Origin of the sequence: Dactylosporangium sp. NPDC051541, from assembly GCF_044454505.1 — a bacterium.
GTDB lineage: Bacteria > Actinomycetota > Actinomycetes > Mycobacteriales > Micromonosporaceae > Dactylosporangium.
Window position 1 is genome coordinate 114,198 of record NZ_JBITDU010000002.1, and the last position, 54,342, is coordinate 168,539.

General features: G+C 72.1%; 58 protein-coding genes (2 of these 58 running past the window's edge). 35 read left to right on the forward strand and 23 right to left on the reverse strand.

The features are described from left to right. A protein-coding gene (locus ACIA8L_RS08595; protein WP_395901997.1) for an extracellular solute-binding protein crosses the window boundary here: on the reverse strand, positions 1–480 show its 5' portion. Its footprint begins 771 nt before the window's first position; the window shows 480 of its 1,251 coding nt (coding positions 1–480); its start codon is at positions 478–480; its stop codon lies off the left edge, out of view. 159 nt (positions 481–639) lie between these two features. Here ACIA8L_RS08595 and ACIA8L_RS08600 point away from each other — a divergent pair, with 159 nt between their 5' ends. Next, the gene (locus ACIA8L_RS08600; RefSeq protein WP_395904149.1) at positions 640–1,635 is read left to right on the forward strand and encodes a LacI family DNA-binding transcriptional regulator; all 996 of its coding nucleotides are present in this window, start codon (positions 640–642) and stop codon (positions 1,633–1,635) included. An 88-nt stretch (positions 1,636–1,723) separates the two neighbouring features. Here the strand turns inward: ACIA8L_RS08600 and ACIA8L_RS08605 are convergent, their stop codons facing one another. Further along, positions 1,724–3,571, reverse strand: a complete 1,848-nt coding sequence (locus ACIA8L_RS08605; protein WP_395901999.1) for a rhamnogalacturonan lyase — start codon at positions 3,569–3,571, stop codon at positions 1,724–1,726. Positions 3,572–3,753: 182 nt separating this feature from the next. Between ACIA8L_RS08605 and ACIA8L_RS08610 the strand changes: the two genes are divergently transcribed. The 5 genes from ACIA8L_RS08610 to ACIA8L_RS08630 all read left to right on the forward strand — a co-directional run bounded on the left by ACIA8L_RS08610 (position 3,754) and on the right by ACIA8L_RS08630 (position 7,545). Continuing rightward, positions 3,754–4,320, forward strand: a complete 567-nt coding sequence (locus ACIA8L_RS08610; protein WP_395902001.1) for a hypothetical protein — start codon at positions 3,754–3,756, stop codon at positions 4,318–4,320. Between the two features lie 4 nt (positions 4,321–4,324). Continuing rightward, a complete protein-coding gene (locus ACIA8L_RS08615) occupies positions 4,325–5,326 on the forward strand; it encodes a sensor histidine kinase (RefSeq protein WP_395902003.1) in 1,002 nt (333 codons plus the stop codon). Beyond that, positions 5,323–5,952, forward strand: coding sequence for a response regulator (locus tag ACIA8L_RS08620; protein ID WP_395902005.1), 630 nt, complete (start codon positions 5,323–5,325; stop codon positions 5,950–5,952). Before ACIA8L_RS08615 ends, ACIA8L_RS08620 begins: the two co-directional genes overlap by 4 nt. A 51-nt stretch (positions 5,953–6,003) precedes the next feature. Continuing rightward, complete coding sequence (locus ACIA8L_RS08625; protein ID WP_395902007.1) at positions 6,004–6,714, forward strand: hypothetical protein; 711 nt, start codon at positions 6,004–6,006, stop codon at positions 6,712–6,714. A 264-nt stretch (positions 6,715–6,978) separates the two neighbouring features. Further along, positions 6,979–7,545 (forward strand): DUF1062 domain-containing protein, encoded by a 567-nt coding sequence (locus tag ACIA8L_RS08630; RefSeq protein WP_395902009.1) that lies wholly within the window; start codon positions 6,979–6,981, stop codon positions 7,543–7,545. Here ACIA8L_RS08630 and ACIA8L_RS08635 read toward each other — a convergent pair. Beyond that, positions 7,514–8,314: an alpha/beta fold hydrolase gene (locus ACIA8L_RS08635; protein WP_395902011.1), complete on the reverse strand. Its 801-nt coding sequence runs from the start codon at positions 8,312–8,314 to the stop codon at positions 7,514–7,516. The genes ACIA8L_RS08630 and ACIA8L_RS08635 overlap by 32 nt on opposite strands. 87 nt (positions 8,315–8,401) lie before the next feature. On the opposite strand from ACIA8L_RS08635, the gene ACIA8L_RS08640 reads away from it, so the two are divergent. After that, positions 8,402–9,133 (forward strand): laminin G domain-containing protein, encoded by a 732-nt coding sequence (locus ACIA8L_RS08640; protein ID WP_395902012.1) that lies wholly within the window; start codon positions 8,402–8,404, stop codon positions 9,131–9,133. 8 nt (positions 9,134–9,141) lie between these two features. Next, the gene (locus ACIA8L_RS08645) at positions 9,142–9,906 is read left to right on the forward strand and encodes an arylamine N-acetyltransferase (RefSeq protein WP_395902014.1); all 765 of its coding nucleotides are present in this window, start codon (positions 9,142–9,144) and stop codon (positions 9,904–9,906) included. Here the strand turns inward: ACIA8L_RS08645 and ACIA8L_RS08650 are convergent. After that, positions 9,872–10,495 (reverse strand): response regulator, encoded by a 624-nt coding sequence (locus ACIA8L_RS08650; RefSeq protein WP_395904151.1) that lies wholly within the window; start codon positions 10,493–10,495, stop codon positions 9,872–9,874. The genes ACIA8L_RS08645 and ACIA8L_RS08650 overlap by 35 nt on opposite strands. A 59-nt stretch (positions 10,496–10,554) precedes the next feature. After that, complete coding sequence (locus ACIA8L_RS08655) at positions 10,555–11,856, reverse strand: sensor histidine kinase (RefSeq protein ID WP_395902016.1); 1,302 nt, start codon at positions 11,854–11,856, stop codon at positions 10,555–10,557. A gap of 122 nt (positions 11,857–11,978) precedes the next feature. Between ACIA8L_RS08655 and ACIA8L_RS08660 the strand changes: the two genes are divergently transcribed. Genes ACIA8L_RS08660 through ACIA8L_RS08670 form a run of 3 tightly spaced genes read left to right on the forward strand, consistent with a single transcriptional unit; the run spans position 11,979 to position 15,705 of the window. Then, positions 11,979–12,665 (forward strand): ABC transporter ATP-binding protein, encoded by a 687-nt coding sequence (locus tag ACIA8L_RS08660; RefSeq protein WP_395902018.1) that lies wholly within the window; start codon positions 11,979–11,981, stop codon positions 12,663–12,665. Further along, positions 12,662–15,040: an FtsX-like permease family protein gene (locus tag ACIA8L_RS08665; RefSeq protein WP_395902020.1), complete on the forward strand. Its 2,379-nt coding sequence runs from the start codon at positions 12,662–12,664 to the stop codon at positions 15,038–15,040. Before ACIA8L_RS08660 ends, ACIA8L_RS08665 begins: the two co-directional genes overlap by 4 nt. 11 nt (positions 15,041–15,051) lie before the next feature. Further along, positions 15,052–15,705, forward strand: coding sequence for a hypothetical protein (locus tag ACIA8L_RS08670; protein ID WP_395902022.1), 654 nt, complete (start codon positions 15,052–15,054; stop codon positions 15,703–15,705). Here ACIA8L_RS08670 and ACIA8L_RS08675 read toward each other — a convergent pair. Both ACIA8L_RS08675 and ACIA8L_RS08680 read right to left on the reverse strand, forming a co-directional pair. After that, the gene (locus ACIA8L_RS08675) at positions 15,673–17,034 is read right to left on the reverse strand and encodes a DHA2 family efflux MFS transporter permease subunit (protein WP_395902024.1); all 1,362 of its coding nucleotides are present in this window, start codon (positions 17,032–17,034) and stop codon (positions 15,673–15,675) included. The two genes, ACIA8L_RS08670 and ACIA8L_RS08675, sit on opposite strands and share 33 nt — an antisense overlap. Continuing rightward, positions 17,031–17,546 carry a PadR family transcriptional regulator gene (locus ACIA8L_RS08680; RefSeq protein ID WP_395904153.1) on the reverse strand — a complete coding sequence of 172 codons (516 nt, stop codon included), beginning with the start codon at positions 17,544–17,546 and terminating at the stop codon, positions 17,031–17,033. Before ACIA8L_RS08680 ends, ACIA8L_RS08675 begins: the two co-directional genes overlap by 4 nt. Before the next feature lie 119 nt (positions 17,547–17,665). Between ACIA8L_RS08680 and ACIA8L_RS08685 the strand changes: the two genes are divergently transcribed. The 3 genes from ACIA8L_RS08685 to ACIA8L_RS08695 are packed head-to-tail and all read left to right on the forward strand — an operon-like array spanning position 17,666 to position 19,235. Then, complete coding sequence (locus ACIA8L_RS08685; protein WP_395902025.1) at positions 17,666–18,445, forward strand: hypothetical protein; 780 nt, start codon at positions 17,666–17,668, stop codon at positions 18,443–18,445. A gap of 31 nt (positions 18,446–18,476) precedes the next feature. Next, positions 18,477–18,806 carry a nuclear transport factor 2 family protein gene (locus ACIA8L_RS08690; protein WP_395902027.1) on the forward strand — a complete coding sequence of 110 codons (330 nt, stop codon included), beginning with the start codon at positions 18,477–18,479 and terminating at the stop codon, positions 18,804–18,806. A gap of 9 nt (positions 18,807–18,815) precedes the next feature. Next, positions 18,816–19,235, forward strand: a complete 420-nt coding sequence (locus ACIA8L_RS08695) for a DUF1810 domain-containing protein (RefSeq protein ID WP_395902029.1) — start codon at positions 18,816–18,818, stop codon at positions 19,233–19,235. Here the strand turns inward: ACIA8L_RS08695 and ACIA8L_RS08700 are convergent. From ACIA8L_RS08700 to ACIA8L_RS08710, 3 genes are read right to left on the reverse strand one after another with little or no spacing between them, the layout of a single operon-like run. Further along, positions 19,232–19,879 (reverse strand): lysophospholipid acyltransferase family protein, encoded by a 648-nt coding sequence (locus ACIA8L_RS08700; protein ID WP_395904155.1) that lies wholly within the window; start codon positions 19,877–19,879, stop codon positions 19,232–19,234. The genes ACIA8L_RS08695 and ACIA8L_RS08700 overlap by 4 nt on opposite strands. Next, on the reverse strand, positions 19,879–20,403 hold the full coding sequence (locus ACIA8L_RS08705; RefSeq protein WP_395902031.1) for a TetR/AcrR family transcriptional regulator: 525 nt from the start codon (positions 20,401–20,403) through the stop codon (positions 19,879–19,881). The genes ACIA8L_RS08700 and ACIA8L_RS08705 overlap by 1 nt, the downstream gene beginning before the upstream one ends. A 33-nt stretch (positions 20,404–20,436) precedes the next feature. Continuing rightward, on the reverse strand, positions 20,437–21,078 hold the full coding sequence (locus tag ACIA8L_RS08710) for an alpha/beta fold hydrolase (RefSeq protein ID WP_395902033.1): 642 nt from the start codon (positions 21,076–21,078) through the stop codon (positions 20,437–20,439). Positions 21,079–21,121: 43 nt separating this feature from the next. Here ACIA8L_RS08710 and ACIA8L_RS08715 point away from each other — a divergent pair, with 43 nt between their 5' ends. The 3 genes from ACIA8L_RS08715 (at position 21,122) to ACIA8L_RS08725 (ending at position 22,572) form a co-directional block, all read left to right on the forward strand. Continuing rightward, positions 21,122–21,592, forward strand: a complete 471-nt coding sequence (locus ACIA8L_RS08715) for a DUF427 domain-containing protein (protein WP_395902035.1) — start codon at positions 21,122–21,124, stop codon at positions 21,590–21,592. Positions 21,593–21,790: 198 nt separating this feature from the next. Beyond that, complete coding sequence (locus tag ACIA8L_RS08720; protein WP_395902037.1) at positions 21,791–22,213, forward strand: TetR/AcrR family transcriptional regulator; 423 nt, start codon at positions 21,791–21,793, stop codon at positions 22,211–22,213. A 5-nt stretch (positions 22,214–22,218) separates the two neighbouring features. Further along, entirely contained in the window at positions 22,219–22,572 is a 354-nt protein-coding gene (locus ACIA8L_RS08725) for a hypothetical protein (protein ID WP_395902039.1), read from the forward strand. Here ACIA8L_RS08725 and ACIA8L_RS08730 read toward each other — a convergent pair. After that, entirely contained in the window at positions 22,569–23,378 is an 810-nt protein-coding gene (locus ACIA8L_RS08730) for an expansin EXLX1 family cellulose-binding protein (protein WP_395902041.1), read from the reverse strand. The genes ACIA8L_RS08725 and ACIA8L_RS08730 overlap by 4 nt on opposite strands. 33 nt (positions 23,379–23,411) lie before the next feature. Here ACIA8L_RS08730 and ACIA8L_RS08735 point away from each other — a divergent pair, with 33 nt between their 5' ends. Together ACIA8L_RS08735 and ACIA8L_RS08740 are read left to right on the forward strand one after the other, a co-directional pair. Then, positions 23,412–24,122: an HD domain-containing protein gene (locus ACIA8L_RS08735; RefSeq protein ID WP_395902043.1), complete on the forward strand. Its 711-nt coding sequence runs from the start codon at positions 23,412–23,414 to the stop codon at positions 24,120–24,122. Positions 24,123–24,141: 19 nt separating this feature from the next. Further along, positions 24,142–24,447, forward strand: a complete 306-nt coding sequence (locus ACIA8L_RS08740) for a hypothetical protein (protein WP_395902045.1) — start codon at positions 24,142–24,144, stop codon at positions 24,445–24,447. Between the two features lie 37 nt (positions 24,448–24,484). On the opposite strand, the gene ACIA8L_RS08745 is transcribed toward ACIA8L_RS08740, so the two are convergent. Continuing rightward, entirely contained in the window at positions 24,485–26,077 is a 1,593-nt protein-coding gene (locus ACIA8L_RS08745; RefSeq protein ID WP_395902047.1) for a HEAT repeat domain-containing protein, read from the reverse strand. A gap of 91 nt (positions 26,078–26,168) precedes the next feature. Between ACIA8L_RS08745 and ACIA8L_RS08750 the strand changes: the two genes are divergently transcribed. Beyond that, positions 26,169–26,378: an SCO0607 family lipoprotein gene (locus tag ACIA8L_RS08750; RefSeq protein WP_395902049.1), complete on the forward strand. Its 210-nt coding sequence runs from the start codon at positions 26,169–26,171 to the stop codon at positions 26,376–26,378. Here the strand turns inward: ACIA8L_RS08750 and ACIA8L_RS08755 are convergent. The 5 genes from ACIA8L_RS08755 to ACIA8L_RS08775 are packed head-to-tail and all read right to left on the reverse strand — an operon-like array spanning position 26,327 to position 30,383. Continuing rightward, entirely contained in the window at positions 26,327–27,895 is a 1,569-nt protein-coding gene (locus ACIA8L_RS08755) for an FtsX-like permease family protein (protein ID WP_395902051.1), read from the reverse strand. The genes ACIA8L_RS08750 and ACIA8L_RS08755 overlap by 52 nt on opposite strands. Further along, a complete protein-coding gene (locus tag ACIA8L_RS08760; RefSeq protein ID WP_395902053.1) occupies positions 27,892–28,620 on the reverse strand; it encodes an ABC transporter ATP-binding protein in 729 nt (242 codons plus the stop codon). Before ACIA8L_RS08760 ends, ACIA8L_RS08755 begins: the two co-directional genes overlap by 4 nt. Beyond that, positions 28,595–29,143, reverse strand: a complete 549-nt coding sequence (locus ACIA8L_RS08765) for a PadR family transcriptional regulator (protein WP_395902055.1) — start codon at positions 29,141–29,143, stop codon at positions 28,595–28,597. The genes ACIA8L_RS08760 and ACIA8L_RS08765 overlap by 26 nt, the downstream gene beginning before the upstream one ends. Before the next feature lie 42 nt (positions 29,144–29,185). Beyond that, on the reverse strand, positions 29,186–29,617 hold the full coding sequence (locus tag ACIA8L_RS08770) for a hypothetical protein (protein ID WP_395902057.1): 432 nt from the start codon (positions 29,615–29,617) through the stop codon (positions 29,186–29,188). Continuing rightward, positions 29,610–30,383, reverse strand: coding sequence for an ArsR/SmtB family transcription factor (locus ACIA8L_RS08775; protein ID WP_395904157.1), 774 nt, complete (start codon positions 30,381–30,383; stop codon positions 29,610–29,612). The genes ACIA8L_RS08770 and ACIA8L_RS08775 overlap by 8 nt, the downstream gene beginning before the upstream one ends. 89 nt (positions 30,384–30,472) lie before the next feature. On the opposite strand from ACIA8L_RS08775, the gene ACIA8L_RS08780 reads away from it, so the two are divergent. Next, positions 30,473–30,940 carry a DUF4396 domain-containing protein gene (locus ACIA8L_RS08780; protein ID WP_395902059.1) on the forward strand — a complete coding sequence of 156 codons (468 nt, stop codon included), beginning with the start codon at positions 30,473–30,475 and terminating at the stop codon, positions 30,938–30,940. Positions 30,941–30,953: 13 nt separating this feature from the next. Then, on the forward strand, positions 30,954–31,442 hold the full coding sequence (locus tag ACIA8L_RS08785) for a MarR family winged helix-turn-helix transcriptional regulator (RefSeq protein ID WP_395902061.1): 489 nt from the start codon (positions 30,954–30,956) through the stop codon (positions 31,440–31,442). Between the two features lie 7 nt (positions 31,443–31,449). Here the strand turns inward: ACIA8L_RS08785 and ACIA8L_RS08790 are convergent, their stop codons facing one another. The 3 genes from ACIA8L_RS08790 to ACIA8L_RS08800 all read right to left on the reverse strand — a co-directional run bounded on the left by ACIA8L_RS08790 (position 31,450) and on the right by ACIA8L_RS08800 (position 36,494). Then, positions 31,450–33,555 (reverse strand): carbohydrate-binding module family 20 domain-containing protein, encoded by a 2,106-nt coding sequence (locus tag ACIA8L_RS08790; protein ID WP_395902062.1) that lies wholly within the window; start codon positions 33,553–33,555, stop codon positions 31,450–31,452. A gap of 164 nt (positions 33,556–33,719) precedes the next feature. Continuing rightward, positions 33,720–35,276, reverse strand: coding sequence for a glycoside hydrolase family 13 protein (locus tag ACIA8L_RS08795; protein WP_395902064.1), 1,557 nt, complete (start codon positions 35,274–35,276; stop codon positions 33,720–33,722). 204 nt (positions 35,277–35,480) lie between these two features. Continuing rightward, positions 35,481–36,494, reverse strand: a complete 1,014-nt coding sequence (locus tag ACIA8L_RS08800; protein ID WP_395902066.1) for a LacI family DNA-binding transcriptional regulator — start codon at positions 36,492–36,494, stop codon at positions 35,481–35,483. A gap of 162 nt (positions 36,495–36,656) precedes the next feature. On the opposite strand from ACIA8L_RS08800, the gene ACIA8L_RS08805 reads away from it, so the two are divergent. Genes ACIA8L_RS08805 through ACIA8L_RS08825 form a run of 5 tightly spaced genes read left to right on the forward strand, consistent with a single transcriptional unit; the run spans position 36,657 to position 42,777 of the window. Continuing rightward, the gene (locus ACIA8L_RS08805; RefSeq protein ID WP_395904159.1) at positions 36,657–37,892 is read left to right on the forward strand and encodes an extracellular solute-binding protein; all 1,236 of its coding nucleotides are present in this window, start codon (positions 36,657–36,659) and stop codon (positions 37,890–37,892) included. Positions 37,893–37,894: 2 nt separating this feature from the next. Further along, entirely contained in the window at positions 37,895–39,379 is a 1,485-nt protein-coding gene (locus tag ACIA8L_RS08810; protein ID WP_395902068.1) for an ABC transporter permease subunit, read from the forward strand. Continuing rightward, positions 39,376–40,209, forward strand: coding sequence for a sugar ABC transporter permease (locus tag ACIA8L_RS08815; RefSeq protein WP_395902070.1), 834 nt, complete (start codon positions 39,376–39,378; stop codon positions 40,207–40,209). Before ACIA8L_RS08810 ends, ACIA8L_RS08815 begins: the two co-directional genes overlap by 4 nt. Then, the gene (locus tag ACIA8L_RS08820; protein WP_395902072.1) at positions 40,206–41,912 is read left to right on the forward strand and encodes a glycoside hydrolase family 13 protein; all 1,707 of its coding nucleotides are present in this window, start codon (positions 40,206–40,208) and stop codon (positions 41,910–41,912) included. The genes ACIA8L_RS08815 and ACIA8L_RS08820 overlap by 4 nt, the downstream gene beginning before the upstream one ends. A 37-nt stretch (positions 41,913–41,949) precedes the next feature. Further along, the gene (locus tag ACIA8L_RS08825; RefSeq protein ID WP_395902074.1) at positions 41,950–42,777 is read left to right on the forward strand and encodes a transglutaminase-like domain-containing protein; all 828 of its coding nucleotides are present in this window, start codon (positions 41,950–41,952) and stop codon (positions 42,775–42,777) included. Between the two features lie 10 nt (positions 42,778–42,787). Here the strand turns inward: ACIA8L_RS08825 and ACIA8L_RS08830 are convergent, their stop codons facing one another. After that, positions 42,788–44,239: an MFS transporter gene (locus tag ACIA8L_RS08830; protein WP_395902076.1), complete on the reverse strand. Its 1,452-nt coding sequence runs from the start codon at positions 44,237–44,239 to the stop codon at positions 42,788–42,790. Positions 44,240–44,357: 118 nt separating this feature from the next. Between ACIA8L_RS08830 and ACIA8L_RS08835 the strand changes: the two genes are divergently transcribed. Next, positions 44,358–44,921 (forward strand): cysteine hydrolase family protein, encoded by a 564-nt coding sequence (locus ACIA8L_RS08835; protein ID WP_395902078.1) that lies wholly within the window; start codon positions 44,358–44,360, stop codon positions 44,919–44,921. 4 nt (positions 44,922–44,925) lie between these two features. Here ACIA8L_RS08835 and ACIA8L_RS08840 read toward each other — a convergent pair whose 3' ends face one another. Continuing rightward, a complete protein-coding gene (locus tag ACIA8L_RS08840) occupies positions 44,926–45,561 on the reverse strand; it encodes a hypothetical protein (protein ID WP_395902080.1) in 636 nt (211 codons plus the stop codon). 55 nt (positions 45,562–45,616) lie between these two features. On the opposite strand from ACIA8L_RS08840, the gene ACIA8L_RS08845 reads away from it, so the two are divergent. The 7 genes from ACIA8L_RS08845 to ACIA8L_RS08875 all read left to right on the forward strand — a co-directional run bounded on the left by ACIA8L_RS08845 (position 45,617) and on the right by ACIA8L_RS08875 (position 52,560). Next, the gene (locus ACIA8L_RS08845; protein ID WP_395902081.1) at positions 45,617–46,183 is read left to right on the forward strand and encodes a hypothetical protein; all 567 of its coding nucleotides are present in this window, start codon (positions 45,617–45,619) and stop codon (positions 46,181–46,183) included. 70 nt (positions 46,184–46,253) lie between these two features. Then, entirely contained in the window at positions 46,254–48,023 is a 1,770-nt protein-coding gene (locus ACIA8L_RS08850) for a S8 family serine peptidase (RefSeq protein WP_395902083.1), read from the forward strand. Positions 48,024–48,035: 12 nt separating this feature from the next. After that, positions 48,036–48,947 (forward strand): ComEC/Rec2 family competence protein, encoded by a 912-nt coding sequence (locus tag ACIA8L_RS08855; RefSeq protein ID WP_395902085.1) that lies wholly within the window; start codon positions 48,036–48,038, stop codon positions 48,945–48,947. Between the two features lie 341 nt (positions 48,948–49,288). Continuing rightward, positions 49,289–49,627 carry a hypothetical protein gene (locus ACIA8L_RS08860; RefSeq protein ID WP_395904161.1) on the forward strand — a complete coding sequence of 113 codons (339 nt, stop codon included), beginning with the start codon at positions 49,289–49,291 and terminating at the stop codon, positions 49,625–49,627. Continuing rightward, a complete protein-coding gene (locus tag ACIA8L_RS08865) occupies positions 49,624–50,112 on the forward strand; it encodes a roadblock/LC7 domain-containing protein (RefSeq protein ID WP_395902087.1) in 489 nt (162 codons plus the stop codon). Before ACIA8L_RS08860 ends, ACIA8L_RS08865 begins: the two co-directional genes overlap by 4 nt. A 60-nt stretch (positions 50,113–50,172) precedes the next feature. Continuing rightward, a complete protein-coding gene (locus tag ACIA8L_RS08870) occupies positions 50,173–50,856 on the forward strand; it encodes an RraA family protein (RefSeq protein WP_395902089.1) in 684 nt (227 codons plus the stop codon). 135 nt (positions 50,857–50,991) lie between these two features. Then, positions 50,992–52,560 (forward strand): putative Ig domain-containing protein, encoded by a 1,569-nt coding sequence (locus tag ACIA8L_RS08875; protein ID WP_395902091.1) that lies wholly within the window; start codon positions 50,992–50,994, stop codon positions 52,558–52,560. A gap of 81 nt (positions 52,561–52,641) precedes the next feature. Here ACIA8L_RS08875 and ACIA8L_RS08880 read toward each other — a convergent pair whose 3' ends face one another. Beyond that, positions 52,642–54,342 carry the 3' portion of an RICIN domain-containing protein gene (locus tag ACIA8L_RS08880; RefSeq protein ID WP_395902093.1) on the reverse strand. It continues 93 nt past the right edge of the window, so 1,701 of the gene's 1,794 nt are visible here — the last part of the coding sequence; its start codon lies off the right edge, out of view; it ends in the stop codon at positions 52,642–52,644.

Sequence of the window (54,342 nt, forward strand, 5' to 3'; positions counted from 1 at the left end):
GAGCACCGCCTTGTTGTAGTAGAGGGCCAGGGTGTTGGCGCCGATCGGGATGCCGTAGGTCTTGCCGCCGATCTGGCCCGCGGCGAGCAGGTTCGGCGAGATGGCGGCGGTGTCGACCTTCATCTCCTCGGTGGTAGTGAGCACCCCGGCGTCGGCCAGGGTGGAGACCACCGGGTTGTCGACGATGAGCACGTCGGGAGAGTTGCTCTGCTGGGCCGCGAGGAGCGCCTTGTTCGTCAGGTCGGTGGTGTCGTAGGCGGTGCGCTTCACGGTCACGCCGGAGTCGGTGCCACACTTCTGCAGCAGCTTGACCCAGTCGGCGCTGTCGTCGAACTGCGGGTAGGGGTCCCAGACCGTGAAGGTGGCGCCGCCGGCCGAGCCGGTCGAGCCGCTGTCGGTGCCGCCGGTGGTGGAGCAGCCGGCCAGCAGGCAGGCGGAGACGGCCACAGCGGCGGCCCGGCGATAGATGGAAACTGTCATAGCGGGTTTCCTCATTGGGGGTGTAAGGAAATCTCGGAAAACGATTGCCTTGACGCTAGGCAGCGGCTTGATCGGCTGTCAAGGCACTGTTACGGTCACAGCCAAGGAAACAAGGAAACTCAGGGGGAAACGCTGAGCAACGTCGTCCGGCCCGCCACGATCAGCGAGGTGGCGGCCCTAGCCGGGGTCTCGACCGGCACCGCGTCCAAGGCCCTCAACGGCCGCGGCTCGCTGCGCGCCGAGACCCGCCAGCGCGTCCAGCAGGCCGCCGACCAGCTCGGCTTCATCGCCAACGCCGCCGCCCGCGGCCTGCAGACCGGCCGCACCTACACCGTCGGCATGATCACGACGGACAGCATCGGCCGGTTCAGCATCCCGCTCATGATCGGCGCCGAGGACGCCCTCGGCGCGGGCCAGGTCTCGGTCCTGCTGGCCGACGCCCGCGACGACCCGATCCGCGAGCAGTACTACCTGCGCACCCTGCTCAGCCGCAAGGTCGACGGCCTCATCGTCACCGGCCGGCGCACCCAGGCCCGCCCGCCCATCGCCGCCGCCGACCTGCCCGTGCCGGTCGTCTACGCGTTCATCAGCTCCCAGAACCCGATGGACTGCTCGGTCGTGCCCGACGAGGCCGACGGCGCCCGCCGGGCCGTCGAGCACCTCCTCGCGATCGGCCGCCGCCGCATCGCCCACGTCACCGGGCCCGAGCACCACCACTCGGCCCGGGTCCGCGCCGCCGCGTCCGTCGAGACCCTGGCCGAGCACGGCCTGGAGCTGGCCCGGCCGCCCCTGCACGGCGAGTGGAGCGAGGCCTGGGGCCGCCACGCGGTCGGCATGCTGCTGTCCGCCCGCCGCGACGAGGGGGCCGACGTCGACGCGGTGTTCTGCGGCAGCGACCAGATCGCCCGTGGCGTCGCCGAGGCGCTGCGCGAGGCCGGCCGCACCATCCCGGGCGACGTGGCCCTGGTCGGCTTCGACAACTGGGACGTCATGGTCGAGGCCTGCCGCCCCCAGCTCACCAGCGTCGACATGGACCTGGAGGGCATCGGCCGGACCGCCGCCGAGCACCTCCTGGAAGCCATCAATGGAGACCCGTTGCTCGGCGCCCGGGCACTGCCCTGCCGCCTGGTGCCCCGGGCCTCCACTGCGGTGTGATGCTCAGCCTGCGGTGTGATGCTCAGCCGGCCGGCGTGAAGCTGCGGTGTGATGCTCAGCCGGCCGGCGTGAAGCTGCGGTGTGACGCTCAGCCGGCCAGCGCGAAGCTCGGGTGCGGCGGCTGGTTGTAGGCGGTGTTCTGCCAGGCGACGGCCTCGCGGTACATCCGGTCCTGCATCAGCGACACGTGCGAGATGCTCGTCGCGTCGGTCGTGGAGTAGATCCGCAGCGCCCGGTTGTCGGTGGTCGGCCAGATGACCTCCTCGCGCCAGTCGCCCAGGATGTCCGCCGACAGCGACGGCGTGGCCTTGGTGCCGTTGTTCGAGTGCACGCCGCTCGCGGTCAGCAGCCGGGTGTCGGCGCTGGTGCCGTACTTGTCGATGTGGGTGCCGTCGAGCAGTTCGCGCTGCGCGTCGCCGTCCCACCACACGACGAAGTTGGCCGAGGACGGCTTGCGGCCGATGTTCGACCCGCTGGTGTTGAACAGGCCGCTGACCGCCGACGACCACGACTCGGCCCCGGGGCTGCCGGCGTAGATGTCGTCGGAGACGCCGCGGCCGTTGTCGCAGCCGCAGGACGCGTTCTGCCAGATGATCGCCCCCGTCCTCGCATCGGCCATCCAGGCCGCGACCTGGTTGGTGTTCTCGTCGACCTTGAACACCTCGAGGCCCGGCCGGCTCGGGATGAGGTCGCCGACGTGCAGCGCGTCGCCGTGGCCCTTGCCGGTGTTCCACAGCCCGGCGCCGTTGTCGTTGATCGCCATCGCGCCGTAGACGATCTCGTCCTTGCCGTCCTGGTCGACGTCGGCGATCGCCAGCTGGTGGTTGCCCTGGCCGGTCCAGGCCGAGCCGTTGGTGGAGCTGCTGCTGTCGAACGTCCAGCGGCGGGTCAGGGCCCCGTTGCGCCAGTCCCAGGCCACGACGACCGTGCGGGTGTAGTAGCCGCGGGCCATGATGATGCTCGGCCGGGAGCCGTCCAGGTAGGCGGTGCCGGCCAGGAACCGGTCGACCCGGTTGCCGTAGCTGTCGCCCCAGGACGAGACGGTGCCGCGGGCCGGGACGTAGCTGGTCGTCGCCATCGCCGCGCCGGTCTGCCCGTTGAACACCGTGAGGTACTCGGGGCCGGTGAGGATGTAGCCGGAGGAGTTGCGGTAGTCGGCGCTCGAGCTGCCGATGACCGTGCCGACGCCGTCGCGGGTGCCGTCGCCGGTCTTCATGGCGACCTCGGCCTTGCCGTCACCGTCGTAGTCGAAAACCTGGAACTGGGTGTAGTGGGCCCCGGCCCGGATGTTGCGGCCCATGTCGATGCGCCAGAGCCGGGTGCCGTTGAGCTTGTACGCGTCGATGAACACGTTGCCGGTGTAGCCGGACTGCGAGTTGTCCTTCGAGTTCGTCGGGTCCCACTTGAGGACGATCTCGTACTGCCCGTCGCCGTCGAGGTCGCCGACGGACGCGTCGTTGGCCGTGTAAGTGTAGGCGACACCGTCGGGGGTGGTCCCGCCGGACGGGAGCTGGATCGGCACGTCCATGCTGCTGGCGGCCAGGGCCGCGGTGGACGCGCCGGCGGTCAGGGAGGCCTGCTCGACCCCGCCGGTGACCGGGCGGACGGTGTAGGTCGCTCCGGTCGGGGCACCGGCGTCGGTGTAGTTCGTGCCCTTGGTGACCGGGGCGGCGTTGACCTTGACGCCGTCGCGGTACACGTTGAAGGCGGTGCCGGGCGCGTCGGTCCCGAGCAGCCGCCAGGACAGGAAGTTGCCGGCCGCGGTGCGCAGGCTGACCAGGCCGCGGTCGAGGCGCTCGGTCATGGCGGTGGCCGCCGGGGCCTGGGTCGGGGCCGAGTCGTCCACCGCCGCGGACGCGGACACGGTCGAGCCGGCCGCGATCACGACCGCCGCGGCGACCGCGAGGGTGAGCGATGGGGCGTTGATACGTTTCATGAACAGCTGTCCCTTCGGTTGGTGTGGGAAAGCGCTTGCCCGGCCCGTCAAGCTACGACCGGCATCGATATCTGTCAACGTCTAGGCGTGAAAGTCGCGAAACGACCGGTGCCGGATGGCGGTCGAGGACTGGCCGGTCGGCACTCCCGGCGCCGCGGTCACCGGCCATAGCGTCCCGGGGCATGTGGTTTCAGCGATTCGGCGCCTCCTGCGGCGTCCTGCTCGGTCTGTGCATCGCCGTGCCCGGTGCGATCGAGGCCTTCACCGGCGAGACGGCCGCGACCAGCCTGGTGCTCGGCCTCGGTGTCGTCCTCGCCGCCCCGGCCGCGACCGTCCTGTACTTTCACCAGCGTGAAGCGAGCGGGCGGTTCGGAGCGCTCGCGTTCGCAGTACACCTGCTGGGTCTCGGGCTTTTCACCGGAGTGGCATTCTCACTCAACGTCGTGCTGTTCTTCCTCGACGACGCGGCCGTGACCGCCCTCAAGGCCGGCCCGACCGGCCCCGCCCTCACCGCCTGCGCCGGTGTGTTCGTCCTCGGCACGCTGCTGTTCGGCGTGTCGCTGGTCCGGGCCGGCGTCTTCCCGAAGGTGCCCGCGGTCGGCTACGGCCTGGCCCTGACCCTCCTGGCCGCCCTCGCACCGCTCGACGACACCCCGTGGACCAGCCTCGTCCACGTCGCGGCGGGCGCGTCCGTCGCCTGGCTGTCGCTCGTCGCGCTCCCGGCATCGCGGACACTGCAAGTAGCCTGACGTCATGCCCGTCCGCTGGGTGCCGTTCGTGCTGTGCGGGGCCGTCCTCGTCGCCGGCCTGACCGCCCGCCCCCTCGACGTGTCCTCCGCGCTCGGCTTCGCCGCCGGGGTCCTCGGCCTGGCCGCGGTCGAGGCCGTCGACCGGGGGCGGCGGGTCTGGCTGGTGGTCCGCCTCGCGCTGCTGGCCCTCGTGGCCCCGTTCGACCCCAGCGGACTCACGGGCGCGCTGTTCATCACCGTGCCGTTCGCCGCCTACTTCACCGTCGGCCGGCGCACCGCCGTCGCCCTCGGCGCCGCCGGGGCCGTCCTGCTCGCCGTGTTCTTCGCCGGCACCGGCCAGGGCGACCCCGGCGACCTGGTCATGTACGCCGTCGGCCTGACCCTGGCCCTGACCGCGGCGGCGTTCGCGGTCGGCCAGATGGACGCCGTCGCCGCGCTGTCCGCCGCGCAGGAGCGCAACCGCCTGGCCCGGGAGATCCACGACAGCCTCGGGCACCACCTGACCGCGATCGCCGTGCAGCTGGAGAAGGCCGAGGCGTTCCGCGACCGCGACCCGCCCGCGGCCGGCCGCGCGGTCACCGACGCCCGCTGGTCGGCGAAGCAGGCCCTGGCCGAGGTCCGCGACTCCGTCCGGACCCTCCGTGACCGCCCGCCGTCGCTGCACGACCTGGCCCGGCACGCCCCGGACGTGACCGTCGACATCACCGGCGACGAGGACAGCGCACCCCCGCCGGTCCGCCTGGCCGTCTACCGCGCCGCCCAGGAGGCCCTCACCAACGCCCGCCGGCACGGCAACGCCCGCGCCGTGTCCGTCGCCGCCATTTTTCGCGGGGGTACCGCAACGCTGACGGTGACCGACGACGGCACCGGACTGCCGGAGGTCCCCGGTTCCGGCTTCGGCCTGCAGGGCATGCGGGAACGGGTGGAGCAACTCGGCGGTACCGTCGCCATCTGCGACGCCGGCCGCGGCGTCCGGGTGACGGTCAGCATCCCGGTCCCGGCATGACCGATGTCCGCGTCCTGGTCGTCGACGACCAGCAGCTGGTCCGCGACGGCATCGCGTCCCTGCTGAGCATCCAGCCCGGCATCGAGGTGGTGGGCACGGCCGCCGGCGGCGAGGAGGCCCTGCAGCGCGCCGCCGACCTGACCCCCGACGTCGTGCTGATGGACGTGCGCATGCCGGGCCTGGACGGCGTCGAGGCGACCCGGGCCCTGCGCCGGGCCCACCCGAGCTGCCGGGTGGTGATGCTGACGACGTTCGACGACGACCAGTACGTGGCCCTGGCCCTGCGCGCCGGCGCCGACGGGTACCTGCTGAAGGACCTCGGCGCCGCGGAGCTGGCCGACGCCGTCCGCCTGGCCCACCGCGGCGTGGCCCAGCTCGACCCGTCGGTCGCCCGCCGCCTCGCCACCGCCCGCCCCGCCGACACCCCGACCGACCTGACGACCCGCGAACTGGAGATCCTCCGCCTGGTCGCCACCGGCGCGACGAACCGCGAGATCGCCGCCCGCATGTTCCTGAGCGAGGGCACGGTGAAGAACCACGTCTCGCGCATCCTGACCCGCCTCGGCCTGCGCGACCGCACCCAGGCCGCCGTGTACGCCCGCGACAACGGCCTGCTGGCCCCCTGACCCCGGCAGCTTCAGGCCGCCGGGGTCAGCCCGGCCCCGACGAGCGCCACGATGCCGTCCGGCTCCTCGCCCGGCCGCACGGCGGTCATCGTGGCGTGCGTCGCCGCGGTGGTCGTCTCCGCCGTCGCGCTGCTGGTCGCCTGGCGCGCACTGGACCAGGCCAACGACGCCCGTGAGATCGCACTCGCCGCGGGGCGCCCGGCCGGCGCGCAGACCGTGGTGCCGCAGTCGGCGACGGGAACGCCCGAGGCCGGCGCCACGACCGCGGTCACGGAGGCGGCACCGGCGCAGTCGCTGCCGGGCACGTATGCGACGGGCGAGCCGCCGCCGCTCGACCAGCGCACCGTCTTCAAGGTGAAGTACACCAAGCATACGCTGACGCTGAAGACGTCCACGTATTCGACGATGTACGCCGACCTCGACGAGCCTCGCGCCAACGTCAGCTCCAACGGCTACGACATCGCGCTGGAAGGGGGCACCAGCAGTCAGCCGTTGAAGCTGAAGCTCGGTGACGACGTCACGGGCAGTGAGGCCGGTGCGCCCGCGATGACGCCGCAGGACTGCGGCGAGAAGATCCGGACCGCGCCGATCGGTGACGCTACCGTCCCGGCCCGGCAGGGGGCCGTCCTGTGCATCACGACGTCCTACGCCGCGGCCCGCTCCCGCGGCGACTTCCAGCGGCTGGTGCTCCTGGAGATCACCGGCGTCACCAACGACAACGCGGTCACCGTGGAGCTCAGCGCCTGGGACATTCCCCGGTAGCGGCCCCCCGGCCGGGAAATGTGGTTGAGGCGGGCTTCGGCGGCGTCGTATTTTGCCGGTGACGCCCGCTGCCGCGACGACTGAGGACAGACACCGCGTGACGCCGCCCGCTCTGTAGCTCCCGACGCTTTCTCGTGCACCTTCGGCCGACGCGCTTGCCGCGCCGGTCCTGCCGGGCTGTCCTTCGGCCGCCCGGGTGTGCTGCGGTTCGAGGTCGCGCAGCTGAATCGGCCTCGGTTGGGTCTTCAGAGAGTTCGCATCCTCATGTCTGCACAATCGCATATCGCGCTGTCCTGGATTGTTCGCCGGACCCGGTTGCCGCTGCTGCGGCGGCGGTGCCCGGACTGCCGGGCGGAGTTCGCCACGACCGGGGCCGGGCGGTTCCGGGTCAACGCCAACGGGAAGCTGCTCGACGTCTGGCTGCTGGTCCGGTGCGTCGGCTGCGACCGGACGTCCAAGGTCACCGTGCACGAGCGGGTGCCGGTGCGCAGTCTTGATCCGGTGGCGCTCGACGGGTATCACGCCAACGATCCGGCGTTGGTCGCGGCGACGCTGCTCGATCCGCGGCATCGGGCGGCGCTGGACTGGCGCGGGGCGTGGGCGCTGGACGCGCCGGCGCCGCCGCTCGACGAGGGGTGGCCGGTGCCGGTCGAGGTCGCATTCCTCGACCCGGTGCCGGTGCGGCCGGATCGGCTCATCGCGCGCGGGCTGGCGCTGAGCCGGGGCGACGTGCTGCGGCGGGTCAAGTGCGACGTGCCGCTGCGGCGGACGGTCGGCGCCGGGTTCCGGTTCGTCGTGTTCAGCTCGTCAGCGCCTCGCGAAGGAGCGTGAGCCAGGCCTCGGGCTGGTCCAGGTGGGCGTCGTGGCCCGCGTCGGGGATTTGCCGGTACTCGCACGCCGGGCGCAGGTCGCGCATCCTCGCGTCCTCCGCCGGTGGGCAGGTGCCGCGCTCGCCGCGGATCAGCCATGTGGGGGCGGTCACGGCGGTCCACTCGGGCCAGCGGGCGGTCGCCGCGACCGGGCGGATCGCGGCCTCCATCACGTCCGCGTCGAACCTGGGGCGCAGGCCGTCCGGGCCCGCCTCCAGGTCGGCGGCCCAGGCGTGGGCGGTCGGGGTGCCGCCCAGGAAGGCGACCGCCGCGGCGGGTGTGGCGAACGGCAGCGGCCAGGAGGCGAACCACGTGCCCAGGCGCGCCGGGTAGTCGTCGTCGGGGGCGGTGCCGCCGACGCCGGCCTCGAGCATCACGAGGCGGTCGACCAGGTGGGGGTGCCACGCGGCCAGGAGCATGGCCGTGTGGCCGCCCATCGACTGGCCGGCCACACTGACCGGGCCGCCGCCGCACAGCTCGCGGATGACGAACGCGGCGTCCTCGACGTACGCCCGGCGGGACACGTCGGCGGGGCGTCTCGTGCTGTGGCCGTGGCCGCGCTGGTCCGGTACCACGACCCGGAAGTCCTTCGCGAGGGCCGCCGCGGTCGGCTGCAGCTCGCTCGCCGCGCCGGCCAGGCCGTGCAGCAGCACCACCGGTGGCGCGGACTCGGGGCCGAAGAGCAGGCAGGACAGGGTGACGTCGGCGTGGGGTAGGTCGATGCGTTGCACGGACACATGATCCCCCCTCGCGAAAAACCCATCAGTGGAACTTTCCGGCATTTAGGATGAAGGCCACACGATCACGCGGGGGAATTCATGCGCAGTCGAGGGCGCTTTGCCGTTGCCGTCACCTTCACCACCGCGGCGACCCTCGTCGCCACCGCCGTTCAGGCCGACGCGGCCGGGGAGAGCGCCGGCGCGCACACCGTCGCGCAGTACGAGATGAACGAGGGCGCGGGCGCCCGGACCATGGCCGACAGCTCCGGCAACGGGCTCGACGGCACCATCGGGTCCGAGGTCCAGACCGGCGTCGGCGTCCAGGGCGAGACCGCGTACCGCTTCACCCGGCTCGACCCCGACACGCCCCCGACCCACCCGCGGCATCTGGCGACCGTGAGCGGCGGGCGGACGGGCGAGCTCAACCCGGGCAACCGCGACTTCGCCGTCACCGTCCGGCTGCGCACGCAGTACCACTTCGGCAACATCGTGCAGAAGGGCCAGGCGACCGTCGACGGCGGGAACTACAAGCTGCAGATCCCCAGCGGCATCGCGCAGTGCCTGTTCCGCGGCGACCACGGCTCGCTCATCGTCTCCTCGAAGACCCGGCTCAACGACGGGCGCTGGCACACCGTGCGCTGCGAGCGGTCCCAGTCCGGGCTGGCGCTCGTCGTCGACGGGCGGACCGAGGCCCGCAAGTCCGGGTGGACCGGGTACATCGCCAACGACTGGCCGCTGTCCGTCGGCGGGAAGACCGCCTGCGACCAGGTCGACGTCGGCTGCGACTACTACGCCGGCGACCTCGACTACGTGAAGCTGGAGACGCGTTAGGCTCCGGTGTGGACGACTACCTGGCGCGCATCGGCATCGACGAGCGGCCGCACCGCCCCGACCTGGCCACGCTGCGGCGCGTCCAGCGGGCGCATCTGGGGTCCGTGCCGTTCGAGAACCTGAGCATCCACCTCGGCGAACCCGTCGCGCTCGACGACGAGGGGCTGCTCGACAAGATCGTCAAGCGACGGCGGGGCGGGTTCTGTTACGAGCTCAACGGGGCCCTGGCGCTGCTGCTGCGCGATCTCGGCTACACCGTCACCCTGCACTCGGCCCGGACCTGGAACGGCACGGCGTTCGGCTTCCCGTTCGACCACATGGTGCTGCGCACCGTCGTCGACGAGACCCCGTGGCTGGTCGACGTCGGCTTCGGCAAGTTCGCGCACCATCCGCTCCGGCTCGACACCAGCGAGCCGCAGGCGGACCCCGACGGCGTGTACACCGTGACGGAGGCCGACGGTGAGCATGTGGTGACCGGGCCGCGCGAAGCGGAGTACCGAATCGATCCCCGCCCGTATCGGTTGAGGGACTTCGGGCCCACCTGCTGGTATCAGCAGACCTCGCCCCGGTCGCACTTCACGAAGGGACCCACGTGCTCCCGGGTCACCGCGGACGGCGGCCGCGTCACGCTCGGCGGCAACCGGCTCATCCGGACCGGCGCCACCGGCACGCGCGCGGAGCGGACCCTGACCGACGACGAGACGATGGACACCTACCGCACCGAGTTCGGCATCGAGCTCAGCCGGCTGCCGGCGGACCCGCGCCGGGCGTGACGAGGCCGGTCTCGTAGGCCACCACGATCGCCTGGGCCCGGTCGCGCAGCCGCAGCTTCGACAGGATCCGGGCCACGTGCGTCTTCACGGTCGCGTCGGACAGGAACAGCCGCTCCGCCAGCTCCGCGTTGGACAGCCCGCGGGCCAGCATCGCCAGGACCTCGACCTCCCGCGGGGTCAGCGTCGACAGGTCCCGGTGCAGGGCCGCGGAACCGGCGTCGCGAGCCGCGTAACGCTCGATCAGCCGCCGCGTGATCGCCGGGGCGAGCAGCGCGTCGCCGGAGCGGACCAGGCGCACGGCCGCGACGAGTTGCTCCGGGCTGACGTCCTTGAGCAGGAAGCCGGACGCGCCCGCGGTGAGCGCGGCGTAGACGTAGCGGTCCAGGTCGAACGTCGTCAGGATGACCACCCGCGGCGCCGCGCCGGCCGGGTCGGCCAGGATCCGGCGGGTCGCCTCGAGGCCGTCCATCTCCGGCATCCGCACGTCCATGAGCACCACGTCGGGCCGCGTGCTGTGCACCGCCTCGACCGCCTCGGCGCCGTTGGCCGCCTCGGCGACCACCGAGATGCCGTCGGCGGTGAGGATCATCCGGAACCCGGTCCGCACGAGCGCCTGGTCATCGGCGATCACAACGCGCAGCGGCTCGCTCAAGGACCAACCTCCAAGGGTATTTCCGCGTGTACTCGAAAGCCGCCGATCGGTCGCGGGCCGGCGGTGAGCGTACCGCCGTAGACCGTCAGCCGCTCCCGCAGCCCGGCCAGCCCCCGCCCGCTGCCGTGGGCACCGAGCGCCGCCACCCCGCCGGTGTCGGCCACGTCGATGCGCAGAGCCCGCTCGTCGGCGGAGACGACGATGTCGACCGCCGCCCCGGCCGCGTGCTTGACCGCGTTCGTCAGGGCCTCCTGCACGACCCGGTAGGCGGCCAGCCCGACCCCCGGCGGGACCGGCGGCGCGGCCACGGCCAGGGTCACCGGCACCCCCGTCTCCCGGACCCGGTCGACGAGGGTCTCCAGCTGGTCCAGGCCCGGCTGCGGGGCCAGGTCGGCGCCGCCGTCGTCGACGGTGAGCAGCCCGATCGCCTGCCGCAGCTCGGTCAGCGCGGCCCGCCCGCCGGCCTCGACCGCGAGCAGCGCCTCCCGGGCCTGCTCGGGCTCCGCGTCCATGACCTTGCGGGCGGCGCCGGCCTGCACGACCATCACGCTCACGTTGTGGGTGACGACGTCGTGCAGCTCCCGGGCGAGCCGGGCCCGCTCCTCGTCGACGGCGATCCGGGCCGCGGCCGCCTGCTCCCGTTCGGCGGTGCGGGCCCGCTGCCGCCAGCTGTGGATGGTGTTCGCGGCCAGCCCCACCGACGACAGGATCAGGAACAGCATCAGGCCCTGCGGCAGGTCCGGCAGGTTGTCCTGCAGGTCGCTGACCGCGACCGCGGTCGTCACGACGACGCTGAGCAGGGCCAGGTTGCGGTATCGGGAGTACATGGGGGCGCTGTAGGCGGCGATCAGCGACGCGATGACGGCGAAGCTCGGCTCGGCGTGCTCCTGGTAGACCACGAACGAGCTGCCCGCGACGACCAAAAACGCGGCCAGGGGGTATCGGCGCCGGAACGCCAGCGGCAGGGCGGTCAGCGCGGCCGCGGCGAACAGCCAGCCGCTGGGGCCGTCGTCGTCGGGGAGGAACCGGGGCGCATCGGGATCGTCGGGGATGGCGGGCAGGTCGGGGTAGTCGGGGGCCCCGGGCTCCGGCCCGTAGGGCGGCGGCAGGACCCGCGGGCCGAACGGGCCTTCGACGATGTAGGGCCGGTCGTCGATCTGCGCCTGCTGGTGCCCGGCGCCGCTGACCGCGCCGATGGCGAGCAGCACGGCGAGGATGATGTCGGCCGCCCAGGCCCACGGCGTGAGCCGGGCCGGCGCCGGGGTCTCCACGCGCAGCCAGGCGACCAGTCTCTTCACCCGACCAGTCTCGCCGACGGCGGTGCGGTCCGCGTCAGGAGTCCTGCGTACATCGCAGTGATGACGCAAACCCGCACGGTGGGCGACGTGCCGGGGCCCGGTTCGCCCCTACCTTCGGCGGCATGACCGATTCCGAGGTACTGATCGAGTTCGACGACGTGACCAAGCAGTACGACGGTGGCATCGCGGCCCTGGCCGGGCTGAGCCTGCGGGTGCGGCGCGGGGAGGCCCTCGCCGTGCTCGGACCGTCCGGCAGCGGCAAGTCGACGCTGCTCAACATGATCGCCGGGCTCGACAAGCCGACGAGCGGGACGGTGACGGTCGACGGGGTGCGGGTGGACCGGCTGTCCGAGTCGGCCTCAGCGCAGTACCGCCGCCGCCGTATTGGCATGGTTTTTCAGTTCTTCAACCTCCTCGACGATCTCACCGTCCTCGACAACGTGCTGCTGCCGGCGCAGCTGTCCGGCACCGGCCGGGCCGCGGCCCGCCAGCGGGCGGAGGAGCTGCTGCGGTATCTCGGCGTCGCCCGGCACGCCAAGGCGTTCCCGGGCCGGCTCTCCGGCGGTGAACGGCAGCGGGTCGCGGTGGCCCGGGCCCTGATGAACCGGCCGCCGCTGCTGCTCGCCGACGAGCCGACCGGCGCCCTGGACACCGCCTCCGGGCAGGAGGTCCGCCGGCTGCTGACCGAGCTCAACCGGGACGGCCAGACGCTGCTGCTGGTCACCCACGACCTGGCCCTGGCCGAGTCCTGCGCGACCCGCACCATCTCCCTGGTCGACGGCCACCTGGCGCAGGGAGTCCCGGCATGAGCGCGGGTCTGGGCAGTATCGTGCGTTCCGGGGTCGGTCGGCGCCGCGTGCAGACCGTCGTCATGACGCTGACGACGCTGCTCGCCGTCACCGCGTCCGTCCTCGCGGTCGGGCTGCTGGTCGCCTCCAACGAGCCGTTCGCGAAGGCGTTCGACCGCCAGCACGGCGCCCACCTGACCGTGGCCTTCGACCCGGCCAAGGCGACGGCCGCGCAGCTCGCCGCGACCGCGGGGGCCGCCGGCGCGACCGAGGCGTCCGGCCCCTTCCCGACCGTCGAGCTCGAACCGGTCGTCACCAAGACCCACCCGAACGGCTTCCCGCTGCACGCCCGGCTGCCGGGGTTCACCATCGCCGGCCGGGACGGCACCGCCACCGGCCTGGACCGCCTGGAGCTCACCGCCGGCCGGTACGCCACCGGGCCGGGCGAGCTCGTCTGGTCCGACGGCGACGGGCCCTTCGCCGTCGGCGACCAGGTGCAGTACCCGGACGCCCCCGGCCAGCCGACCCTGACGATCGTCGGCCTGGCCCGCTCGGTCACCGACAGCAGCATGGCGTGGGCGCTCCCGGCGACCGTCACGGCCCTGACGCCCAAGGACAAGGGCGGACAGCAGATGTTGTACCGCCTGAGCCGCGCCGGCACCGAGGCGGACATGACGGCCGCGCTGACCGCGATCACGTCGGCCGTCCCCGCCGGCGCGGTGCAGGGCTCGTCGTCGTACCTGACCGCGAAATCCGACAGTGAGCGCATCGCCGGGGTGTTCGCGCCGTTCGTCGTCGCGTTCGGCGTCATCGGCCTGGTCATGTCGGTGCTCATCATCGGCATCGTGGTCAGCGGCGCGGTCGGCTCCGCGACCCGGCGCATCGGCATCCTCAAGGCCCTCGGCTACAGCCCGGCCCAGGTCGCCCGGGCCTACGTCATGCAGGCCCTGATCCCGGCCACGATCGGCGCGGCGATCGCGGTCCCGCTGGGCAACCTGGCCGCCGTCCCGATCCTCAACGACGAGGGCGACGCGTTCGGCACCGGCTTCGTCGGCCTCGACTGGTGGGTCTCCGTCGTGGTGCCCCTGGCGGCCCTGGCCGCGGTGGCGGTGACCGCGTTCGTCCCGGCGCTGCGGGCCGGGCGGCTGCGCACCGTCGACGCCCTCGCCGTCGGCCGGACCCCGTCGCTGGGCCGGGGCCGGGCCGCCCGCAGCCTGCTCGGCCGCCTGCCGCTGCCCCGCTCGATGAGCCTCGGCCTGGCCAACCCGTTCACCCGCCCGGGTCGCTCGGTGACGATCGCGACCGCGGTCGCCCTCGGCGCGCTCGGCGTCACGTTCGGCCTCGGCCTGGCCCTGTCCGTCGGCGAGGTGCAGGCGGCGATGAACAAGCGCACCGCCGGCGACGTCGAGGTCGGCGTCATGAGCGCCGACGGGCCACCGCCGCCGCCCGGGATGCCGGCCCCGCCGACCGTGGACCGGACCGCGATCGAGGCCGCCATCAAGGCCGAGCCCGGCACCGGCCGCTACTTCGCGCAGCGGTTCGGCGAGGCCACCGTCACCGGGCTCACCGGCACCGCGCAGCTCGTGCTGTTCGACGGCGACTCGTCGTGGGCCAGCTACGACGTCATCGAGGGCCGCTGGATCGGCGGGGCCGGTGAGGCCGTCGTGCCGACCGCGCTGCTCAAGGTGTCCGGCAAGCACATCGGCGACACCCTGACCGTCACCGCCGGTGGCCGGTCGGCCACGGTCACGATCGTCGGTGAGGTCCTCGACCTCAGCGGTGACGGCCGGCGGGTCATCGCCGACGCGGGCCCGTTCGCCGGCTGGACGTTCGACGGGCCGCGCGGCGGTGAGGTGTTCCAGATCGAGCTCGCGAACGGCACGGACCTGCGGCAGTACACGGAGAGCCTGGGCCGCAAGGTGCAGCCGATCGGCGGCCACGCCGACATCAACGTCGCCGAGATCAACCAGACCATCGTCGCCATCGACACCCTCGCCGGGATGCTGGCGCTGATGCTCGTCGCCGTGGCCGGGCTCGGCGTGCTCAACACCGTCGTGCTGGACACCCGCGAGCGCGTCCACGAGCTCGGCGTGTTCAAGGCGCTCGGCATGGCCCCTCGCCAGACCGTGGCGATGGTGCTCACGTCGGTCGCCGGCCTCGGCTTGGTCGCGGGGCTGATCGGGGTGCCGGCCGGGATCGCCCTGCACGACTGGGTCCTGCCCGAGATGGCCAGCGCCGCCGATACCCGGTTCCCGGCGCACATCATCGAGGTGTACTCGCTGTGGCTGCTCGTACCCCTGCTGTTCGGCGGTCTCGCCATCGCCGTCGGCGGCGCCCTGATGCCGGCCGGCTGGGCGGCCCGGACCAGCACCGCGCGGGCGCTGCGCACCGAGTAACGTTGCGCCGCATGGAGTTGCAGCGCAGGCGCCGTTCCCTCGGACTGGCACTCCTCGTCATCGCGTTCGGCCTGGTGGCCCTGGTCTGCGCCCGGGGCTCCACCGGCGGCACCATCGCCCTCTACGCGATCGGCGGCATCGTCGCGATCGCGCTGGGGGCGGTGCTGCTGCGCGACGAGCTGCGCCCGTTCCGGTTCGCGATCGGCCCGGACGGCATCACCACCCGGGCCGGCCTGGTCGAGTGGGCCGCGATCGACAAGGTGATCCTCGACGAGCCGACCCCGCCGGCGACGTCGGGCCCGCACCTGATCCTGCAGCCCGGCGACCGGGTCGTGCTGAAACTGCTGGACGTCCGGCAGTCGCAGGACGAGATCGTGGAGGCGCTGCGGCAGCACTCCGGCGGCCGGTTCGACAACCGGATCGCCCGCCGCGGCGACGACCCCGGCTTCGAGACCGTCCTGCGCGGCTACGAGGCGGGCCGGGTCGACACGCTGATCCGCCGGGCCAAGGACGCGCTGCTGTCGGACGACCCGGCGCTGCGGGCCGAGGTCCGGGCCGCCCTGGAGCACCCGGACCTGCTGGTGGTGCTGCGCGGCTACGACCGGGCCCAGGTCGAGAGCCACCTGCGGAAGCTACACGCCCGCCTCGGCGACCCGGCGCGGTAGCGGCAAGGCCAGGGCCGCCGCAAGGAGGGCCAGCACCGTCAGGACCAGGCCGATCTCGTGGAAGCCGGCGATCGGCCCGACGGTGACCGCCCGGGCGGCGAGCAGTGACCCCAGCACGCCGACGCCGAGGGACCCGCCGAGCCGCTGCGCGATGTTGAACAGCGTGTTGCCGTCGGCGAGCTGCGTGTCGGCGAGGGGCTCGAGCATCACCGACAGCAGCGGCGTGATCCCGAACCCGATCGCCACCGCCCGCCCCGACAGGATCAGCGCCGTCACCCACAGCGGCGTGCCGGCGTCGACGAGCAGCAGCCCGGCGCTGGCCGCGGCGAGCAGGACGAACCCGGCGCAGACGAGCGGCCGCACCCCGATCCGGGCCGCGAGCCCCGGCCCCGCGGCCGTGCCGACCCCGGTGATGAGCCCCTGCGGCAGCAGCGCGACCCCGGTCGCCAGGGCGGTGTGGTGCTGCACGGACTCGGTGAAGACGGGCAGCAGGAAGACGGCCGCGAACGCGACGACCGAGGACAGGACGCTGAGCCCGAGCGCCAGGGCGGCCCGCCGGTGGCGCAGCAGGGTCAGGTCGACGGCCGGCTCGGCGGTGCGGCGGGCCCACAGGAGGTACCCGCCGAGCAGGAGCGCCCCGGCGGTCAGGGTCGCGACCGCGCGGGTGTCGCCCCAGCCGGCACTGGTCGCCCGGCCCGCACCGTACAGGGCCGCGACCAGGCCCACGGACAGCAGTCCGAGGCCGACGGGGTCGAGGCGGGCCTGGCCGTCCGCTCGGGGTGCGACGTCGGGCGGCAGCCGGCGTACCCCCGCCAGCGCCGCCAGGCCGATCGGCACGTTGACCAGGAAGATCCAGCGCCACCCGCCGGCCGCGATGAGCAGCCCCCCGAACGACGGCCCGATCGCGGGTGCGAGGAAGAACAGCAACCCGGCCGCGATCGGGATCTTCCTGGCCGCGCCCCGCCCCAGCAGCACGCTCATGGCCAGGGGGACCAGCGGCGCCCCGGTGCACCCCTGCACCGCGCGGGCCGCGACCAGGGTCCCGATCCCGGGCGCGGCCGCGCAGGCGGCCGACGCGGCGACGAAGCAGACCATGGCGACGCTGTAGACCCGCATCGTCCCGAACCGCCGGGCCAGGTAGGACGTGGTCGTCAGCCCGGCCGCCAGCGCGAGCAGGTATCCGCTGACCACCCACTGCGTGTCGGCGAGCCCGGTGCGCAGCTCGGCCGCGATGTCGGGCACGGCGACGTTGACGATCGACGAGTCGACCATCGACAGCAGCGGCCCGGCCATGAGCCCCAGCTGCATCAGCCCCGTGAGCCTGCTCATGGCCGCTGGGCCAGCTGCTGGAGCCGCGCGATCCAGGCCAGCTCGCGCTCGATGCGTTCGCCGAGCTCGGCCACGACCAGCTCGCCCCACCGGTGCTCGCGCGGCCTGCGGGCGGTCTTCTCCCCGAGCTCGCGCAGGTGCCCGGCCTGCCGGCGCAGCGCCTCGGCCCGGGCGTCCAGCACCCGCCGCCGCTCCTCGGTCGTGAGGTGCTCGAACTGCCCGAGCCGGGTCAGGAACTCGGGCTCGTCCCCGGCCCGCTCGGCCGGCAGCTCGGCCAGCATGTCGTGGAGCAGCTCCCGGCCGAGGTCGGTGAGCGCGTAGACGTGCCGGGGCGGCTTGCCTTCCTGCGTCTCGGCGGTCTTGGTGACGGCCCCGGCCTCCTCGAACCGTTTGAGCGCCGGATACAGCGTGTTGTTGTGCAGGGCGTAGGCGGTGGTCGCGGACACGTTGCGCTTCAGCTCGTAGCCGTGGACCGGGCCGCGCTGCAGGTGACTGAGGATCACGATGTCCATGTACACGCCGTCCAGAGTGACATAGGTACAACTGGACGAGCAACTCAATGGGCGGTACACCCTCGTCAGCGGAAGTAGTTTTCTTGTGGATAGTTTTTCGGATTACTACCGTCGGCGGCATGCTGACATTGGATGAGCTGCTCGTGGCGGGCCGGGGGCTGGCGCTCGGGGCGCGGTGGGAGCTGGCCACGGGGCTGCTCGACGCCGCCCGCGAACGGTTGCCGCTCGACGATCCGCGACGGGCCCGGATCGCGCTCGCCGCGGCCGAGATCGCGGTCGACTCGGCCTGGTACAACGGGAACACCGACGCGCCGGCTCGACTGTCCATGGTGGACGCCGACGCCCTGGACGAGCACGAGCGCTGGGACTTCGAGTTCGCGCGGTTCCGCAGCGTCTATTACACCAAGCTGCGCCAGTACGAGCCGGCGCTGCGGGAGCAGGCCGAGGGGTTCGTGGCCTCGGCGCCGGACGGGCGGCGGCTCGGGTGGGCGCACATGTACCTCGGGCTCGTCTACGACAACGTCCTCGAGGAACGCAAAGCCGCACCCGAGCACTACAAGGTGGCCCTCGCCAACTCCGGTGACGACCCGCTGCTGCGCCGGGAGGCCCAGCGGCACCTGGGTGACCACGACCACGACGACGGCGAGCATGAGCTGGCCCTCGAACGGTGGCGGGACGCGACCGCCGTCGGCGCGGCCGCGGGGACCGTCGGCGGCACGCTGTCGCAGCAGCTGCTCCTCGCCGTCCTGGCTCGCGATGCCGGGGACGAGGGCGGCGCGCTCGCCCTCGCGGGGGAGGTCCAGCGGTGGGCCGCGGCGGTCGGCGCGGGCCGGATCGCCGGGCTGGCGAGCGCTTTCAGCCAGGGGGTGGACCCGACGCAGCCGCCGCCGCGGGAGTGACAGCGGTCGATCGGGATGGTAGACCTGCGGCATGGCTGAGCGAGTGCTGGAGCAGTGCCGGTTGTTCAACGAGGGCGTGCGGACCGGGGACTGGGGCGGCTACCTGGAGCGGTTCGGGGACAACGCCACCCTGCGCATCGAGGGTGACCCCGGCAGCCCCTACGTCGGCAAGGCCGCGATCGCGGCCGCCTACGTGGCCCAGCCGCCGGACGACACCCTCGACGTCACCTCGGTCACCTCCGACGGCGACGAGGACGTGGCCCGGGTGGCGTGGTCCGCGGGCGGCGGCGGGACCCTGCGGCTGCGCTGGTCGGCCGGGCGCATCAGCGAGCTCACGGCGGAGTTCGACCCGCCCGCCTAAGGTGGATACATGGAGGATCCGTACGAGCTGTCACGGTTCGTCGAGGCGCAGCGGGACGTCTACGACCACGCGATCGGCGAGCTGCAGGACGGCCACAAGCGCAGCCACTGGATGTGGTTCGTCTTCCCGCAGATCCGGGGGCTCGGGCGCAGCTCGATGGCGCAGCGTTACGCCATCGGCTCGCTCGATGAGGCCCGGGCCTACCTGCAGCACCCGGTCCTCGGCCCGCGGCTGCTCGAGTGCGCCGACGCCCTGCTCGGCGACGCCACGCACACGGCCGAGGGCATCTTCGGGTCGACCGACGCGATGAAGCTGCGCTCGTCGATGACCCTGTTCGCGCACGCCGAGCCGGCCGAGAACCGTTTCACCCGCGTCCTCGACCGCTACTACGAGGGCCTCGAGGACGCCGAGACCGTCCGCCGGCTCTAACGGCCCAGGCGCAGCAAGGGGGCGTACGAGGGCACGTACTCCTGGCCGCTGAGCTCGCCGATGCGGGCCATCACCCCGTCGGTGGCGGCCCGCACCGAGCCCTCGGCCACGTCGGCGGCCGGCCCGAAGCGCACCTCGATCCGCGTGCCGGTGGCCAGGCGCGGGCGGCGGGCGTCGATCGGCTGCACGGCGTCCGTCCCCGTCACCGCGAACGGCACGATCGGCACCCCGGCCTGCCGGGCCAGGCGGACGGCACCGGTGCGGCCGCGATACAGCCGGCCGTCCGGTGACCGGGTCCCCTCCGGGAAGACGGCGACCAGCCCGCCGCCGCGCAGCACGGGCACGGCCGCCGCGAACGCGGTCAGCACCGCCCGGCCGCCGGCGCGTTCGACCGGGATCGCGCCCAGGCCGCGGACCAGCATCCCGGCGAGGCGGTGGCCGCGGAAGTACTCGGCCTTCGCCCAGAACGCGACGTGCCGGGGCACCAGCGCGCCGAGGAACAGCTCGTCGGCCACCGACAGGTGGTTGCCGGCCAGGATCGCGCCGCCCGGCGGGATGTGGTGCAGCCCATGGACCCGCGGCCGCCAGCCCCAGCGCAGGGCCCGGCCCGCGGTCGCGCGGGTGAGGCGGTACACCAGCGGCATCATGACGCCGGGCCGACGTGGGCGTCCAGGGCGGCGTCCAGCAGCGGTGCGATGTCGGTCTGGCCGGTGGCCAGGGGGAGGCTGCCCCACAGCCAGAGCTGGACGATGCCGTGCAGGTTGGCCCACAGCGCGCCCGCGGCGACCACGTCCAGCTCGGCGGTCAGCCGGCCGAACAGCGGGAGGCTGGTGTCGCGCAGGCCCAGGTGCCCGGACCCGAGCAGGTCGTGGCGGAACATCAGCTCGTACATGCCGCGGTTGGCCTGGGCGAACCGGGCGTAGGCGTGTGCGTGGCCGCGCAGGTCCGGCGGGGCCGCGGCCAGGTGCGCGCTCAGCTCGGCGAAGCCCTGCCGGGCGATCGCGGACAGCAGCTCCAGGTGCGTCGGGAAGTATCGCCGCGGCGCACCGTGCGAGACACCGGCCCGCCGGGCGATCTCCCGCAGCGAGACAGCGGCCGAGCCCTCCTGCGCCACCAGCTCGGCCCCGGCCCGCACCAGCCGTTCCCGCAGCCCCTCGTCATCGTGCATGGACAGTGTCTACACGACATCCGTAGACACTGTCTACTCCAGGAGGAGGGCGGTGAAGGCGGCCGGCTGCTCGAGGTTCCACAGGTGGCCCGCGCCCGGGATGATCCGCAGTTCGGCGCCGGGGATGCCGGCGGCCAGCTCCCGCGACAACGGGATGTTGACCTTGTCCCGGTCACCGCAGACGACCAGCGTGGGTAGCGTGATCTCGCGCAGCCGCGGCCGCAGGTCGACCCGGGCCAGCTCGCGCAGCCCGGCGAGGTACGTCCCCTTGCCAACGGCCCGCAGGTCGGCCGCGCCGTCCGGGCCCTGCTGCGCGGCGGCGAGACGGGCCAGGACGCCGAGGGGCAGGACGGCGGACAGGGCCCGCTGGATCGCCAGGGCCGGCGGCGGGTGGGCGACACCGCCGGAGAGGACCAGGTGCCGCACCCGCCCGGGCCGGGCCAGGCAGGCCAAGGCGGCGACGGTCGCGCCCAGGGAGATCCCGCCGAGCCGGACCGGCCCGGTGGCGGCGTCGATCGCGTCGGTGACCCGCCGGGCCGCTGCGTCGAGCGTGAACGGGCCGCTGCCGTGCAGGTCGGCCACCACGACCTCCCGGGTGGCGGACAGGGCGTCGACCTGTGGTGTGAAGAGGCGGGCGGTGGTCGCCAGGGCCGGCACGAGCACGACGGTCTCCATGCCCGGCGAGCGTACAAGGGCGGCGCGATGCGATCCTGAAGTTATGCAGCGAGCGACCGAGTCCGTGTGGGACTACCCGCGCCCACCCCGGGCCGAGGCGACGGACCGGCACATCACGGCCCGGCACGCCGGCGAGGTGGTGTTCGACTCGCGCCGGGCCGTGCGGGTCCTCGAGACGTCCCATCCGCCGGTGTACTACATCCCCCGGGCCGACGTCCAGGCCGTCCTCACCGCCACCCGCCGCCGCACGTTCTGCGAGTTCAAGGGCGACGCCTCCTACTGGAACCTGGTCGTCGGCGGTGTCGTGGTCCCCGACGCGGCCTGGTCCTACGAGGAGCCGACCGCCGGCTACGAGGTGCTGCGCAGCCGGCTGGCGTTCTACCCGGCGCTGCTCGACGAGTGCGCGGTCGACGGCGAGCCGGTCACGCCTCAGCCGGGCGACTTCTACGGTGGCTGGCTGACCGCGGACATCACCGGCCCGTTCAAGGGCGGCCCGGGCACGCGGGGCTGGTAGGAGCAGAAGCACCGCGACACGCCCGGCCGGCCCGTAAGTCTGGGCAGCTGGCCGGATTCCGGCCGGGTCGTATCGCGGTGCTGAGGACTACCTTGCCGGACGATCCTGACGTGGCGCTGAAACGGCGTTGATGTGACGTGGCCCATTTTGGGAACGATCGTTCTTGACTGTTCGTTCCCGTATTCGTACGCTCTTCCCATGGGACGACCCAGAGGGTTCGACGAGGAGGCGGTGACCCGCGCGGCGGTGGCGCTGTTCGCCTCCCGGGCCTACGACGGGCTGTCGGTCGACGACCTCGTCACCGGGCTCGGCGTGCACCGCAACAGCCTCTACAAGACGTTCGGCAGCAAGCGCGGGCTGTATCTGACCGCGCTCAGGTGGTACCTCCGCCATGAGGTGGCACCGCTGCTGGACACGGCGCCGGACACCGAGGCGCTGCTGCGCGAGGGACCCCGGCTCGACCTGCTGCTGCTCGCCGCGGCGGAGCAGGCACCGCTCGACGCCGAGGTGGGGACGCTGATCGCGGCGGTCCTGCGGCGGCTCGACGAGGTGCTCGGGCCGGACGCCGCCAACCGACTACTGGGCCTGCGCCTGCGGGCCCGCATCCACACCGGGGAGTGAACGATATGGCAACTGTTCGCATCGACGGCGACACGCTCGTCGTGGAGATCGAAGGACTCGACAAGCTCTGGGCGCTCAAGAGCCGCCTGGACATCCCCCTGGCCAACGTCCGGGGCGCGACCGCCGACCCGGGCGTCGCCCGCGAGCCGAAGGGCATCCGCACGGCCGGGACCCATTTTCCGAACTACGTCACCGCCGGCGCCTTCCGCGTCGACGGGGAGAAGATCTTCTGGGACGTGCACGACCCGCGCAAGGCCGTCGTCATCCAGCTCGCCGACGAGCGCTACGCCCGGCTCATCATCGAGGTCGACGACCCGCGCGCGACCGTCGCCCTGGTCGAGCGGTCCGTGCGCCGCTAGCAGCGCACGGGCGGCGCCGTGGTCCCGATGCCGGCCGGGACCACCGAGCGCTCCGGCGACGGCGACGCCGACGCGGCGGCCGACTCCACTGTGGACGGCCCGGTGGACGGGCTGGGTGACGGGCCGCCGTAGAGGTGCTGGGTGCTCTGCTGGAAGTCGTTCTGGCCCAGCGCCAGGCCGGAGACGAGGGCCTGGTGGGCGTATACGTCGGAGATTCGCAGGGCGATGGTGCCGCTGAGCTTGGACGGGCCCGTCCACGTGTTGTCCTCGCCGTGCTTGAGCGCGATGAACGATTCGCCCTGCTGCAGCTCCACAGTGGACAGCGGGTTGCCGTGGTTGTCGACGACCACGCTCAGCGACGAGGAGCCCTGGCCGCCCTTCACCTTCACCCGCAGCGGGCCGACCTCCGGGTCGCGCACGGTGGCGTAGGTGACCGGGATGATCCCGGCGCTCAGCGACCCGATCCTCTGGAACGCGCCCTTGCCCAGGTCGAGCTTCCCGGCCGGGCAGCTCGGGCACAGGTCCACGATCTGCACCCGGGTCGTGCCGTTGGGGCCGGTCACGTCGAGCAGCGTGCCGCAGTTCTTCCCACCGGAGAGCTCGGCCTTGCCCACCGCCGCGTAGGCACCGTCGGCCGGGGTGCCGAGGTTGCACATGCCGTTGCGCCCGGCCGTGTAGTAGGACGCGGAGCCACCGGCCGCGCACGCGGCGCTGCCACCGACCTGGGTCACGAGCACGACGGCCACCACGGAGGCGATGACGACGGTGGCGGCGGGCACGATCCAGCGAAGGTGACGGCGGTTCATGTCCGAACACCTTAGTGCTGATAATGCTTGTCCATGGACTTCCCGTCGTACCTCGGCACGATGCCCATGCACGCGATCACCGAGATCTATGGCGAGGCGGGGCTGCGCGAGCGCTACCACCGCGAGATCCAGCGGTTCGCCCCGCCCGACCGCGACCGGCTCGCCGCCGCCCTCGAGCTCGCCGCACGGCTGCATCGCGAGGACCGGCGGGTGCGCGAACCCTACGTCAACCACCTGCTGCGGGTCGCGATCCGCATCATGCACCACTACGAGGTCTCCGACGTCGACGTGATCGCGGCCGCCGTCCTGCACGACACCGTCGAGGACCACCCGGGCGAGCTCGCCGGCGACCCGGGCGCCACGAGCGGCCAAGCCGTGGCCGCCCTCGCCGGGACGTTCGGAGACCGGGTCGCCGGGCTCGTCGCCGCCGTCACCAACCCCGAGTACGACCCGTCATACGACAAGCACGAGCAGTACCGCGAGCACGTCAGGGCCAGTCTCGACCGGGAGCCGTGGGCGCGGGTCATCAAGGTCTCCGACTTCACCGACAACGGCGTCGGTGTGATCCACACCACGGGCCCGAAGGTCGAGCGGCTGGCAACCAAGTACCGCCCCATGGTCCCGGTGCTGCGCGAACTCGTCGCCCGCCCCGACACACCACTGTCCCGGCTCGTGAAACAGCACATCTTCCGCCACCTCGACCTCGCCGAGGAGCGGTTCGCGGCCATTCTTGACGGGCGGTGAATGTGAGAATGTATTCATCGTGACGATGGTGGAACTCGCGGTGGGGTGGCTGGCTTCACACCTCTTCGACCGCGGCCGCGCGCAGGAGGCGGAGCCCGCGGTCGAGGAGCAGCTGCGCGGCCTGGCCGGCCTGGTGCAGGCCCGGCTCGAGGACGATCCGGCGCTGCGGAGCCTGCAGCGGGAGGCGGAGTCGTCACCGACGCCGACCGTGTCGACGCGCCGGCGGGTGGTCCAGGCCCTCGAGGACGCCGTCTGGACCGATCCGCACTTCGGCGAGGCCCTCGCGGCCACCGTCGACCGCCTCCGCCCGGTGATGCCCGCCTGATCAGGCTGCGGCCGGAGCGGGCCGAAGCCCGGCCGGGCTAGCGGTATCCGGTGGTGCGGCGGCCCTCGGCCGCGGTCACGGCCAGCTCGAGGTGCCAGTCGCTGATGTCGCCGTCCTCCTTCGGCGGTGACGTCGGGTGGGCGGCCCGCAGCGACTCCAGATACCAGGCCTCGTCGGCCGGGCGCATCAGCAGCCGCAGCCATGTCACGTTGCGGGCCCGCCGGCACTCGTCAACGGACAGCACCGAGCGCAGCGCCTCGATCGAGTCCTCGCCGGGCAGCAGCAGCCGCTGCAGCGGGGCGGCGGGCGGCGGCTCGGCCCCGGCGGCGAGCAGCCGTGCGGTCAGGGTGTGCGCGACCCGGGTCAGCTGCAGCGCCCGGCGGGCGGCCGTCGTCGGCCCGCGGACCGGGTCGGGTGCGGCGTGGGCGGGCTCGTCCAGGGCGACGTTGTACGCCACGGTCTCGGCCGCGTTCAGCGCCCGCTCGGTGTCCATGGCCTTCCACGCCTGCACGCACTCGTCGACCTCCGGCGGGCCGACGGGCACCGGCCGGCCCGGGTCGTCGAGCCAGTCGTGCAGCGGCCCGGAGCCGAGCGCGTCGGCGGCCTGGCGCAGGACGGCGCGCAGGAAGCGGCCGTCGGCGGTGTACCGGGGCGAGCGGGCGGGGGCGTCGCGGGCCGCCAGGAGGGCGCCCAGCGTCCGGCGGTCGTCGTCGAAGTTGGCGTACCGGTGCAGGCGTTCGATGAGCGGCCGCAGTTCGGGGGCATCCGTGAGGAGCGCGCGGTATCGCAGCAAAGCTCCCAAAACGTCGTCATCGGGCTCGGCGAGGACCCGCAGCCCGATCGCGGCCCCCGCGACCGGGTCGGTGGCGTCCCGCAGCGCCTCCGCCGCGGCCCGCCGCACTGCCGGGCCGGGGTCGCCGAGCAGCCCGGCGATGGCCCGGACGGCCTCGGGGTCGCGGCGCCGGTGGGCCAGGCAGGCCACGAGCGCGGTCCGGACGCCGGGGTCGGGCTCGGCGCGGGCGGCGGTCGCGAACGGCTCCACGCCGGTGGCCGTGAACCGCAGCAGCATCGCCGCCTCGGCCCGGACCCGCGGGTCGGCGTCGATCTGCATCATGCGCAGGCAGGCGGCGTCGTCGCGCAGGTGGGCCGGCACCTGCAGCCCCTCCAGGCGCACGAGCGGGGAGGGGTCGTTGAGCAGCCGGGCGGCGAACGCGGCGGTCCGGTTGATCGACAGCACGGCCCGGGCCGCGCGCAGGCGCAGCCGGGGCTGCTCGTGGTTCTCGAGGCGCTGGCGCAGCGGCTCGTAGCGGGGGCCGAGGTAGTACAGCAGGGTCGCGACCCGGTCGTCGTCGCAGCGCAGGTCCTCGGCGGCGAACGCGACCCGGGTGTCGATGCCGGAGCGGCGGGACAGGATCTCCCCGAGCGCGACCGCCGCGGCGTCGCCGACGTGCTCGTACGTCTCGCCCAGGCCGCTGGGCACGCGGATCTCGGCGGTGTCGCGCAGGGCCACCTCGAGCAGCGGTTCGACCAGCCGGTGGTCACCACTGCCCGCAGCCGCGCGCGCCGCCTCCAGCCTCACCACGGCGTTGGGATCGCGCAGGGCGTCGCGCAGCCGGTCATTCAGCGCCATCGTGGTACACCATAGTGGGATGCGAGTCATCCGCATCCGGTCCGCCGTGACGGTCTTGGGGCTTCTCCTGGGGTTGGTCAGCGCTTGTGACATGCGCGAGCGCGTGTGCCGGTCCGAGGAGTACCCGGTCAAGGCGGTCGGGAATCGGACAGGCGCCGCCTGCGTCGCCAAGGGCCAGGAGCCCCCGGCCGGATATGTCCGCTACCCGGCCGGGACGGAACCCGTCTACCTCGACGACGAGTGGTACCGCTACTGGCAGGACAAGGTCGTCGACGAGCGCGGCAACATCGTCCCCTCGTGATGGAGCGGTAAGGCGAGGACGGTGAACAGGACGGCGGCCCCGACACCGCCGCCGAGCACCGCGTAGAGGCCGGGCGCGGGCCAGTGCCAGGCGACCTGGCCCTGGTGAGCCCCGGCGAGGCCGAGGAGCAGGCCGACCGCGAACCCGGCGACGGAGATCACGGTCATGGCGGTCGCGGTTTCGAGCAGTGCCGCCCGGCGCAGCTCGCCCCGGCGGACCCCGGCGATCCGCAGCAGCCGCACCGGCCGGCGCCGCTCGAGCGCGCTCGCGGCGACACCTGCGGCCAGCCCGAACGCGCCGGTGACGAGCGCGAACCCGGCGCCGATGGCGGCCAGCCGGCCGAGGTCGAGCAGGAACGTCTCGAGGTTGCGATCGATCGGGTCCCGGCTGCTGTTGATGATGGCGTTCGGCGTCTCGTTGGCGGCCCGGGTGCGGATGCGGTTCTCGGCCGCGAGGGAGCCGTCGAATGGCACCTCCAGCACCGCGTGACCGGTATTGATCAGCATGATCCCGGGCGGCGGGGCCGGGGCACCGCTCGGCGCGACTGTCGCGGTGCTGCCGAGGTAGGCCAGGGCGGCCGCCGCGGCGCCGACGGTGGCCACCGACCAGAACGCGGCCCGCGGGTCGTGGGCGATCCGGCGCGCGGCCAGCAGGGTGGCCACGCCGCGGGGCCGCCACGCGAGCGCCCGACCGGCGCCGGCGACGAGCCACGGCCCGGCGAACACGAATCCGAGCAGCGCGACGAGGCCCCACGCCGGATGGGTGAACGCCAGGCCCAGACCCAGCATCAGGAGCAGGACGGCGTTGGCCGATTGAGGCCGGGGATGCCGTTGTACTCGCTGGAGCGACACGACACAGATGAGCATGACGAACAGCGGCGTGCCCAGCAGGATCGCGGCCAGCCACGGCCCGGGGACGGCCAGGTCGGCGAGCCAGAAGTGGCCGCGCTGGAACACGACGGTGCGGGCTACGATCCGGCGCCCCGCTTCGTAGAGGAGCCAGCCGAGCCCGGTGCCGGCGACCGCGGCCAGCCCGGCCTCGGCGGCGGCGACGAGCGCGGTCTGGGCCCGGGTGGCCCCGGCGAGCCTCAGCGCGGCCGCCCGGCGTTCGCGGCGCCGCCCCGTGACCCTGGAGACGGCGGTGATGAGGAGCACTACCGGTACCAGAACCAGCAATGCGCACATCAAGGTGAAGCCGGTCAGCGCCCGGGTGATCGCCCACGCGGTCGGGCGGACGCCGGTGAAGCCGTGCACAGTGCCGACCGAGCGCACGCCGATGAGCTGCTCCGGGGTCCGGCCGATGATGCCGACGAGCTCGTTGTCGTGACCGAGACCTTCGGGCCGGATCGTCAAGGCGACGCGGCCTGGGAAGCGGTCGTCGAGCTCGTCGTCGGGGGTGTCGCGCAGGAGGCGCTGCAGCGCCGGGGACGCGGCCAGCTCGCCGGGGCCGGGCAGGCGGTCGAGGCCGGGCGGGACGGGTGCGCCGGGGCCGAGGGCGGCGACGTAGACGCGGCTCATCGGGCGGCCGTCGTAGTAGTCGGAGACGGCCAGGAACAGGGCGCCATCACCCGCCGTGGCGACCGGACGGATTCGGCGCCGTCGCGCATGAGGATCGCGCGGTCGGCGAACGCGGCGACCCGCGGCTCGTGGGTGACGACGAGGACCGCCGTGCCGGACTCGCGGGCCGCGCCGACGAGCAGCTCCATGACGACGTCGCCGCCCGCGGTGTCGAGGGCGCCGGTCGGCTCGTCGGCGAAGACGATCCGCGGCCGGGCCACGAGCGCGCGGGCCACGGCGACCCGCTGGGCCTGGCCGCCGGAGAGCTCGCCGGGCCGCCGGTCGTCGAGGCCGCGCAGGTCGAGGCGGGCCAGCCACTCCCGGGCCGCGGCCAGGCAGCCGCGCCACGGCCGGCCGGTCAGCAGCAGCGGCAGCGCGATGTTCTCGGCGACGGGCAGCTCGGGAATGAGCTGGCCGAACTGGTGCACCAGCCCGAACGTGGTGCGCCGCAGCTCGGCCCGGCGCCGGTCGGGCAGGCGGTCGAGGCGGTCGCCGTCGAAGTACACCTCGCCCCGGTCCGGCACGATGACCCCGGCCAGGCAGTGCAGCAGCGTCGACTTGCCGGCACCGCTGGGCCCCATGACCGCGACGATCTCGCCCGCTCCGACGCCGACCCCGGCCCCGCGCAGCGCCGGCGTCGGCCCGTAGGACTTGTGCAGGTCACGCCCGAGCAGGACCGGGGTCATCGCACACCTCCTCCGCGAGTGCGTCCAGGCCCCGCTCGGCGTGGTCGAGCCAGCGCAGGTCGGCCTCGATGTGGAAGAGCTGGTAGTCGATGAGCATGGCGGCCTGCGCGTCCGGGGCGGCCCTCCGGGCGGCGGTCAGCTCCTGCATCGCGCCGAGGTGGCGGGCCCGCTGGGTGTCCAGGTACTGCCCGGCCGGCCGCCCCGACATCAGCGCCAGGGCGACCTTCGTGAACAGCACGGTCTGCAGCTGCGGCTGCGGATCCTCGGGCGCGGCCAGCCAGTCACCGAGCTCGGTGACGCCCTCGGGGGTGATCGCGTAGCGGCGCCGGTCCGGCCCGCCACCGGCCTCGACGCCGAGGACGGTGACGCGGCCGGCGCGCTCCAGCTGGGCGAGGGTGCGGTACACCTGCCCGAACCGCACCGGCTTCGCCCCGCCGAACCGCCGGTCGTAGGACTGCTTCAGGTCGTAGCCGTGCCGGCTGGTGCCCTCGAGCAGCCCGAGCAAGGCATAGGCGATGGTCACGGTCCAAACTATTCCCGGTGAGTATACCCACTGGCAATAGCCTCAGAGCTGATTGGCATGCCCCGGCAGCTCGGTGGTCGCGAGGCCGGCCAGCAGGTCCCGCACGGTGACCGGCGCGTCGACGAGGCACTCGCCATTGGAGAGCAGCAGCGTCGGTACTGCCGTTGCCAGCTCGACTTCGCTGAGCTGCTCGGCGAGCAGGCACAGCGCCTCACCCTGCGCGCGGATGCGATCCCGCAGCCGCTCGCCGGCCAGCGCCGACACCCGATCGAGGGTCCACGGGTCCTGCGCGAGCCGGTTGTCGTAGGTCGTGACCGCCCCCGACGCGACCGACGACACCGTCGTGATGGTCGCCGCGGTCACCAGCGAAACGTGGGCCAGGATCTGTTCGGTGGTCCACTCGCCCTGTGGCGCCACCGGCCGGGCCTCGGTCTTCAGGAAGGTTTCGTAGGCCGCTCGGAGCTCGTCAGACATGGGCGGGGCTCATCTCCCAGGGGGACTGCGGGAGCACGGAGCCGGTCTCCAGCAGCGACTTGAGGTTGGCCAGGACGGCCGGCCAGCCCTGGGCGATGCCGCGGTACATGTCGGCGTTGGGCAGCCGCTCGTGGCTGACGGTGAGCCGGACGATGTCCTGGTGCGGCTCGATCAGGTAGGTGACGGTCGAGGGCTCCCGCTGCTCGTCCGGCGAGTCCTCGAACGTGACGACCAGCCGGTTGGGCTCCTCGACCTCGAGGACCGTCCCGGTCACGACCGCCTTCCCGGAGCCGTCGGTCCGGCGGTGCTCCCACGCCGAGCCCGGCTGCCAGTCCGAGACGTTCGAGTTGCCCCAGTACCGCGCGGTGAGGTCGGCGTCGGTCAGCGCCTTCCAGACCTGCGCGGCGGTGGCGTGGATGTAGGTGACGTACACATACGTCGGGATCGTTTCCGTCATGGCGTACTCCTCGGCTTGTCGTTTGATGGCGCTCAGGGCCCGCAGGCGCGGCTGGTCGAAGCCGGAGATCCAACGCTGCTCGATCTCGTGGATCGGCGCCGGGTTCAGGTAGTGCAGCCGCTCCCGCCCCCGCCGCACGACGGTGACCAGGCTCGCCCGCACGAGGACATCCAGGTGCTGGGTGGCCGACTGGCGCGCCATGCCGAGGTCTTCGCACAGCTCCCGCAGCGTCTGCCCGTTGCGCGCCCGCAGCCGGTCGAGCAGGTCCCGCCGCGTGTGATCGGCGAGCGCCTTGAACACCAGCTCCATCTCGCTCACGTCCGCCATTATGCAGGCAAACACCTGCCTATTGTCAACGTCACTGGCGCCTGATACCCCCTGGGGGTATGCTCGCCCGCATGGACGCACACAAGGTCAGCTGGACCACCGCCGCCCAGGCGACGCTGCACTGCCTCACCGGCTGCGCGATCGGCGAGGTCCTCGGCATGGTCATCGGCACCGCACTGGACCTGCACAACGCGGCCACGATCGTCCTGTCGATCGCCCTCGCGTTCGTCTTCGGCTACGCCCTGACCATGCGCGGCGTCCTGCGCGCCGGCGTGGGTCTGCGGGCCGCCCTGGGCGTGGCGTTGGCCGCCGACACGGTGTCGATCGCGGTCATGGAGATCCTGGACAACCTGGTCGTCGTCGCCGTACCGGGCGCCATGGACGCGGGTCTGACCAGCGCCCTGTTCTGGCTGTCCCTGGCCGGTTCACTGGTGGTCGCGTTCCTGTTCACCACCCCGGTGAACCGCTGGATGATCAGCCGCGGCAAGGGCCACGCCGTCGTCCACCAGTACCACCACGGCGGTCATGCCCACTCGTGACAGAGTGATGGGTGTGGAGGACGCGGCGGATCGGCATGTCGGGGTGTGGGTCAAGGAGCTCGAGGACCTGGACCCGGTCGGCGAGGCCATCTTCGCGCGGCTGTCGATCCTCGCGCGGCATCAGGACCGGCGGCGGCGGGAGGTGCTCGCGGCCGGGGGCATGCTGCGGTGGCAGTTCAAGGTGTTGCTCATGCTGCGCCGTGGCGGGCCGCCCTACACCGCCAGCCCCTCCGAGCTGGCCGACCATCTCGGGCTGACCCGCGGGGCGCTGTCGGCGCGGCTGGCCGCGGTCGAGGAGGCCGGGTGGATCGTGCGCGAACCCGACGCCGGGGACCGGCGCCGGGTTCATGTGCGGCTGACGGAGGCGGGGCACGCGATGCTGCTGGCGCACCTCAGTCAGGAAGGGCTGGGGGAGTCGGTACTGCTGTCGCCGCTCTCCACCCGCGAGCGGCAGACCCTGGCGAACCTGTTGCGCAAGATGGTGCTCGCCCTCGAGCAGTGATCGGCTCCTACTTCCAGGTGGCGTTCACCGTCTGCGCGGCCGTGCCCGTGTTGAGGGTCCGGTTGGCGCCGCTCTCCCACGTGACGGAGCCGTCGGCGTTCTTCTTGATGAACTTGTACTCCACCGCCGTGCTGGCCGGCATCGACAGCGTGCCCGACCAGACCGGGTAGTTGGCCGAGGACAACGCGATCGCACTGGCCGTGTTCCAGCTGCCGAGGGCCGGGATCGAGCCGACCACGAACACGTTCTGGCCCGGCGTCGTCGTCACGGTGGCGTTGAACGTAACCGCCGGGTTCGTGGTCGACGAGCCGTTCCAGGTCGTGCTGACGGTGCCAGTACCCGTGGAGGGCACTGTGTAGGTGTGGTTGTTGCCCGGCTCCCAGGTGACCGTCCCGGAGCTCGTCTTCGTGATGAACTTGTACTCGATCGCCGTGTTCGCCGGCAGCGTCACCGTCTTCGTCCAGTTCGACCCGCTCGCCGTCATCGGCACGGCGCCGGCCGGGTCCCAGGAGCCGAGCTGGCTGACCGAGCCCACCAGATACACCGGGTTGCCGGTCGGTGCGCCGGCGACCGTGAACGACACGCCGCTGGTCGTGCCGGTCGGCGTCGGGGTCGGTGTCGCCGTCGAGCCGCCGGTGACCCGGGCCCCGGCGTGGATGGCGACCGCGTCCTTCGCCGCGACCCCGACCGTGGCCTGGCCGCTGCCGTTGACCGTGACCGTCGGGCCGGAGCAGGTCGAGCTGGTGGCGTTAAAGTCGCCGTGGATGACGTCGCAGTACACGCCCGCGGGCAGGCCCGTGCTGAACGTCCGCGCGCCGAGCGCGCCACTGCCGTTGTTGATGGAGATCCAGCCGTTGGCGCCGCGGGAGAACGCGATCGCGTTCGCGCCGTCCGACCACCAGTTGCCGACCGTCGTGTCGGCCCGGGTCGCGTTGTGGAAGGCGACCATGTTCTTGATCGAACGCTGCCGGTGCTGGCACTGCCACCCGCTGCCGCACGTGACCGCGGTGACGTAGCCGTTGGCGTCGGCCGGCGGGGAGGCGTCGTTGTTGGAGAACGTGAACGAGCTCATGACGTTCGGGGTGCCGAAGTTCCAGGCCAGCATGAACACGTTGGCCAGGGTGTCGGTGGCGCCGTTCTTGTAGTTGAGGGTCGAGCCGTTGCGCTCGGTGTCGTGATTGGACACGAACGCCGTCGACTTGTTGCTCGGCTCCAGGCCCCAGCTCGGCCCGAACGTCTGCAGGTTGGCGATGTTGCCGTTGAACTGGTTCTTCAAATTGGTGGCGTAGTTGAACTCCAGGACGCCGCCGACGCCCTCGTACGCGGCCGGGGCCAGGCTGCCGGAGCCGCCGGGCATGACCTCCTGCGCGATGTACACGTTCTGGTTCGTCAGCTTCGCCTTGATCGCGGCCATGTCGGCCGGGGGCATGTGCTTGGCCGCGTCGACCCGGAAGCCGTCCACGCCGACCGAGATGAGGTCGTTGAGGTACCCGGCGATCTTCGTGCGCACGTAGTCGGTCCCGGTCTTCAGGTCCGACAGCCCGACCAGCTGGCAGTTCCACACCTCGGCCGAGTTGTTGTAGTCGTGGATCTGGTTGTCCGACTGCGGGCAGTCGGCCGGGTAGAAGTGGAAGTCCGACGAGCTGTAGCCGGCGCTCGGGTAGCTGTAGTTGTTCGTGAAGCTGGCCCCGCCGTAGGACGTGGTGCTGGCCTGGTTCGCGCCCGTCATGTGGTTGATGACGGTGTCGGCGTAGACCTTCACCCCGGCCGCGTGGCACGTGTTCACCATCGCCTGGAACTGGGCCCGGGTGCCCATCCGGCTGTTGAGGTCGTAGCCGGCGGGCTGGTAGATGTCCCACCACGGGTGCCCGGCGACGCTGATCGAGTCCTCCGGCGGGGCGACCTGGACCGCGCCGTAGCCGGCCGGGCCGAGGGTGCTCGTGCACTCACTCGCGATCGACGTCCACGGCCACAGCCACAGGTTCGCGATGACGTCGTTGTTGCCGACCGCGGCCTCGGCCTGGCGGTCGCCGAGCAGCAGCGGCACGCTCAGCGCCGCGGTCAGCAGCAGGCCGCCGGCGGCGGCCAGGGTTCTCTTCAGGGATGTGCGCACAGAGGGCCTCCGTATGGCGGGTGCGGAGATCGGGGTGTGGCGGACGATCCCGTGGCGGCGGGATCGATTGACGCTGAGCTTCGGCCCGATGAAACCCTCTGTCAAGGACCTTGCAAAAATTGCCCGGGGGTACTTCTAGCAAGGTCCTTGAGCAGCAGAAATGATTAGGAAGACCTGTTACTTCTTGCAAAGATCCACACTGCGGCGTCGCTCGGAAGGGCATCGCCGTCGATGGGTTGACTCGCCAGCGCGATGTCTTCGGCGGGCCGCGCGACGGCCGCGCCGGACAGGTTCACGACACAGCGGAACCCGTCCCGGGTGAAGTCCAGCACCCCCGGCGCGCTCTCCCGCCACCGCAGCGGCCCGCGCAGGTCACGCCGCAGGCGCAGCGCCCGCCGGTAGAGCTCCAACGTGGACGAAGGGTCGCCGGCCTGCACGTCCGCGGCGAACGCGGCCCAGTCCGGCTGCGGCAGCCAGGCCGCCCCGGTCGCCGAGAACCCGAACGCGGGCGCGCCCGCCGTCCACGGCAGCGGCACCCGGCACCCGTCCCGGCCGGGATCCGTGCCGCCGGAGCGGAACCACACCGGGTCCTGGCGCGCGTCCGCCGGGAGGTCGAGGACCTCGGGCAGGCCGAGCTCGTCACCCTGGTACACGTAGGCCGACCCCGGCAGGGCCAGCATCAGCAGGGCGGCCGCGTCGGCCCGGGCCCGGGACCCGAGCCGGGTGACGTGCCGGCGCACGTCGTGGTTGGACAGCACCCACGTCGTCGGCGCACCGACGGACTCGGCGGCGTGGACGCAGGAGTCGATGCTGGCCTTCACGGCCGCCGGGTCGGCCCAGTTCGCCTGCAGGAACTCGAAGTTGAACGCCTGGTGCAGCTCGTCCGGCGCGGTGTACCGGGCCAGCCGCTGCGGCGTCGACGCCCACGCCTCCGCCACCGCCATCCGCTGCCCCGGGTAGGAGTCCAGGATCTTCCGCCACGCCTTGTGGATCTCGTGGACGCCGTCCTGGTCGAAGTACGGCAGCACCCGCCGCCCCAGCAGCCCGATCTGCCCCGTCAGGCCGGCCGCCGGATACCCGGCCGCCTTCACCATCCCGTGGGCCACGTCGACGCGGAACCCGTCGACGCCGCGGTCGAGCCAGAACCGCAGCACACTCTCGAACTCGACCCGGACGTCCGGGTCGTCCCAGTTGAGGTCCGGCTGGGCGGGGTCGAACAGGTGCAGGTACCACTCGCCGTCGCCGGTCTGCGTCCAGGCCGGCCCTCCGAACACCGACTCCCAGTCGTTCGGCGGCTCACCGTCCATGGTCGGCGGCCGGAAGTGGTACCGCGCCCGCGCCGCCGACCCTGGAACTTCTTGCAAAGCTTGCCGAAACCAAGCGTGCTGGCTGGACGTGTGGTTCGGCACCACATCGATGATCACCCGCAACCCGAGGGCATGGGCGTCGGCGAGCATGGCGTCGAAGTCGGCGAGGCTGCCGAACGAGGGATCGACGTCGCGGTAATCAGCCACGTCATACCCCCCGTCAACCATGGGCGAGGTGAAGAACGGCGTCAACCAGACCGCGTCGACGCCGAGGTCGCGCAGGTAGGGCAGGCGCTCGCGGAGCCCGGCGAGGTCCCCGACGCCGTCGCCGTTGCCGTCGACGAAGCTGCGGACGTACACCTCGTAGATCACCGCCGTCCGCCACCACGCCTCGCTTTGTGCGTCAGCGCCCACAAACTTCCCTTCGCCTGGTGATGCTGGTGCCTCGCCGCTCCTGGCTGCGCCGGCGGTCGGGGTGGGGGTGAGGGCTGCGGCTTGTGAGTGTGTGGGCACAAACTCATGAGGCGTCTCGAACATGTCGGGCATGGTGGTCCCTTCCGCGGGCATGGTTGTGAAGCCGCGCGGTCCGCCAACCGGGCGACACAAGGGGGAGAGCGATCAGCGCCGGGCGATGCCCGTCGAGTTGCGGACCACCAGCTCCGGCGCGAACAAGAACTCGGAGTGCGGCGACGGCTGGCCGTTGATGGCGTCGATCAGCGACTGGGCCGCGGCGTTGGACATCTGCAGGACCGGCTGGCGCAACGTGGTCAGGGGCGGGTCGGTGAACGCGATCAGCGGCGAGTCGTCGTAGCCGACCACCGACACGTCCCCGGGCACGGTCAGGCCCCGGGAGCGCACGGCCCGGATCGCGCCCAGCGCCATCAGGTCGGAGCCGCAGACGATCCCGGTGATGCCCCGGTCGAGCAGGCGCCCGGTCGCCGCCGCGCCGCCCTCGACGCCGAACAGCGACAGCTCGATGTTGTCGGGCAGGCCGTGGCGGGCCATGGCCTCGCGATACCCGGCGATCTTGCGCTGGACGGGGGTGAACCGCTCGGGGCCGGAGATGAAGCCGATGCGGGTGTGGCCCAGGGAGGCCAGATGGTCGACCGCGAGTTCGCTGGCCCGGGCGTCGTCGCACGAGATGCACGGCGCCTCGAGGTCCGGGACCAGGCCGGTGACCATGACGATCGGCAGCGGGCGGTCGATGAGTTTGCGGTAGCGGTCGTGGTCGGCGGTCGTGTCGGCGTGCAGGCCGGAGACGAAGATGATGCCGGCGACCGCGCGGTCGAGGAGCATCTCGATGTACTCGTCCTCGGTCACGCCGCCGGGGGTCTGCGTGCACAGCACCGGCGTGTAGCCGTGCCGGGCCAGGGCCGACTCGATGACCTGCGCGAACAACGGGAAGATCGGGTTTTCCAGCTCCGGCGTCACCAGGCCGACGAGGCCGGCGCTGCGCTTGCGGAGCCGTTCGGGTCGCTCGTAACCGAGCACGTCGAGCGCGGTGAGCACGGCGTGCCGGGTGTCGGCGCTGACCCCGGGCCGGTCGTTGAGCACCCGCGAGACGGTGGCCTCGCTGACGTCCGCCTGCTTGGCGATGTCGGCGAGGCGTGCTCGTGGTGCGTCCGTGGCCATGCGACGAGAGTAAGCGGCTCCCGGCCGAAAATGAAAGTCGCTTGGAAGCCCTTTCATTCGCTGCAAGGACTTGCTACGGTCTCGTCCCATCGGCAGATCGACACCCCTTGCAGGTCTCGCCGACCACCCTTCCTTCGCCTGACACCAGGAGTCTCGATGCGCATATCCCTGCGCGCCTTCAGCGTGCTCGCTGTCTCCGCCTTAGCCCTGACCGCCTGCAGCGACAAACCGGCGGAGCCCAAGGGTGACGCCGCCCCGACCGCCACGCTGACCATCTGGGCCGACGACCAGCGCGCAGCCGCGCTCAAGCCGTTCGCCACCCAGTTCGGCACGGCCAACAAGGTCGACGTGCAGGTCCAGGCCGTCTCCAAGGACCTGCAGACCAACTTCGTCACCGCCGCCCAGTCCGGCAAAGGCCCGGACATCGTCGTGGGCGCCCACGACTGGATCGGCAACCTGGTCCAGAACGGCACCATCGACCCGATCCAGCTCTCCGACACGCAGAAGTCCGGCTTCGCCGACGTCGCCGTGAAGGCCGTGACCTTCAACGGGCAGGTGTACGGGGTGCCGTATGCCATCGAGAACCTGGCCCTGATCCGCAACACCGACCTCGCCCCGAACGCCCCGGCCACCATCGAGGACCTGGTCGCGGCGGGCAAGGCGCTCAAGGACTCCGGCAAGGTCAGCAACATCATGTCGCTGCAGGTGGGCCAGAACGGCGACGCGTACCACGTGTACCCGCTGTTCGCGAGCGCCGGCGGCTACCTGTTCGGCACCAAAGCCAATGGCGACTACGACCCGGCCGACCTCGGCGTCGGCAAGCCCGAGTCGATCGAGGCGTTCAAGAAGATCGCGGCGCTGGGCGAGAAGGGCTCGGGCGCGCTGACCCGCTCGGTCAACAGCGACAACGCCATCCCGACGTTCACCGGCGGCAAGACCCCGTTCCTGATCTCGGGCCCGTGGGCGGTCGCCGACATCAAGAAGGCCGGCATCAAGTACGACATCACGCCCGTCCCCGCGTTCGCCGGTGGCAAGCCCGCCCAGCCGTTCGTCGGCGTGCAGGCGTTCTACGTGGCCAGCAAGGGCAAGAGCAAGGCCCTGGCCAACGAGTTCATCACCAACTACCTCACCAAGCCCGACCTGCAGGTCGCGCTGTACCAGGCCAACCCCCGCCCGCCGGCGCTGACCGCGGCGCTGGACCAGGTCAAGGGCAGCGACCCGGACATCGAGAAGTGGCTGGCCGCGGGCAAGGGCGGCGCGGTGCTGCCGGCGATCCCGGCGATGGCCGCGGTCTGGGACCCGTTCGGCAAGGCCGAGTCGGCGATCGTCGGCGGTGCCGATGTGCCGGCGACGCTGACCGGCGCGGCCAAGACGATCAGCGACGCGATCGCCAAGTAGCCATGAAGATCGCGGTCCTCGGCCTCGCCCTGGCGCTGGCGGTGTACGCCGCCTTCCCGCTGGCCGAGGCCCGTGCCTGGGGATGGCTCGCGGTGCTCGTCGTGGTGACAGCGTTGATCTTCGCGATCTACCTGTCCAAGCGGGCCATCCCCTTGAAGTACCTCGTGCCGGGCGTGCTGTTCCTCCTGGCGTTCCAGGTCGTCCCGGTGCTCTACACCGTCGCCACCGCGTTCACCAACTACGGCGACGGGCACCGGGGCAGCAAGCAGGACGCCGTCACGGCCATCCAGTCGGCGTCGGTGCAGCAGGTGCCCGGCTCGGTCGAATACGCGCTTTCCGTTGCCCTGGATGACGGAGGACTCAAGTTTCTCCTGGTCTCGGGCGATGGCAAGGCGTTCGTCGGAGACCTCTCCGGATTGCGACCCCTCGACAAAGCCGACATTGCGGGCGGCCGAATTACAAAAGCCGACGGTTATCAGCTGCTGAGCCTGGGCGAGGCCACCCAGCGCAACGACGAGATCCTGGCGTTCACGGTGCCGACGTCCGGCGGTGCGATCCGGGCCAGCGGCCTGACCCGGGCCTACACCGGCCAGGCCACCCGCTTCTACGACGCCGGCTGCGACTGCATCACCGATCGCGCCACCGGCCGGACATGGACAGCCGACGAGGACACCGGCGCGTTCGTCGCCGACGACGGCGAGCACCTCGCGCAAGGCTGGAAGGTCAACGTCGGCCTCAGCAACTTCGCCCGGGTGGTCACCGACTCGCGGATCGCCGGGCCGTTCCTGAAGACCCTCGTGTGGAACCTGGCGTTCGCGGTCGGGTCCGTCCTGGTCACCTTCGCGCTCGGCCTCGCCTGCGCGCTCGCGCTCAACGCGAAGATGCGCGGGCGGAGTTGGTACCGTGTGCTGCTGGTCCTGCCCTATGCGATGCCCTCGTTCGCCATGCTCCTGGTGTGGCGGGACCTGTTCAACCAGGACTTCGGCCTCATCAACCGGATCACCGGGCTGCACGTCGACTGGTTCGGCTCGCCGTGGACGGCCAGGGCCGCCGTGATCCTGGTGCAGCTCTGGCTCGGCTACCCCTACATGTTCCTCGTCGCCACCGGTGCCCTGCAGGCCATCCCGCGGGAGATGCAGGAGGCGGCCCAGATCGACGGGGCCACGGCGGTGCAGCGCTTCCGCCGGGTCACCCTGCCGCTGCTGCTGGTCGCGCTCACCCCGCTGCTCATCTCGTCGTTCGCGTTCAACTTCAACAACTTCAACGCCATCTACCTGACCACCGACGGCGCGCCGTTCCCGGCCGGCAACTCCAGCATCGGCGCCACCGACCTGCTCATCACCTACACCTACCGGCTCGCGTTCGGCGGCTCCGGCGCCCAGCTCGGCTTCGCCGCGGCCATCTCGGTGTACATCTTCGCCATCGTCGCGCTCATCTCGGTCGTCGGCTTCCGCCGCAGCCGCAAGCAGGAAGAGGTGTACACATGAGCCGGACCGGCTGGCGGCACGCCGTAGGACTGCTCGCCGTCGCCTTCTCCCTGTTCCCGATCGTCTTCGTGATCTCCGCCGCCCTCAACCCCCTCGGCTCGCTGAGCTCGACCGAGCTCGTCCCGCGGGCCGCGGGGCTCGGCAACTTCGCCGACCTGTTCTCGAAGACGGCGTTCCCGCACTGGTACCTCAACTCCATCCTCATCGCCGGCGTCGCCGCCGCGGTCGGGGTGTTCCTGTCCATCCTGTCGGCCTACGCGTTCTCCCGGATGCGGTTCACGGGCCGCCGGGCCGGACTCGTCTCACTGCTGCTCATCCAGATGTTCCCGCAGTTCCTGGCGGTCGTCACGATCTATCTGATCTTCGCGGCGGTCGGCGACTACTACCCGGCGATCGGGCTCGACCGGCCCTGGGGGCTGATGCTGCTGTACCTCGGCGGCGCTCTGGGGGTCAACACCTGGCTCATGAAGGGCTTTCTGGACACCGTCCCCAAGGAGCTGGACGAGTCGGCGGTCGTCGACGGGGCCACGCACGCGCAGATCTTCTTCCGGGTGACGCTGCCGCTGGTCGCGCCGATCCTGGCCGTCACCGGCCTGCTCAGCTTCATCGGCACCATCAACGAGGTGCTCCTGGCGAACGTGTTCCTGCACAGCGACGACGCGAAGACCCTCGCCGTCGGCCTCTACGGCCTCGTCGCCGAGCAGCGCAACGCCAACTTCGGGATGTTCTGCGCGGGTTCACTGCTCACGGCGGTGCCGACGGTCATCGTCTTTCAGGTGCTGCAGCGGTACATCGTGTCCGGGCTCACCACCGGGGCGGTGAAGGGGTGAGCACGCATCACGACGGCTCCGCCCTGTATGTGCCGGACCAGAACCCGCGCCTGGGCTCCAATGTGGACGTGTGGCTGCGGACCGCGCTCGCGGTCAAGACGGTCTTCGTCCGGTCCATCGAGGACGGTGAGCCGCGCTACACCGCGGCCGTGCGTGAGCGGCGCGGGGACGAACTGTGGTGGCGGGCGAGCGTGCTGGTGCGCAACCCCGTCACCCGCTACCGCTTCCTGGTCGACGGCGACTGGTACAACGTCCTCGGCCGGTTCGGTCACGACGTGCCCGACGACACCGACTTCCGGCTCGTCGCCCACGCGGGGCCGGCGCCGTGGACCCGCGAGGCGATCGTCTACCAGATCTTCCCCGACCGCTTCGCCCGCTCCGCCACCGCCCCGGCGACCCCGGACTGGGCGGTCCGCTGCGAATGGGACGAGCCGGTCGCCGGCCGCGGCCGCGACGCCTCGAGGCAGTGGTACGGCGGCGACCTCGACGGCATCGCCCGCCGCCTCGACCACATCCAGGACCTCGGCGCCGACACCGTCTACCTGACCCCGTTCTTCCCGGCCCGCTCCAACCACCGCTACGACGCCGTCGCCTTCGACCGGGTCGACCCGCTCCTCGGCGGCGACCGGGCCCTGCGCCGGCTCTCCGACGCCCTGCACACCCGCGGGATGCGGCTCGTCGGCGACCTCACCACCAACCACACCGGCATCGAACACCCGTGGTTCGACGAGCCCGACCTGTACTACATGACCGGCGACGGCGGCTACGAGTCCTGGCTCGGCGTGCCGTCGCTGCCGAAGCTCAACTGGCACTCGGCGCGGCTGCGGGCCCGGTTCGTCACCGACACCGACTCGATCGTGCGCAGGTGGCTGCGGTACCTCGACGGCTGGCGCATCGACGTCGCCAACATGACCGGCCGCCGGGCCGCCGACGACCTGACCCTCGAGGTGGCCCGCCTGGTCGCCGACGCGGTCCGCTCGGCCCGGCCCGACGCCCTCCTGATCGCCGAGCACGCCCACGGTGCCGGGGCCGACCTCGACGCCGGCGGCTGGCCGGGGACCATGAATTACGCCGGCTTCACCCGGCCGCTGTGGAGCTGGCTGCGCGGCGACGAACTCGGGCTGCCGGACTTTCTGGGGGTACCCGGGCCGGTGCCGCGCCGGGACGGGCACGCGACGGTCGCCACCGTGCGGGCGATGATGGCGACGATGTCGTGGCGGTCCTGGACCCACTCCTGGAACCTGCTGGGCAGCCACGACACCGCCCGCATCCGCACGGTGGTCGGCTCGCTGGAGCGCCTCGAGGTCGCGGCCGGCCTCCTGGCCACGCTGCCCGGGGTGCCGATGGTGTTCGCCGGCGACGAGCTCGGCCTGACGGGGTCCAACGGTGAGGAGTCGCGCACCCCGATGCCTTGGCGTTCTTCCAAACAGCTGCTGCCGTGGTACTCCCGGTTGCTCGCACTTCGCCGTAAGCACCCGGCCCTTCGCGGCGGTGGCCTCCGCTTCGCGCACGTGGACGCGGACGCGATCGCCTTCTGGCGGGAGACCCACGACGAGCGTCTGCTGATCCTGGCCCGGCGCGCCTCCGGCGTACCCGTGCCACTGGCGGTTGCGGAGGCCACGAACCTGTACGGCGGCGCGGCCTGGACCGGTGCCCTGCCGAGCGACGGACCGACATTCCAGATCTGGTCGGTCCCCGCGTAGCCGTTTCCTGTCGTACCCCTGTACTAAGGTTCCGGGCATGGAAGAGGTCGCGTTCTATGCCCGGCAGACCCCGGTCACGGTGTTGACCAAGGTGCCTGATCTTCCCGCCGACCCGGCCGCCCTGGCGAAGATCGTCGGCGGCGTCCTGATCCACCGCGACTGGGCCTGGAAGTTCGGGGTCAAGTTGTCCGAGGAGCGCCGGGACGAGGCTAACCTGCGGTTCGTCCGGGCCATCCTCACGCGTCTGGGCAGCAGCTTCGGGCCGCGCCCGCCCGAGCAGCGGGTGGCCGGCACGTGCCGCGACTTCGCGGTGCTCCTGGTCGCGCTGCTGCGGGCGGCCGGGGTGCCGGCCCGGGCCCGGGCCGGGTTCGCCGGATACTTCACCGACGGCTTCTTCGACGACCACTGGGTGGCCGAGGTGTGGTCCGAGGACCGCGGCTGGTATCTCGTCGACGCCCAGGTCGCCGGCGGTGAGCCGGGCATCTACGGCACCGGGGACCTCGACCCGTTCGACGTGCCCCGCGACGCGTTCCTGGTCGGGGGACAGGCGTGGCGGGAGTGCCGGTCGGGGGCCCGCGACCCGAAGACGGTGGGGACGAGCGCGGCGAACCTGACCGGGCTGTGGGAGGTGCAGGGCAACGTCGTGCGCGACCTGGCCGCGCTGACCGGCGTCGAGGTGCTGCCGTGGGACAACTGGGGGCTGATCCCGATCCACTACGACGACCTGCCGGAGGTGGACCGGTCGCTGCTCGATCGCGTCGCGGCGGTGAGCGCGGCGGGAGGGCCCCGGCTGCTGGCCCAGGAGGCCCTCCTGCTGGATCCGCGGCTGCCGGTGCCGCCCGAGCTCATCGCGCCACCGGCCTGAGCCGTCGAGCTCAGCCGGTCGCCGGGGTGAGCTCGGTGTCGGCCGGCTCGAAGTGCTCGCGCCGCTCGCTCGCCGGGGTCTCGTCGCGGCGGTGGCGGGGGATGAGCAGGGCCACCGCGACGGACACCGCCGCGACCGCGGCCAGGGCGATGAACGCCGACGTGTAGGCCGACTCCGTGGGCAGGCCGTCGGCGCGCAGATCGCTGGTGACGATGGAGCTGACGACGGCGGTGCCGATCGAGGCGCCGATGGTGCGGATGTTGGCGTTCATGCCGCTCGCCGCGCCGGTCTGGGCCTGCGGGACGGCGTGGACGATGAGGGCGGTCATGGAGGAGTACGCGAGGCCGATGCCGACACCGAAGACCGCGGCGGCCGTGGCGACCTCCCACGGGTGGCGGTGGGCCAGGGCGAACGCGGCCGTGGACAGCGTCGCCAGGAGGGAGCCGGCGACGACCTGGGCCCGGCTGCTGAACCAGCGGGCGATCGGGCCGCTGAGCATGCCCGCCACCGCCATCGTGGCCAGCATCGGGACCATGAGCAGGCCGGCCTGGCCGACCGTGGAGCCGAAGCCGTAGCCGGTCGAGCGGGGGATCTGCATGAACTGCGGCAGGAACGCGTAGACGCCGAACATGCCGGCGCCGAAGAGCAGGGCGACGATGTTGGTGGTCCACACGGCGGGCCGGCGCATCATCCGCATGTCGATGAGCGGGTTGCCGGAGCGCACCTCGACCGTGACCCAGGCGGCGGCGAGGACGACGGCCGCGGCCAGCAGGGCGATGGTGCGCGGGGCGGCCCAGCCCCAGGCGTTGCCCTTGCTCAGCGGCAGCAGCAGGGCGACCAGCCAGGCCGAGAGCAGCACCGCGGCCGGCCAGCTGACCCGGCCGCGGGTCCGCGACGGCGACGGCGGGACGAACCGCCACGCCAGCAGGCCGGTCACGACGACCACGCCGAGCGGGATCCAGAACAGCCAGCGCCAGTTCAGCGCGGCGACGACCGGGCCGGCCAGGACGATGCCGAGGCCGCCGCCGAGGGCGATGACCGCGGACATGGCGCCGACGGCCGACACGACCCGGCCGGGCGGGAACTCGTCGCGGATGATGCCGAACGACAGCGGGAACAGCGCGCCGCCCAGGCCCTGGATGACGCGGGCCACGATCAGCACGGTGATGTTCGGTGCCAGCGCGGCGAGCAGGCAGCCGGCGGCGATGGCGGCCAGCGCGGCCAGGAGTGTGCGCTCCTTGCCGATCATGTCGCCGATGCGGCCCATGAGGGGCGTGGCGACGGACGCGGCGAGCAGCCACGCGGTCAGCACCCACGTCACGGTGCCGGCGGACGTGTGCAGGTCCCGCTGCATGACCGGCAGCACCGGGCTGACCAGCGACTGCAGCATGGAGAACGCCGCCGTCGACGCGGCCAGGACGGCGAACGTCAGCCGGTACGACAACCGAGAAACTTGAGGCATGCCTCCACAATACCGGAGGCTTGCCTCCGGTCCACCCGTTTCACCGTGACGCGCGTCGCATCGGTTTACTACGGGGGCACGCTCCGGAGTGCGACCCCCGACCAGTGAAGGAACCCGCATGTCTGAGCACCGCCCGGTCCTGCTCGCCATGGACTTCCAGGAGGTCATCGTCGGCCGCGGCAACGGCGGCGCCGCCCTGGCCAACGTCAACCGCGCCATCGCGGCCGCCCGCGCCGCCGGCGTCCCGGTGATGTTCGTGCGGGTGGCGTTCCGCCCCGGCTACCCGGAGGTGTCGGCGAACAACGCCGTCTTCGGCCGGATCGGCGCCGCCGGCGACGGCATGACGCAGGACAGCCCGGCCACGCAGCTGCACGCCGACCTGGACGTGCGCCCCGGCGACCCGGTGATCCTCAAGCGCCGGGTGAGCGCCTTCAGCGGCAGCGACCTGGACGTCCTGCTCCGCGGCGCCGGCGCCGACGCGCTCATCCTGGCCGGCCTGTCGACCAGCGGCGTGGTGCTGTCGACGCTCCGCCAGGCCGCCGACCTCGACTACGCCCTGACCGTCCTGTCCGACGCCTGCGCCGACGCGGACGAGGAGGTCCACCGGGTCCTCACCGAGCGGGTCTTCCCCCGCCAGGCCACGGTGACGACGGCCGACGACTGGATCAGGACCCTGGCGTGATCCGCTAACCGCCGCCCGCGGCGTTCGCCGAAGCCGACCCGCCGGACGTCCACCCGCTCCCGCCGCCGCCCGGGGGCGGGTCGATCCAGACCTCGACCCGGCGCACCTCGACGCCGGCGACCGTCTCCCGCAGCCAGCCCTCGAGGTCGCCGGCCGCGATCGACCGCCGCGCCGAACACACGGACGGTGCGGCCCAGGCGGTGCCGTCGACGGCGCGCACGGTGACACCCAGCGGCCCGGTCCGCCCGTCCGGCCGGATCCGGTGCTCGACGACCTCGATGGCCGCGATGTCGGCGTGCGGCCGCCGCTCGGCCCGCAACGGCCGGACGAGGCGCACCCACCCCGGCCCGAACTCGATCCGGATCAGCCCGCCGCGCTTGGGCAGCGGCGCGAACCGCACGGCCAGGACGGCCCACACGACCACCGGGACGACGGCGAGCCAGGACGGCACGGTGTCGAACAGGGCGGCGACGACGGCCGCCCCGCACAACGCCACCGCCAGCGTGGCGGCCGTGGCGAAGAGGGCCGCGATGCCGATGAGTAGCGCCGCCTCACCGATGAGGTGCGGCGCCGACCGCCCGGCCGGCACGAGCGCGAACGACACCACATCCCCGTCCCGCCGCACACCGTCCGGTGCCATGACTTCGACCGTAGACGATGGGAACCACCGCGCTCCCGCCCGCGTCAGAGTGGGCGTGACGAGACGCGGACTGGTGGCGGTACTGGTGGGTGCGCTGATGCTGGGCGGCTGCGCGCGGGGTGTCGCGTCCCCGCCGGCGGGTTCCTCGGCGGGTTCTCCGGCGGTTGCGGAGGCCTCGTCGGCGGCCGACTGGCCCGCGGGGGTGAAGGAGGCCGAGGTCTACACGGCGGTGCTGCACCGATACCTCGGCACCCGCGACGAGAACTCGATCTCGGCGAACGGCTTCGCCACGACCTATGTGCTGGCCCAGGCGATCAGCGGCGAGCCGCTGCCGGACAACGCGAAGTACCAGATCACCACCGCCATGTCCGACGTGACCACCGTCCGCTTCGTCGCCACCCGCGAGGAGGTGGTCGTGACCAGCGACGGCTGCCCCCACACCCCGCCGGGCACGATCCTGGTCACCCTGGGCACCATCGACGGCGATGACAACACCGTGCAGGTGAAGGTGTACGGCTTCGTGGCCTGCCTGGGCGCGACCTGGCTGACCTACGTCCTGCGCAACAGCGAAGGCCCCGGCTGGACGGTGACCGGCACCACCGGCGAACGCGCCATCGCCTGACACCCCGCCCGCCCCCTCGGGCGTAGGCTCACCGCCCGGGATCCATCTGAGTCGATGAGGGGTGCGCGGAATGGACCGGGACGAGCTGACGCAGCTGTTCTACGGCACGGCCGCGCTCCCTCCACCGTGGGCCACGGACTGCCCGGTCCGGTTCGACGTCTGGTGGGCACTTGCCCAGCCGACGCAGTGGAAACTCGACCACCGCGTCGATGTCATCCTCACCATTCACGAAGACCACGGCGTGCGCGGCGTGTTCGAGCAGCTCCAGCAGGCCGACCTCGATGCTGCCCGCCCGGTGGCCGTCGGCGGATTCGTCGTGGTGTCGGTGACTCTGCAGCAGTTGGTACAGCTCGTGATGCCGATGACCAACCTCGCCGGCCTGATCGACCGGGCCGTGAGAATGGCCGATGACGAACTGCGCGTCTCGGTGGATCGGTCGGCCGGTTCTCCGGAGCCGCAGCGTCCGGGCCGGCGGCGCGGCATCGGATTCGCCGAGGAGGACTACCGGGACGACGAGGGCCGCTCGCGCGAGTATGACCAGCGGCTCGCCTGGTTCCTGCGGCTACTGCGGGCGGTGGCGCGCTCGGCCGACAGTACCGGCGACGACGTCGGCTTCGTCGTCGAGGCGCTTCGGGGAACCGTTGCGGCGGCAGAGCGGCCGCGCCCATCGTTCGGCAACGATCGGCGACTGCGGCACCCGGTTGCTTCCGTGACGATCAACCGGCGGGCCGGGGCGGCGGTGAGCCGTTCGCGGGCGACGGTCAAGGCCGACGCGGCCGAGCAGGTGTTCGCCGTCGACTGCGGCAACATCGGCTGGGCGGTTGTCGACAGCGGCATCGATCGTGAGCATCCCGCCTTCTTGGAATGGACCCGCCCGTGGGGCGACGAGTACGAAGCGGTCGGCAACCGGGTGCTGCGGGCCTTCGACTTCTCCGCCGCGCGGGACGCACTGGCTCAGCAGACTACAGCGAGAGGCGTCGTGAACTGGGGCGACGCTCTGCCGTTCGTCGAACTGGCCCTCGAGCTCGATCGGCCCGGCGGGCGCCTGACATCGCCGCGCGTGCAGTATCGGACACCAGGGGACCCGCACGGGACGCATGTGGCCGGGGTGCTCGGAGGGCACTGGCCACCGCAGGAGCTGCGCGGGGTCTGCCCGAACATCAAGTTGTACGACTTTCGGGTGCTGGGCGATGACGGCAACGGCGACGAGTTCGCCGTGCTGGCGGCGCTGCAGGCGATCCGATATATCAACGAGCAGGCCGGGCGGCTGGTCATCGCCGGAGTGAACCTCAGTCTGTCGGTGCCGCACGACGTCGCAACGTACGCGTGCGGATGGACGCCCGTCTGCCAGGAAGCCGAGCGGCTCGTCCGATCCGGGGTCGTGGTCGTCGCTGCGGCCGGCAACGCCGGGTTCGGAGATCTGGTGCGGACGAACGGTGCTGGATACAACCCGACCAGTATCTCCGATCCCGGCAACGCTGACGCCGTCATCACCGTCGGGTCGACGCACCGGTCGAACCCGCACCGGCATGGGGTCAGCTACTTCTCGGGGCGCGGGCCGACGGCGGACGGGCGGGCCAAGCCGGACCTCATCGCGCCAGGTGAGGACATCGACGGGCCGATCCCGGGCGCGGAGATCATGGCGATGCACGGCACGAGCCAGGCCGCGGCGCACGTCAGCGGGGCGGCGGCGATGTTGATGGCCCGGCACCGGGAGCTGATCGGGCGGCCGGAAAGGATCAAGGAGGTGCTCTGCGCGACTGCCACTGATCTCCGGCGCGAACGGGCGTTCCAGGGCAGCGGTGTCGTCGACGTCCTGCGCGCAATGCAGTCGATCTGATCGGAGGCGGGGATGCTGACCTTCGAGTTCCTTCCGGCCGGGCCCGGTGACGCCTGCCTGATCCGATGGGACGGGCACGCGATCCTGGTCGACGGCGGTCCGCACAGCACATATGCGCGGGCGATCAAAGGGCGAGTGAAGCGGCTCGACGCGGTGTGCGTGACCCACGTCGACGATGATCACGTCGGCGGCGTGCTGGCGATGCTGTCCGAGTTGCGCCGGGAGCGCGAGGCTCACCTCGATCCGAGCATCGTCGTTGAGCGCCTGTGGTTCAACCACGCGGCTGAGGTACTCAACGCACCGGCCGATGCGGTGCAGGGCGCGAGCTTCGCCCAGGGTGGGCGGCTGCGGACGCTGGCCACAGCGCTCGGTATCAGGCGCAACGAGCCGTTCGGCGACCTGATCCAGGTGGGGGACCGCGCCCGCTTCCACGGGCTCGACATCACCGTGGTAGCGCCAGGTCCGGCGGCGCTGCAGGCGCTCGCCGCGAAATGGCAGCGGCAGGACCCGTTGGTCGCGGCGGCGGCGGTCAAGGACCACAGCGTGCCCAACCTGTCGAGCGTCGCGCTGCACGTCACCGATGGCACCTCCAGTGCACTCCTCACCGGCGACGCGCGGGCCGACCATCTGCTTGAGGGCTTGGCGGCCTGCGGCTTCGACCGTCCGCACGTGAACGTGTTGAAGCTGCCCCACCACGGCAGTGCCAAGAACGTCACGGCCGAGTTCTTCGAGTGGGTCACGGCCGACCGGTACGTGATCTCGACCGACGGGACGAAGCACGGGCATCCCGACGACGAGACGCTGCGGCTGCTCGTGGGGGCGCGGCCGGCCGGCGCGCGGTACTCGGTCGAGTTCACGCATCCGATCGCGGCGGCGGAGCGGAGGCTGGCCGAGCTCCGGAGAGAGCTGAAAGCGGCTGGCTGAAATTGTTCAGATTTACGGGATTCGTTTAGCGGACAGCAATCTTTGTGTGAGGTTGGGCTGGAGAGCGCTCTCTTCCATTGCAGAGTGCAAAGTGAGGGCGGAGCTGAGCTGGGGGGATGGGGTCGCACTTGCATGTGCGACATCGCTTTGCGAACGCAACTTGCGACACAGCGCTACCGGGACATCGGTCACCAGGTCAGGTCGCCATGAGCCGAGTGTCTGAAACATGTGACGAAACGTGTGCGGGGCGATCATCTTGTGTCAGGCTCTGGCGCGTTCCACATGTTTTCACCGCGGAGGCCGGCTTGACCAGCAACCTTGACGTCGCGCTCAAGAGCGCGATGAACATCGACGGCGCCATCGCCGTCGCGCTCGTCGACTACACCAGCGGCATGACCCTCGGCACGCTCGGCGGGGGGCCCGACTTCGACATCACCGTGGCTGCGGCCGGCAACACGGACGTCGTGCGGGCCAAGCTCCGGACCATCGAGATGCTCGGGCTGCCGGACCGGGTCGAGGATATCCTCATCACCCTGGACCACCAGTACCACATCATCCGTCCCCTCGGCTCCATCGGCGGCCGGGGCCTCTTCCTCTACCTCGCCCTGGTGAAGCAGCGCGCCAACCTCGCGCTCGCCCGCCACCAGCTGCGCGGTATCGAAGAGAGCCTCGAACTGTGACCTACTTCGGCACTGCGACACCCCCCGCCGCGGACGGGCTCCCGTCCCGCCGCAGCGGTGGGGAGCAGGGCTGGTCGCCGGCGCCGAAGTTCGGCACCACGATCGATCCGATGGCCGCCGCACTCGCGGCGGTCCGCTCGGAGCTCGCGGACCTGCGCCTGCGGGTGCCGGGCGTGCGGGGAGCGGCCGTCGGCGGGGTCGACGGCCTGCTCATCACCCACGACCTGCCGCCCGGGCTGCAGCCGGCCGACCTGGCGGCGCTGGCCGCGACCACCTTCGGCCTGGGCCGCCAGACGGCCATGGTGCTGGGGCAGAGCCCGTTCCGCGACGCCACGCTGCGCAGCGAGGGCGGATACTTCACGGTGTACGCCGTCGACGCCAACACCCTGCTCTCGGTGCTCGGCGACGACGGCATCAACGTGGCCCGCCTGCACCTCGAGGCCCGCCCGGCCGTGGCCCGCCTCGCCGCGCTCCTGCCGCAATAAAGACCACACACGGCGGATTGGCTCCGGCGCGGCCCGCCCGGGCCGGGGAATGATCAGGCCGTGAACTTCGACGATCTCAGCACACCGCTCGTCGCCGACGCCTGTGTGCGCGCCGGCATCGCACCGCGGATCGCGCCCGCCGGCGTCCGGCCCGTCATACCCGGGACGCGCCTGGCCGGACGGGTGCTTCCGGCCCGCCACTACGGCAGCGTCGACGTGTTCCTCGAGGCCTACGGCGCGGCCCGGGACGGTGACGTGCTCGTCGTCGACAACGGCGGGCGCACCGACGAGGCCTGCGTCGGCGATCTGACCGTGCTCGAGGCGGCCGCGGCCGGGGTCGCCGGGCTCGTCGTCTGGGGCCTGCACCGCGACACCGCGGAGCTGCGCGAGATCGGGCGGCCCGTCTTCAGCTACGGCGCCCTGCCGCTCGGGCCGCCGCGGGTCGACGAGCGCGAGCCGGAGGCCCTGCTCAGCGCCCGGTTCGGGCCGCACACGGTCACCGCCGACGACTTCGTCCTGGCCGACGACGACGGCGTGATCTTCCTGGCCGCACAGCACCTGGACGTGCTGGAGCAGGCCCGGGTGATCAGGGAGACCGAACGGGAGCAGGCCCGCCGGATCGCGGCGGGGGAGACGCTGCGGCAGCAGACGGCGTTCGCGGACTTCCTGGCCCGGCGCGCGGGCGACCCGCAGTACACCTTCCGGAAGCATTTGCGCATTGTCGGTGGCGCCATCGAGGAGTAAGCGCAGGGCCAGACGTAGGGTCGGCGTCGTTGACGGGGAAGTTCGTCGATGTGAGGGTGCGAATCACATTGACGGGCGGCTACGCGCGCAGCCAAGAACCGCGCGCGTACCCCAACGAAGGGAACCCCCATGCGCATGAGACGGACACTCGGGGTCGGCGCGGCCATCCTCGCCGTCGCCGCGAGCGTCGTCACCGGCCCGGCCGCCCCCGCCCAGGCGCTCGCGGCCACCGGCCTGGGCTCGACGATCGCGCTGAACAACTGCTCGGGCTCGCTGGTGCGGTGGTCGCAGTCGGTCGACTCGGACCGGGCGCTGCTGCTCACCAACGGCCACTGCTACGAGAACGGGTTCATCCCGGCGGGCCAGGTGTACACGAACCGGACGAGCAGCCGGACCGGCACGCTGCTCAACGACGCCGGCACCGCCCTGGGCACGGTCCGGGCCGACAAGCTCATCTACGGCACCATGACCGGCACGGACGTGTCGCTGTACCAGCTCACCGACACCTACGCGCAGATCAAGTCCAAGTACAGCAACACCACCGCGCTCACCGTGGCCGCCACCCGTCCGGCCGACGGCACCGCGATGACGATCCCGTCGAGCTACTGGAAGCAGGTCTGGACCTGCACCATCAACGGGTTCGTGCCCACGCTCAAAGAGGACACGTGGACGTGGAAGGACTCGATCCGGTACGACACCGGCTGCCAGACCACCCACGGCACCTCGGGCTCGCCGATCGTGCGCACCTCGGACCGGGCCGTCATCGGCATCAACAACACCGGCAACGACGACGGGCAGAGCTGCACGCTCAACAACCCGTGCGAGGTCGACGCCAACGGCAACGTGACCGTCCACCAGGGACAGTCGTACGGCCAGCAGACGTACTGGTTCACGACGTGCCTGAACGCGTCGCGGGCCATCGACCTGACCGTCGCCGGCTGCAAGCTGACGGGGGCCACCGCGCCCGGCAACACGGTCACGGTCACCAACCCGGGCGCGCAGACGGCCACCGTCGGCACGGCGAAGTCGCTGGCGATCACGGCGACGGACTCGGCCTCGGGCCAGACCCTGACCTACTCGGCGACCGGCCTGCCCTCGGGTCTGAGCATCAACAGCAGCACCGGCCTCATTTCCGGTACTCCCACAACCGCGCAGACCACGACGAGCACCGTGACCGCCACGGACACCACCGGCGCGACCGGCAGCACGTCGTTCACGTGGACCGTGTCGGGCACCGGCGGCGGCACCTGCAGCGGCCAGAAGCTCACGAACGGCGGCTTCGAGTCCGGCGCGACCGGCTGGAGCGGCACGACCGGCTCGATCGGCCAGTGGGCGTCGCAGGGTGAGGCCGCGCACGGCGGGACGTTCAGCTCCTGGCTGCTCGGCTACGGCTCGACGCACTCGGAGAACGTCTCGCAGGCGGTCACCATCCCGGCCGGCTGCGCGGCGACGCTGACGTTCTGGGTGCACATCGACACGGCCGAGACGACGACGTCGACGGCGTACGACAAGCTGACCGTCACGGCCGGCTCGACGACCCTGGCCACCCTGTCGAACCTGAACAAGGCCACCGGCTACGTGCAGAAGAGCTACAGCCTGAGCGCGTTCGCGGGCCAGACGGTCACGCTCAAGTGGAGCGGCACCGAGGACTCCTCGCTGCAGACGTCGTTCGTCATCGACGACGCCGCCGTCACCGTGAGCTGACGAAGCCGGGTGGGGGCCGGCACCCGGACCGGCCCCCACCCTCGGCCTGACGGCCGCGGTCCTGCTGCGTAGGTGCGACGGTCAGGTGCGCGTGCTCCACTTCTGGTTGGCGCCGTTGAGGCACTGCCAGAGCTGGACCTTCGTGCCGTTGGCGGTGCCGAAGGCGCTCGCGTCCAGGCACAGCCCCGACTGCACGCCGGTGATCGAGCCGTCGCTGTTGATGTTCCACTGCTGATTCGTCTGGCCGTTGCAGTCCCAGATGATCGCCGCGGTGCCGTTGGTCGTGCCCCGCCCGCTGGCGTCCAGGCATTTGCTGCCGTACACCTGCAGCTGTTTGCCTGTGGTGTAGGTCCACCGCTGCGACGACGCGCCCGTGCAGTCGTAGAGCTGCGTCTGGGTGCCGTTGGTGGTCGTGCCGCCGGGCACGTCGAGGCATCGGCCGGACTGACCACCGACGATCTGCACCCCCGGCTGGCCTCCGGTGGTGGCGGGAGTGAGATAGACGGCGAACGCGTCATGCGATGCCTGGAACGTGAGTGGCACGGTGACGGCACCGCCGGAGACGGCCATCGTCTGGTCGAGCACCACCTGCGGTGCGCTGAGCGCCGCCTGATCGGGGATCCGGTCGACGACGACGTGGACGCTGCCGTTGCCGGCCAGCCAGCTGTTGGCGGAGACGCCGTTGAACGTCACCGTCGTGCCGCCGGTGTAGCCGTTGCTGTCGCCGATGATCGCGACGGCCCGGCGGTTGCCGCTGTCGATCGCGGCGGAGATCGCGGTGCTGCCGACCTGCCCGGAGGTGTTGACCAGGGTTCCGGTCATGTCGGCGTAGGCGCGCATCGCCCACCAGTTGCCGCTGGCGTTCCAGGCTCCGTTGCTCTGGGTCAGCAGGCCGGTCAGGTTGGGCGTCATGCAGCACACCCAGTTGCCGCGCATCGCGTTGGTGTAGCCGGACTGGGCGAATCGCGCCAGGTACCAGGCGGTGACGCCGGCGGTCTGCCGGTCGGCGGGCTGGTACTCGTTGGCGGACAGCGGCCGGGCGGCGATCCCGGCGGACGACAGCTGGTTGTTGAGGGCCTGCGCCACCGTCACCGGGTCGTCCACGTCACCCTCGTCGTGGTTGGTGATCCAGTCCGGGACCGTGCCCGCGGCCTTGACGTGGTTCAGGAACGTGCTCCACTGCGCCGGCCGGGCCTGCGGCGTGTACGCGAACGACGGGCCGACGATCTTCGCACTCGGCGCGACCTTGCGCAGTTCCCGGTACGCGGTGTCCCACATCTGGAAGTACTGGGTGCTGTTGACCCCGGCCTTCCAGAAGACGGAGATGTCCGGCTCGTTGTCGATGTCGTACGCGAACGGCAGGCCGCTGGCCTGCAGCGCGGTGACGGTGGTGTCGATGAACGTCGCCCAGTTGGCGCAGTTGCCGTTGTCGCACGGGTACACGGTGTTCGACGGCTGGCCGGCGTTGAGCCCGTACAGGTCGCTCAGCAGCACCTGGTACTGCGGATGATCGCCGACCTGGTTGAGCCGCCGGGCCTGCGCGATGATGGAGGTGATGTCGGCCTGGGTCGCCGAGCCGAACTGGTAGTTGTCCTTGATCCAGCCGCCGGAGAACCAGCCGCCGCCGCGGAAGGCGTTGAGCTTGAGCGGCTGGATGAACTGGTCCGCCGGTTGCGAGCCGTCCTGGTTGATGCCATACAGGATCCCGGCACCGACCAGCGTGGATGTTCCCCGGCTGGAGGCCAGGTCGACGCTGAGCGCCGCGCCGGCGGCCCGGCTCTC

Bases quoted from the DNA above. Each gene is read 5' to 3' on its own strand.
- ACIA8L_RS08675 (WP_395902024.1), bottom strand. From the start codon at position 17,034: ATGAGCAGGCTCACGGGGCTGATGCAGCTGGGGCTCATGGCCGGGCCG.
- ACIA8L_RS08725 (WP_395902039.1), top strand. From the start codon at position 22,219: ATGGCAACTGTTCGCATCGACGGCGACACGCTCGTCGTGGAGATCGAA.
- ACIA8L_RS08630 (WP_395902009.1), top strand. From the start codon at position 6,979: ATGTCTGCACAATCGCATATCGCGCTGTCCTGGATTGTTCGCCGGACC.
- ACIA8L_RS08745 (WP_395902047.1), bottom strand. From the start codon at position 26,077: ATGGCGCTGAATGACCGGCTGCGCGACGCCCTGCGCGATCCCAACGCC.
- ACIA8L_RS08720 (WP_395902037.1), top strand. From the start codon at position 21,791: ATGGGACGACCCAGAGGGTTCGACGAGGAGGCGGTGACCCGCGCGGCG.
- ACIA8L_RS08860 (WP_395904161.1), top strand. From the start codon at position 49,289: ATGAACATCGACGGCGCCATCGCCGTCGCGCTCGTCGACTACACCAGC.
- ACIA8L_RS08690 (WP_395902027.1), top strand. From the start codon at position 18,477: ATGGCTGAGCGAGTGCTGGAGCAGTGCCGGTTGTTCAACGAGGGCGTG.
- ACIA8L_RS08650 (WP_395904151.1), bottom strand. From the start codon at position 10,495: ATGATCCTCACCGCCGACGGCATCTCGGTGGTCGCCGAGGCGGCCAAC.
- ACIA8L_RS08835 (WP_395902078.1), top strand. From the start codon at position 44,358: ATGTCTGAGCACCGCCCGGTCCTGCTCGCCATGGACTTCCAGGAGGTC.
- ACIA8L_RS08660 (WP_395902018.1), top strand. From the start codon at position 11,979: ATGACCGATTCCGAGGTACTGATCGAGTTCGACGACGTGACCAAGCAG.
- ACIA8L_RS08770 (WP_395902057.1), bottom strand. From the start codon at position 29,617: ATGTCTGACGAGCTCCGAGCGGCCTACGAAACCTTCCTGAAGACCGAG.
- ACIA8L_RS08830 (WP_395902076.1), bottom strand. From the start codon at position 44,239: ATGCCTCAAGTTTCTCGGTTGTCGTACCGGCTGACGTTCGCCGTCCTG.
- ACIA8L_RS08700 (WP_395904155.1), bottom strand. From the start codon at position 19,879: ATGCCGCTGGTGTACCGCCTCACCCGCGCGACCGCGGGCCGGGCCCTG.
- ACIA8L_RS08810 (WP_395902068.1), top strand. From the start codon at position 37,895: ATGAAGATCGCGGTCCTCGGCCTCGCCCTGGCGCTGGCGGTGTACGCC.
- ACIA8L_RS08780 (WP_395902059.1), top strand. From the start codon at position 30,473: ATGGACGCACACAAGGTCAGCTGGACCACCGCCGCCCAGGCGACGCTG.
- ACIA8L_RS08760 (WP_395902053.1), bottom strand. From the start codon at position 28,620: ATGACCCCGGTCCTGCTCGGGCGTGACCTGCACAAGTCCTACGGGCCG.
- ACIA8L_RS08705 (WP_395902031.1), bottom strand. From the start codon at position 20,403: ATGCACGATGACGAGGGGCTGCGGGAACGGCTGGTGCGGGCCGGGGCC.
- ACIA8L_RS08755 (WP_395902051.1), bottom strand. From the start codon at position 27,895: ATGAGCCGCGTCTACGTCGCCGCCCTCGGCCCCGGCGCACCCGTCCCG.
- ACIA8L_RS08855 (WP_395902085.1), top strand. From the start codon at position 48,036: ATGCTGACCTTCGAGTTCCTTCCGGCCGGGCCCGGTGACGCCTGCCTG.
- ACIA8L_RS08670 (WP_395902022.1), top strand. From the start codon at position 15,052: ATGGAGTTGCAGCGCAGGCGCCGTTCCCTCGGACTGGCACTCCTCGTC.
- ACIA8L_RS08825 (WP_395902074.1), top strand. From the start codon at position 41,950: ATGGAAGAGGTCGCGTTCTATGCCCGGCAGACCCCGGTCACGGTGTTG.
- ACIA8L_RS08615 (WP_395902003.1), top strand. From the start codon at position 4,325: ATGCCCGTCCGCTGGGTGCCGTTCGTGCTGTGCGGGGCCGTCCTCGTC.
- ACIA8L_RS08800 (WP_395902066.1), bottom strand. From the start codon at position 36,494: ATGGCCACGGACGCACCACGAGCACGCCTCGCCGACATCGCCAAGCAG.
- ACIA8L_RS08730 (WP_395902041.1), bottom strand. From the start codon at position 23,378: ATGAACCGCCGTCACCTTCGCTGGATCGTGCCCGCCGCCACCGTCGTC.
- ACIA8L_RS08815 (WP_395902070.1), top strand. From the start codon at position 39,376: ATGAGCCGGACCGGCTGGCGGCACGCCGTAGGACTGCTCGCCGTCGCC.
- ACIA8L_RS08665 (WP_395902020.1), top strand. From the start codon at position 12,662: ATGAGCGCGGGTCTGGGCAGTATCGTGCGTTCCGGGGTCGGTCGGCGC.
- ACIA8L_RS08850 (WP_395902083.1), top strand. From the start codon at position 46,254: ATGGACCGGGACGAGCTGACGCAGCTGTTCTACGGCACGGCCGCGCTC.
- ACIA8L_RS08840 (WP_395902080.1), bottom strand. From the start codon at position 45,561: ATGGCACCGGACGGTGTGCGGCGGGACGGGGATGTGGTGTCGTTCGCG.
- ACIA8L_RS08775 (WP_395904157.1), bottom strand. From the start codon at position 30,383: ATGGAGCTGGTGTTCAAGGCGCTCGCCGATCACACGCGGCGGGACCTG.
- ACIA8L_RS08625 (WP_395902007.1), top strand. From the start codon at position 6,004: ATGCCGTCCGGCTCCTCGCCCGGCCGCACGGCGGTCATCGTGGCGTGC.
- ACIA8L_RS08680 (WP_395904153.1), bottom strand. From the start codon at position 17,546: ATGGACATCGTGATCCTCAGTCACCTGCAGCGCGGCCCGGTCCACGGC.
- ACIA8L_RS08695 (WP_395902029.1), top strand. From the start codon at position 18,816: ATGGAGGATCCGTACGAGCTGTCACGGTTCGTCGAGGCGCAGCGGGAC.
- ACIA8L_RS08710 (WP_395902033.1), bottom strand. From the start codon at position 21,078: ATGGAGACCGTCGTGCTCGTGCCGGCCCTGGCGACCACCGCCCGCCTC.
- ACIA8L_RS08620 (WP_395902005.1), top strand. From the start codon at position 5,323: ATGACCGATGTCCGCGTCCTGGTCGTCGACGACCAGCAGCTGGTCCGC.
- ACIA8L_RS08735 (WP_395902043.1), top strand. From the start codon at position 23,412: ATGGACTTCCCGTCGTACCTCGGCACGATGCCCATGCACGCGATCACC.
- ACIA8L_RS08715 (WP_395902035.1), top strand. From the start codon at position 21,122: ATGCAGCGAGCGACCGAGTCCGTGTGGGACTACCCGCGCCCACCCCGG.
- ACIA8L_RS08610 (WP_395902001.1), top strand. From the start codon at position 3,754: ATGTGGTTTCAGCGATTCGGCGCCTCCTGCGGCGTCCTGCTCGGTCTG.
- ACIA8L_RS08605 (WP_395901999.1), bottom strand. From the start codon at position 3,571: ATGAAACGTATCAACGCCCCATCGCTCACCCTCGCGGTCGCCGCGGCG.
- ACIA8L_RS08640 (WP_395902012.1), top strand. From the start codon at position 8,402: ATGCGCAGTCGAGGGCGCTTTGCCGTTGCCGTCACCTTCACCACCGCG.
- ACIA8L_RS08685 (WP_395902025.1), top strand. From the start codon at position 17,666: ATGCTGACATTGGATGAGCTGCTCGTGGCGGGCCGGGGGCTGGCGCTC.
- ACIA8L_RS08750 (WP_395902049.1), top strand. From the start codon at position 26,169: ATGCGCGAGCGCGTGTGCCGGTCCGAGGAGTACCCGGTCAAGGCGGTC.
- ACIA8L_RS08875 (WP_395902091.1), top strand. From the start codon at position 50,992: ATGAGACGGACACTCGGGGTCGGCGCGGCCATCCTCGCCGTCGCCGCG.